At 58.8% G+C, this 56,766-nt stretch carries 55 protein-coding genes and 2 pseudogenes (2 of these 57 only partly in view); 34 read left to right on the top strand and 23 right to left on the bottom strand.

Annotated elements, in window-relative coordinates; genetic code table 11:
- The 3 genes in view from FBZ99_RS23660 to FBZ99_RS23650 are tightly spaced (at most 4 nt apart) and all read left to right on the top strand, a layout consistent with a single transcriptional unit that may run on beyond the window.
- Positions 1-188, top strand: the 3' portion of a protein-coding gene (locus tag FBZ99_RS23660; RefSeq protein WP_145635190.1) for a GNAT family N-acetyltransferase. It extends 439 nt beyond the left edge of the window; the window shows 188 of its 627 coding nt (coding positions 440-627); the start codon falls outside the window, past its left edge; its stop codon occupies positions 186-188.
- Positions 189-190: 2 nt separating this feature from the next.
- The gene (locus tag FBZ99_RS23655; RefSeq protein ID WP_145635188.1) at positions 191-682 is read left to right on the top strand and encodes a helix-turn-helix domain-containing protein; all 492 of its coding nucleotides are present in this window, start codon (positions 191-193) and stop codon (positions 680-682) included.
- 4 nt (positions 683-686) lie between these two features.
- The gene (locus FBZ99_RS23650; protein ID WP_145635185.1) at positions 687-1,598 is read left to right on the top strand and encodes an ImmA/IrrE family metallo-endopeptidase; all 912 of its coding nucleotides are present in this window, start codon (positions 687-689) and stop codon (positions 1,596-1,598) included.
- Between the two features lie 286 nt (positions 1,599-1,884).
- Here FBZ99_RS23650 and FBZ99_RS23645 read toward each other — a convergent pair whose 3' ends face one another.
- The 3 genes from FBZ99_RS23645 to FBZ99_RS23635 form a co-directional block, all read right to left on the bottom strand.
- Positions 1,885-2,778: a DUF4238 domain-containing protein gene (locus FBZ99_RS23645; RefSeq protein ID WP_145635183.1), complete on the bottom strand. Its 894-nt coding sequence runs from the start codon at positions 2,776-2,778 to the stop codon at positions 1,885-1,887.
- Positions 2,779-2,969: 191 nt separating this feature from the next.
- Complete coding sequence (locus FBZ99_RS23640; protein WP_145635181.1) at positions 2,970-4,397, bottom strand: hypothetical protein; 1,428 nt, start codon at positions 4,395-4,397, stop codon at positions 2,970-2,972.
- Positions 4,394-9,247, bottom strand: a complete 4,854-nt coding sequence (locus FBZ99_RS23635; RefSeq protein ID WP_145635179.1) for an ATP-binding protein — start codon at positions 9,245-9,247, stop codon at positions 4,394-4,396. The genes FBZ99_RS23640 and FBZ99_RS23635 overlap by 4 nt, the downstream gene beginning before the upstream one ends.
- 221 nt (positions 9,248-9,468) lie before the next feature.
- Here FBZ99_RS23635 and FBZ99_RS33235 point away from each other — a divergent pair, with 221 nt between their 5' ends.
- From FBZ99_RS33235 to FBZ99_RS23620, 4 genes and pseudogenes are all read left to right on the top strand, one after another.
- Complete coding sequence (locus FBZ99_RS33235; RefSeq protein WP_186450335.1) at positions 9,469-9,786, top strand: PadR family transcriptional regulator; 318 nt, start codon at positions 9,469-9,471, stop codon at positions 9,784-9,786.
- Positions 9,777-10,196 (top strand): hypothetical protein, encoded by a 420-nt coding sequence (locus FBZ99_RS23625; protein ID WP_145635175.1) that lies wholly within the window; start codon positions 9,777-9,779, stop codon positions 10,194-10,196. The genes FBZ99_RS33235 and FBZ99_RS23625 overlap by 10 nt, the downstream gene beginning before the upstream one ends.
- A gap of 10 nt (positions 10,197-10,206) precedes the next feature.
- A pseudogene (locus tag FBZ99_RS33615) lies at positions 10,207-10,410 on the top strand (hypothetical protein); the annotation flags it as partial.
- Positions 10,411-10,666: 256 nt separating this feature from the next.
- Positions 10,667-11,410 carry a hypothetical protein gene (locus tag FBZ99_RS23620; RefSeq protein ID WP_145635173.1) on the top strand — a complete coding sequence of 248 codons (744 nt, stop codon included), beginning with the start codon at positions 10,667-10,669 and terminating at the stop codon, positions 11,408-11,410.
- An 85-nt stretch (positions 11,411-11,495) separates the two neighbouring features.
- Here FBZ99_RS23620 and FBZ99_RS23615 read toward each other — a convergent pair whose 3' ends face one another.
- Positions 11,496-12,869: an McrC family protein gene (locus FBZ99_RS23615; RefSeq protein ID WP_145635170.1), complete on the bottom strand. Its 1,374-nt coding sequence runs from the start codon at positions 12,867-12,869 to the stop codon at positions 11,496-11,498.
- Positions 12,869-15,232 (bottom strand): AAA family ATPase, encoded by a 2,364-nt coding sequence (locus FBZ99_RS23610; protein WP_186450334.1) that lies wholly within the window; start codon positions 15,230-15,232, stop codon positions 12,869-12,871. Before FBZ99_RS23610 ends, FBZ99_RS23615 begins: the two co-directional genes overlap by 1 nt.
- 816 nt (positions 15,233-16,048) lie before the next feature.
- Here FBZ99_RS23610 and FBZ99_RS23605 point away from each other — a divergent pair.
- The 7 genes from FBZ99_RS23605 to FBZ99_RS23570 all read left to right on the top strand — a co-directional run bounded on the left by FBZ99_RS23605 (position 16,049) and on the right by FBZ99_RS23570 (position 21,381).
- On the top strand, positions 16,049-17,716 hold the full coding sequence (locus tag FBZ99_RS23605; RefSeq protein ID WP_145635168.1) for an IS66 family transposase: 1,668 nt from the start codon (positions 16,049-16,051) through the stop codon (positions 17,714-17,716).
- 417 nt (positions 17,717-18,133) lie between these two features.
- A complete protein-coding gene (locus tag FBZ99_RS23600) occupies positions 18,134-18,424 on the top strand; it encodes a type II toxin-antitoxin system Phd/YefM family antitoxin (protein ID WP_113354770.1) in 291 nt (96 codons plus the stop codon).
- Positions 18,421-18,798, top strand: a complete 378-nt coding sequence (locus FBZ99_RS23595) for a type II toxin-antitoxin system VapC family toxin (RefSeq protein ID WP_069610762.1) — start codon at positions 18,421-18,423, stop codon at positions 18,796-18,798. The genes FBZ99_RS23600 and FBZ99_RS23595 overlap by 4 nt, the downstream gene beginning before the upstream one ends.
- A gap of 279 nt (positions 18,799-19,077) precedes the next feature.
- Positions 19,078-19,311, top strand: a complete 234-nt coding sequence (locus FBZ99_RS23585; RefSeq protein ID WP_246661182.1) for an addiction module antidote protein — start codon at positions 19,078-19,080, stop codon at positions 19,309-19,311.
- A gap of 270 nt (positions 19,312-19,581) precedes the next feature.
- Complete coding sequence (locus tag FBZ99_RS23580; protein WP_442966506.1) at positions 19,582-20,010, top strand: toxin-antitoxin system TumE family protein; 429 nt, start codon at positions 19,582-19,584, stop codon at positions 20,008-20,010.
- Complete coding sequence (locus FBZ99_RS23575) at positions 20,007-20,375, top strand: HVO_A0114 family putative DNA-binding protein (protein WP_113354768.1); 369 nt, start codon at positions 20,007-20,009, stop codon at positions 20,373-20,375. The genes FBZ99_RS23580 and FBZ99_RS23575 overlap by 4 nt, the downstream gene beginning before the upstream one ends.
- A 685-nt stretch (positions 20,376-21,060) precedes the next feature.
- Complete coding sequence (locus tag FBZ99_RS23570) at positions 21,061-21,381, top strand: DUF736 domain-containing protein (RefSeq protein ID WP_186450333.1); 321 nt, start codon at positions 21,061-21,063, stop codon at positions 21,379-21,381.
- An 80-nt stretch (positions 21,382-21,461) separates the two neighbouring features.
- On the opposite strand, the pseudogene FBZ99_RS33930 reads toward FBZ99_RS23570, so the two are convergent.
- A pseudogene (locus FBZ99_RS33930) lies at positions 21,462-21,587 on the bottom strand (WGR domain-containing protein); the annotation flags it as partial.
- 119 nt (positions 21,588-21,706) lie between these two features.
- Between FBZ99_RS33930 and FBZ99_RS23560 the strand changes: the two are divergent.
- The 3 genes from FBZ99_RS23560 to FBZ99_RS23550 are packed head-to-tail and all read left to right on the top strand — an operon-like array spanning position 21,707 to position 23,537.
- Positions 21,707-21,964 (top strand): type II toxin-antitoxin system VapB family antitoxin, encoded by a 258-nt coding sequence (locus FBZ99_RS23560; RefSeq protein WP_145635164.1) that lies wholly within the window; start codon positions 21,707-21,709, stop codon positions 21,962-21,964.
- A complete protein-coding gene (locus FBZ99_RS23555; RefSeq protein ID WP_113354766.1) occupies positions 21,961-22,365 on the top strand; it encodes a type II toxin-antitoxin system VapC family toxin in 405 nt (134 codons plus the stop codon). The genes FBZ99_RS23560 and FBZ99_RS23555 overlap by 4 nt, the downstream gene beginning before the upstream one ends.
- Positions 22,362-23,537: a site-specific integrase gene (locus FBZ99_RS23550; protein WP_145635163.1), complete on the top strand. Its 1,176-nt coding sequence runs from the start codon at positions 22,362-22,364 to the stop codon at positions 23,535-23,537. The genes FBZ99_RS23555 and FBZ99_RS23550 overlap by 4 nt, the downstream gene beginning before the upstream one ends.
- Before the next feature lie 206 nt (positions 23,538-23,743).
- On the opposite strand, the gene FBZ99_RS23540 is transcribed toward FBZ99_RS23550, so the two are convergent.
- Positions 23,744-23,980 (bottom strand): hypothetical protein, encoded by a 237-nt coding sequence (locus FBZ99_RS23540; protein WP_113354827.1) that lies wholly within the window; start codon positions 23,978-23,980, stop codon positions 23,744-23,746.
- 443 nt (positions 23,981-24,423) lie between these two features.
- Between FBZ99_RS23540 and FBZ99_RS23535 the strand changes: the two genes are divergently transcribed.
- The 12 genes from FBZ99_RS23535 to trbI are packed head-to-tail and all read left to right on the top strand — an operon-like array spanning position 24,424 to position 34,565.
- Positions 24,424-25,047 carry an acyl-homoserine-lactone synthase gene (locus tag FBZ99_RS23535; RefSeq protein ID WP_145635160.1) on the top strand — a complete coding sequence of 208 codons (624 nt, stop codon included), beginning with the start codon at positions 24,424-24,426 and terminating at the stop codon, positions 25,045-25,047.
- A 10-nt stretch (positions 25,048-25,057) separates the two neighbouring features.
- Entirely contained in the window at positions 25,058-26,038 is a 981-nt protein-coding gene (trbB, locus tag FBZ99_RS23530) for a P-type conjugative transfer ATPase TrbB (protein ID WP_145635157.1), read from the top strand.
- Entirely contained in the window at positions 26,028-26,411 is a 384-nt protein-coding gene (locus FBZ99_RS23525) for a TrbC/VirB2 family protein (protein WP_145635154.1), read from the top strand. Before trbB ends, FBZ99_RS23525 begins: the two co-directional genes overlap by 11 nt.
- Positions 26,404-26,703, top strand: coding sequence for a conjugal transfer protein TrbD (locus tag FBZ99_RS23520; protein WP_069610839.1), 300 nt, complete (start codon positions 26,404-26,406; stop codon positions 26,701-26,703). Before FBZ99_RS23525 ends, FBZ99_RS23520 begins: the two co-directional genes overlap by 8 nt.
- A gap of 10 nt (positions 26,704-26,713) precedes the next feature.
- Complete coding sequence (locus tag FBZ99_RS23515; protein ID WP_145635152.1) at positions 26,714-29,170, top strand: conjugal transfer protein TrbE; 2,457 nt, start codon at positions 26,714-26,716, stop codon at positions 29,168-29,170.
- Positions 29,142-29,945, top strand: coding sequence for a P-type conjugative transfer protein TrbJ (gene trbJ / locus FBZ99_RS23510; RefSeq protein ID WP_145635273.1), 804 nt, complete (start codon positions 29,142-29,144; stop codon positions 29,943-29,945). Before FBZ99_RS23515 ends, trbJ begins: the two co-directional genes overlap by 29 nt.
- Positions 29,939-30,115: an entry exclusion protein TrbK gene (gene trbK / locus FBZ99_RS23505; RefSeq protein WP_145635150.1), complete on the top strand. Its 177-nt coding sequence runs from the start codon at positions 29,939-29,941 to the stop codon at positions 30,113-30,115. Before trbJ ends, trbK begins: the two co-directional genes overlap by 7 nt.
- Positions 30,116-30,119: 4 nt before the next feature.
- Positions 30,120-31,307 (top strand): P-type conjugative transfer protein TrbL, encoded by a 1,188-nt coding sequence (gene trbL / locus FBZ99_RS23500; protein ID WP_145635148.1) that lies wholly within the window; start codon positions 30,120-30,122, stop codon positions 31,305-31,307.
- 18 nt (positions 31,308-31,325) lie between these two features.
- On the top strand, positions 31,326-31,988 hold the full coding sequence (locus FBZ99_RS23495; protein WP_145635146.1) for a conjugal transfer protein TrbF: 663 nt from the start codon (positions 31,326-31,328) through the stop codon (positions 31,986-31,988).
- A 16-nt stretch (positions 31,989-32,004) separates the two neighbouring features.
- Complete coding sequence (trbG, locus tag FBZ99_RS23490; protein ID WP_145635143.1) at positions 32,005-32,817, top strand: P-type conjugative transfer protein TrbG; 813 nt, start codon at positions 32,005-32,007, stop codon at positions 32,815-32,817.
- A 3-nt stretch (positions 32,818-32,820) separates the two neighbouring features.
- A complete protein-coding gene (gene trbH / locus FBZ99_RS23485) occupies positions 32,821-33,258 on the top strand; it encodes a conjugal transfer protein TrbH (protein ID WP_145635141.1) in 438 nt (145 codons plus the stop codon).
- A gap of 11 nt (positions 33,259-33,269) precedes the next feature.
- On the top strand, positions 33,270-34,565 hold the full coding sequence (gene trbI / locus FBZ99_RS23480) for an IncP-type conjugal transfer protein TrbI (protein WP_145635139.1): 1,296 nt from the start codon (positions 33,270-33,272) through the stop codon (positions 34,563-34,565).
- A gap of 127 nt (positions 34,566-34,692) precedes the next feature.
- On the opposite strand, the gene pepT is transcribed toward trbI, so the two are convergent.
- The 7 genes from pepT to FBZ99_RS23445 form a co-directional block, all read right to left on the bottom strand.
- A complete protein-coding gene (gene pepT / locus FBZ99_RS23475) occupies positions 34,693-35,937 on the bottom strand; it encodes a peptidase T (protein ID WP_145635137.1) in 1,245 nt (414 codons plus the stop codon).
- 96 nt (positions 35,938-36,033) lie between these two features.
- Positions 36,034-37,317: a CapA family protein gene (locus FBZ99_RS23470; RefSeq protein ID WP_145635135.1), complete on the bottom strand. Its 1,284-nt coding sequence runs from the start codon at positions 37,315-37,317 to the stop codon at positions 36,034-36,036.
- A gap of 90 nt (positions 37,318-37,407) precedes the next feature.
- Positions 37,408-39,081 carry a dipeptide ABC transporter ATP-binding protein gene (locus tag FBZ99_RS23465; RefSeq protein WP_145635133.1) on the bottom strand — a complete coding sequence of 558 codons (1,674 nt, stop codon included), beginning with the start codon at positions 39,079-39,081 and terminating at the stop codon, positions 37,408-37,410.
- Entirely contained in the window at positions 39,078-39,953 is an 876-nt protein-coding gene (locus tag FBZ99_RS23460; protein WP_145635131.1) for an ABC transporter permease, read from the bottom strand. Before FBZ99_RS23460 ends, FBZ99_RS23465 begins: the two co-directional genes overlap by 4 nt.
- A gap of 11 nt (positions 39,954-39,964) precedes the next feature.
- Entirely contained in the window at positions 39,965-40,942 is a 978-nt protein-coding gene (locus FBZ99_RS23455; RefSeq protein ID WP_145635128.1) for an ABC transporter permease, read from the bottom strand.
- Positions 40,943-40,947: 5 nt separating this feature from the next.
- Positions 40,948-42,537, bottom strand: a complete 1,590-nt coding sequence (locus FBZ99_RS23450; RefSeq protein WP_145635270.1) for an ABC transporter substrate-binding protein — start codon at positions 42,535-42,537, stop codon at positions 40,948-40,950.
- A gap of 266 nt (positions 42,538-42,803) precedes the next feature.
- On the bottom strand, positions 42,804-43,271 hold the full coding sequence (locus tag FBZ99_RS23445) for a hypothetical protein (RefSeq protein WP_233788754.1): 468 nt from the start codon (positions 43,269-43,271) through the stop codon (positions 42,804-42,806).
- Between the two features lie 273 nt (positions 43,272-43,544).
- On the opposite strand from FBZ99_RS23445, the gene FBZ99_RS23440 reads away from it, so the two are divergent.
- The 3 genes from FBZ99_RS23440 to FBZ99_RS23430 all read left to right on the top strand — a co-directional run bounded on the left by FBZ99_RS23440 (position 43,545) and on the right by FBZ99_RS23430 (position 46,526).
- Complete coding sequence (locus FBZ99_RS23440; protein ID WP_145635268.1) at positions 43,545-43,745, top strand: helix-turn-helix transcriptional regulator; 201 nt, start codon at positions 43,545-43,547, stop codon at positions 43,743-43,745.
- 449 nt (positions 43,746-44,194) lie between these two features.
- A complete protein-coding gene (locus FBZ99_RS23435) occupies positions 44,195-45,589 on the top strand; it encodes an Eco57I restriction-modification methylase domain-containing protein (protein ID WP_233788743.1) in 1,395 nt (464 codons plus the stop codon).
- A complete protein-coding gene (locus FBZ99_RS23430) occupies positions 45,579-46,526 on the top strand; it encodes a hypothetical protein (RefSeq protein ID WP_145635122.1) in 948 nt (315 codons plus the stop codon). The genes FBZ99_RS23435 and FBZ99_RS23430 overlap by 11 nt, the downstream gene beginning before the upstream one ends.
- Before the next feature lie 341 nt (positions 46,527-46,867).
- Here the strand turns inward: FBZ99_RS23430 and FBZ99_RS23425 are convergent, their stop codons facing one another.
- From FBZ99_RS23425 to FBZ99_RS23410, 4 genes are all read right to left on the bottom strand, one after another.
- On the bottom strand, positions 46,868-47,356 hold the full coding sequence (locus tag FBZ99_RS23425; RefSeq protein WP_145635120.1) for a GNAT family N-acetyltransferase: 489 nt from the start codon (positions 47,354-47,356) through the stop codon (positions 46,868-46,870).
- A gap of 99 nt (positions 47,357-47,455) precedes the next feature.
- A complete protein-coding gene (locus tag FBZ99_RS23420; RefSeq protein ID WP_145635118.1) occupies positions 47,456-48,859 on the bottom strand; it encodes a hypothetical protein in 1,404 nt (467 codons plus the stop codon).
- Between the two features lie 27 nt (positions 48,860-48,886).
- A complete protein-coding gene (locus FBZ99_RS23415; protein ID WP_246661181.1) occupies positions 48,887-49,945 on the bottom strand; it encodes a class I SAM-dependent methyltransferase in 1,059 nt (352 codons plus the stop codon).
- A 204-nt stretch (positions 49,946-50,149) separates the two neighbouring features.
- On the bottom strand, positions 50,150-50,809 hold the full coding sequence (locus FBZ99_RS23410; RefSeq protein WP_233790120.1) for a helix-turn-helix transcriptional regulator: 660 nt from the start codon (positions 50,807-50,809) through the stop codon (positions 50,150-50,152).
- Between the two features lie 658 nt (positions 50,810-51,467).
- On the opposite strand from FBZ99_RS23410, the gene FBZ99_RS23405 reads away from it, so the two are divergent.
- Positions 51,468-52,172 carry an autoinducer binding domain-containing protein gene (locus FBZ99_RS23405; protein WP_145635114.1) on the top strand — a complete coding sequence of 235 codons (705 nt, stop codon included), beginning with the start codon at positions 51,468-51,470 and terminating at the stop codon, positions 52,170-52,172.
- A 3-nt stretch (positions 52,173-52,175) separates the two neighbouring features.
- Here FBZ99_RS23405 and FBZ99_RS23400 read toward each other — a convergent pair whose 3' ends face one another.
- A complete protein-coding gene (locus FBZ99_RS23400) occupies positions 52,176-52,496 on the bottom strand; it encodes a transcriptional repressor TraM (RefSeq protein ID WP_145635112.1) in 321 nt (106 codons plus the stop codon).
- Positions 52,497-52,732: 236 nt separating this feature from the next.
- On the opposite strand from FBZ99_RS23400, the gene FBZ99_RS23395 reads away from it, so the two are divergent.
- On the top strand, positions 52,733-52,954 hold the full coding sequence (locus FBZ99_RS23395) for a helix-turn-helix domain-containing protein (protein WP_069610815.1): 222 nt from the start codon (positions 52,733-52,735) through the stop codon (positions 52,952-52,954).
- A gap of 111 nt (positions 52,955-53,065) precedes the next feature.
- On the opposite strand, the gene FBZ99_RS23390 is transcribed toward FBZ99_RS23395, so the two are convergent.
- The 4 genes from FBZ99_RS23390 to traF all read right to left on the bottom strand — a co-directional run.
- A complete protein-coding gene (locus tag FBZ99_RS23390) occupies positions 53,066-54,259 on the bottom strand; it encodes an ATP-binding protein (protein ID WP_145635110.1) in 1,194 nt (397 codons plus the stop codon).
- Between the two features lie 223 nt (positions 54,260-54,482).
- Entirely contained in the window at positions 54,483-55,085 is a 603-nt protein-coding gene (locus FBZ99_RS23385) for a TraH family protein (protein ID WP_145635108.1), read from the bottom strand.
- Positions 55,086-55,101: 16 nt separating this feature from the next.
- A complete protein-coding gene (locus FBZ99_RS23380) occupies positions 55,102-56,265 on the bottom strand; it encodes a conjugal transfer protein TraB (RefSeq protein WP_145635106.1) in 1,164 nt (387 codons plus the stop codon).
- On the bottom strand, positions 56,255-56,766 hold the 3' portion of the coding sequence (gene traF / locus FBZ99_RS23375) for a conjugative transfer signal peptidase TraF (protein WP_145635103.1). Its footprint extends 55 nt past the window's final position; the window shows 512 of its 567 coding nt (coding positions 56-567); the start codon falls outside the window, past its right edge; the stop codon is at positions 56,255-56,257. Before traF ends, FBZ99_RS23380 begins: the two co-directional genes overlap by 11 nt.

Here is a 56,766-nt window from a genome sequence, read left to right as displayed (position 1 = left end):
TCCAGGTGAGCAGGGAGCAAGATCTGCAGGGCCGCATCGGCTTGCATTCGCTTCCTGCTGCCGAGCGCTTTTACAAGGACGTTTGCCGCATGACCGATCTCGGCCATGACGGAACCTATCAGGGACTAAAATATTTCGAGATGACGGCGGCTCAGGCTGACGCATTCTCGATATCGACAGGAACATAGCCATGAAACTCGAAATCACGAGGGAATGGTTCGAACGTAGAGCCAAGCTTGAAGGAGACCTGGAAGTCTCCGCCGGTGGGCTCACCAGGGACCCGACCCTAGACCACAACGAAGACACAGATCCGGCGGCCGAGGCATCTGGATCAATCCGTATGGCGTTTGGTTCATTTGTTGAAACCATGCGTCGACAGAAAGGAATGTCGATCGAAAAACTCGCCGAGCGCGTCGATCTCGATGCGACGGATATCATGCGGATCGAGCGTGACGCGCATTTCACGCCCGAGCCGCGCGTTGTTTTTCGTTTGGCGGAGACCTTTGATCTGCCTGGCAAGGCGCTGCAGCAACTGTCTGGAAATACGGTCCCTCGCCCAGGTTTGCAGGAGCAAGCGCTCCGGTTCGCCGCGCGATCGGGAGATTCTCCACAAAAGCTGTCCCGCGATGAGCAGCGGGCACTCGAAGAGTTCATCGCGTATCTGGAAAAGCAACAAGGCTGACGAAGTGCGTAACATCATTCTCAGCCGTGGAACGGCATCCGACATTGAGCGTCAGGTCAATAAGGTTCTTAAAGGCCTGGGGAATCCGGAGCCACCACTGCGACTAGAAGATGTACGTGAGCTTTTGAGGCTTGATCGCCGATACTATTCCACGACAGACGACAGCGCTCTTCGGGAGACGATAAGCAAGCTTACAGTGGCCGGGGCGCAAATCATGAAGCGCCCCGGCCTCATCCTGGACGCGGTGCGGAAGCTCGATCTTCGCGCTTTATACCTGCCCGATCGAAAAAGGATCCTGCTCGATAGAGCCCAGCCTGACGCAAAACAGCGTTGGAATGAGGCGCATGAGATCGGGCACAGCATTTTGCCTTGGCACGAAGATTTAATGCTCGGCGATCACGAGTGGACCCTGACGCCGGGTTGTCACCAACAGATTGAAGCTGAGGCGAACTATGCAGCTGGCCAACTGCTATTTTTGCAATCGCGGTTCGGCGCAGCTGCAAACGACTCTACGCCCGGTCTCGATGCCGTCCGCGCTCTTAAGTCAGCATTCGGAAACACTTACACGACCACGTTTTGGAGGTTTATCGAGGACTCCCACCGGGATGTTCCGATGATCGGGTTGATCGGACAGCACCCGCTTTTTCCAATTGCGAACCAACCGGAGTTTCGCCACATAATCGAGTCGCCTGCCTATAAAGCAATGTTTGAAAGTCTGCCCGCGGATCGCCTAGCGCAGGTAATCCGGACTTACTGCGAATACCGCAAACGTGGGCCGCTCGGCGCAGGCGAGGTTAACTTGATCGACAGCCGGGGCGAGACCCATGTCTTCTTGTTCGAAACATTCAGCAATACCTACGATTGCCTGACGTTGGGAACGTACCAGCGGCCTTACGCACGCGTGGTTGGTTTCTGATCAGAAGCGATCTTTGGTATTCAAGCGCCCGTAGATTTCAGCGGTTGATCAATGTCATCGCCGGTCCACGTCCCATGGAAGGGTCAGAACAAGATTAGTGCGAAATCGTACGTTTAGCCGAGAAAGGGATGCCCGAGATCGATATCCGTTCCAAAAACAGGGGCATAAAGGCATTTCGCCCTGAAACTTCATATTTAGCATGAGCAGCAAACTGCGGAAAACATGCACGAAATCGGTCAGCGTATGATTTCGCATTAATCTTGTTCTGACCCCATAGAGGATCGTCTTAAGCTGGTTGTAGAAAGCCGGCCGCCTCTGCGTCGTCGACCATTTCCTGACAAACCTCATCGGGGTGTCTCGATGAAAACATGTGCTCGATCGAATTACGCCACGTCAACGTGTTCGTACTCGCTCCACTATGGCTGAGCGAGTAGTATCGGCCGCTTGGCTGATCGTGCCGGTGATCCATCATCAGAATGCGCGTCGGCGATAGAGGGAAGGAAACGAAAGTTTGTGGATCCCGGATTCCTTTGAACTGAAGTGACGGGTGGTGAAAAGCGACCGGGTTATCCGAGGTCACGAATACCGGCCGCTCTGAAACGACGATGGCCCATCGGAGACCCATAAGCTGTTCCGCAAACCAACTGCATTTGTCAACCACGCTGATCCATGCACGTTTTAGCTCCTCATCGTCCGCGCCGATGCACTCCGCCCAGGTTTCTTCCGAAATCGCAGCGGTCGTCCTGCCGATTGTGACGTGTGTTGGCGATAGCCCGTCGGTGGGAACACCTGCGATCAGCGATCTATGAAAGCCCTTGGTCCAATCGAGCACGGCCGGGTTTCTCAAATGCATCGTCGCGACGAGCAACGAAATCATCTTTCGATACCAGCTCTTCGAGTAGTCGGGAAAATCCGAGCAAAGCGCTTTCCAGGGAGGGCTTGAAAACCACTGTTCGAGGTCAGCTAGCTTCTTTTCAAAACGATCGTCTCGCCGGCCGGTCTCACTCAAGGGCGAGTAAAGATGGAACTTAACCGCCACCTTTTTTATGGGCTTCTGTTCCGCAAGGAGCGTCGTTTTGCTCAGGCGCCAAATCTTCTCGGCGTTTTCCGGTGGAGTTGCAAAGTAACGGAGATAGGATTGAGGAACCCAATGGCAGTTCTTTGTGACGTTTTTGCTCATCCCATTTGTAACCTTTGCCTGACAGAAGGCACATTCTAAAACCAGTAGGAAAAAGAAAGAAAAATCAGAGAAAACCAAAGTTCTCGCTGCCGCTGGCGTTCAAACTGGCGCCATTGCTCGATTACTATGAAAGCGACCTATTAAACATCCCAGTGTAGCTTACCGTGGCTCAACTCTCAGCGTCAACTTTCTCAAAGACCACATGGAAGCGTGGCTAGCTCTCCTGGCGTCCAGCAGCTGTCCATATAGATGCAGGCTTGGCAACAGGTCATCTCATCGATTGCCATGATCCGGCATCTTTCGTCTTTCCGATCCCTCATCGCCAAATGGGCGCAATGATGGTCCTGCGTATCGACGAAGAAAACCCGTGGATTGCTCACTCTCCGGATGCTGATTGCGCCGTAGCTGCTCTGCTGCCCAACAGACAAACAACCAGCGAAACTATGATAGGCACAGGGGGATTTCACAGGGATCGGACGAAGATAGTGCTTGAATTGCCCCGTCAGAAGCATCCATTCATTGGGTGTCTCTGCCTGATCATCCAGGAGAAGCGGAACCGTCGGCGCCAGCCGTGCCCGCCTTCCTTTTGGCGGAAATCCGGGGAACTGCTCGAGAGCCGACACGGACAGCGTCATGTCTAACTGCCGACGGCAAAGGAGAAGAAGCTCGTCGGCATGTCGTTCAATGTCCGAAAGATGGGGCACGATGCCATCATCGCTGGTTGGCAAGGGGATGCCATCCCCTTCTCGAAGAACCTGAAGCAAAATGCCGTCGCTGCGCTCGATGATGATCGCTGGATAGACGAGGATTCGCGGTCGCGGCTCAAAGCGTGAACTTCCGGAAGCCTCATATCTGACGTGAAGGCCGTGAAAGAGACGGGCCACATCATCAGCCTTTACGAATGTTCCCAATTGCGCCGGTCTCAGCGTCGAGGGGATGGTGGCAGCGATCTTATGCCGCCCCAGAAGATCCAGAATATCCGTCGAGTGCGCGACATAGTCAGCCTCCCGAAGCAGTATAATGTCGGAAGGATCCGCATTATTCGTCCCAAGAAAGGTCCGGCTCGGATGTTCAAAAATCACCATCCACTGACCGCTGGTCAGAAGGACGCGCGCTAGATCATGGCCATGCTGATCTTTCAAGCTTTTTACATATTTGAGCACTTGGCTAAGATAATCGTGCCATGCACCGATGACCGGCGAACTTTCCTTCTCTCCACCATTTTTGACATGTTCAATCGCCCGGATGATGAGATCGCCTGGTTGCTCCCTCGTCCTGATTGAATCCGAGGGGGAGATGAACGGCTTATCCCAGCCCTTCGCTTCGATTACGAATAGAGGTAGACGGGAGTGATCCGAAACTCCGACATAGTCCATGAAAATGGTGGTCTCGGCCTTGATCCGGGCTTCTTCCGACATGTCGCCGGCAGGGCCGAGCTCCCAACCAAGGGCCTGGAGCAATCTGTCGATGAAGAACTTGCGCGTCGTATGCTCCAGCACTTCGCCGTCGAGTTCGCCGGCATAGGCGACAGGACTACCGGGGCCAACCGATCGCTTCATCTCCGCAAGAAGCAATTGGATGGCGCGCTTGAAATCGTTTTGTGCCTTCGGATCGTTCATTGGAAAAGATCGGGAAGCCTGAAGAGAAGTCGGCGGGCCGCAGGCCATCCCGCATCCATAAAGAGTTCCAAGCACTTGATGAGCGCCACACGGCGATCGTCGTCCTCAAAAATCTCCTTATGGTCCGCAAGGAACTGCCCGACCATTCGCACCATGAGGTCTGCGCCCATCGATTCATTCTGATAGCCCGTTCGCCGGCCGCCCTGGAGAATGGCGATTGCTGCCACGTCAAAAACCCGAGCGGTATCGGTGGAGATCAATGCCTCCAACAGCTGAAGAAGGTAATAAATCGTGTGCGGGGTGCCGACACTGCCGATAACTACAAGAATTGGCTCGATCTCCCGGAAGAACGCAGTCCGCTGGCCCTCGCCAAGGACGATCGCATCGTCGCGTCTTGACCTGACCGAGAAGAAGATCTCCCGGGAAGCAACGTCGAGGAGTTCGGCATAGGCTTTAAGACGGTCAGAATCCGCGGATTTCGCATCGATCGCATCGAAGTACGGATCCAGAACCGCCTTCGCCGCGTGTACGCTCTCTACGAAGATGCCGTGGGCGCGCTGTCTTATGTCCGCACTGCCCGCAGCCTCGCCTTGGAGACCATGAACGAGCGCCCCTCGCAGCGTGGCGAGGACTTTTCCGCTAGCTTTGAGACAGCGCGGTTGCAGCAACCAGCCGTCGATGATCGCCTTCGACTCTGATCGTTGGTAGGTCACCCAGAGTATCGCAAGCAAGGGCGCGATATGCTCACGAACACGGTCAGCCCGCGCGGAGGGCTCGTCGAAACGAGCGAGGATCGCGGTCGCCAGAACCTCGACCTTGACCGGGTCATGAGAGACAAGATGTCCGAGAAGATTGGACGCAACGAAGTCCAGGACACCAAGATTTTCTTCCGCGCGCGCAACGTGGCCGATCCGTTCCCAGAACGCGCCCGGGTTTAGGGGCAGCAGTCGCGGCAAGCGAAGAACCGTTTGAAGGCGTACTGCGGGATGCGGGTCGCCGATGAAGCCGTCCGCCAGGCGCAGAAGCACGCCATAAAGATCCGGACGCTGCTGAAGCCAGTCGAGGGATGCTTCTGCCGCCTCGAGACGACCCGCAGGGGAGCCCCAACCATTCGAGTCCTCGAACCGTGCCTCGGTCTCCGCGTCGACCTTGGGACTCTTGTAGGCTGACGCCTTTTGCAACAGCCGGAGCATCTCGCGCGTTCCGTCTTCGTCGCCTGCCTGCGGTGAAAATCCATGGTCGACGAGCTTGGAGAGACATTCGGCGAGAACGGCTTCGGCATGCTCGCGCAAACCGGTATGCGCCGACGGAAGGCCGACGATAATTGTGTCGAACCTCGTCAAGGCTTTTAGGAAATCGGCGGCTGGCGGCTCGCCGTTCTCTTTATCCTTCTTGTCGAAGTCGAAAAGCTTCTTCACAACATCGGTTGCTTCGGCCAAACGGGCGTTATCGGGCTTGGTTTCGTCAAAGCCGTCCAGCCAATGATATCGCCGCGGGGCTTCCCAGGAGGTAGAAACGCGGAAAATCCTCGGGTTGCCGTCGGACGTGGTGTCCGTGCCATCGGAAAGCCGATTCGCAATTTCCTTGGCCTCTGTCGTCAGTAAGCGCTCGGCGCCAATGCTCTGAAACAGCCGCTCTAGGAAGTCCGCCCTGGCACGCGCTGGGTCGGCAAATTCAGCGAAGCTGAAATGAAGGGCCGCCTCTTCAAATGCGACGCGCTCGAGATCGGTCCGGCCGTCAAGACCGCTTCGGACGAGGTCGATCGCATCTTTCCGCGTGTCGGGACTGACGAGAAAAGGCTCGAGGATCGCGAAGGGCCACAATAGCTGTGTCAAAGCGTCATGCCGGCTGGCCGCCGCCATGAACAGCCTCGACCAAAAGATGCCAAGCGTACCGGTTTTCGTGACCTCTTCGGCCAAGACCAGCGCTTCGGCCTCCGGCGCCTCACGTAAATGCCTCAGGAAACTCGCTACCAGCGTCTCACCGTCGCTGCCGTAGCTTGCCTCCGGATCGTGCGCCCAAATATAGCTATGATCCTCCTGAAGCACATAGGATTTGCCGGCAACCTCGACCGGATGAGCAGGATAGTTCTTGTAACCGGGATGCTCGCGGTCGACATAGCCGCTGACAGCACTGACGAACGCTTTGACAGCCCATAACGGCGACTGCACCAGAAATTCTGGAAAATGCTCACCTAACGAATAGCGCGCCATTTCGAAATCCTGTCTCGAACTGGAGCGAAGCGCGAGGATTTGACTGCGAGACAGGTCCGTTTCCTGATCTTCGGCGATCTCGCAGCTATAGACAATGCGATATATCTGCGCCGCGAACTCGGGATCTGAGAGCGCGATGGCATTGATTTTCCGCGCCACGGCCGGCGCCTCGCTGGAAGCGAAGCGGGCGAGGCGTTCAGGCGTCAGGACTTTCGAAAACAGGGCGTGGCTCTTATGCGGATCGGTCGCGTAGGTGTCTGCAACCGCACCGATTGCCAAGACTATAACGTCGTTGTTCTCCGCCACACCAAGACCATAGCGAAGGAGCGCTCTGGAGCCGCTTCCTATCTTCGCCCGGTCATCCTGGCCTGCAGGCCTGCTGATGAGGAGATAGATCAATACCCGAAGCGGCCATTCTGCTACCTCAGCCGATTTTGCGAGTATAGCGACAGCCGTCGCCCATGCGGGAACCGCAATCGAGAGGCCATCTTCCGCGCGCACGGCGAGTGCCCCGACCACATGCGAGAGCGCCTTCAACGCCTTCTTGTCGCCGTCAGCACAAACGGCGGCGATCCTCTTGACATCATCGCCGAGTTCCGGCAGCTCGGACGCTACCCGGCTGGCGATACTGCGGATTATCGTGTCCTGCGTGTCGTCGCCGAGAAGAGTGATAACTGCCTGCCAGAACCTGCCGCGGTCGAGCTCCTGCGACCAGAGCTCGTGCAAGGCAAAGGCCATTGCCGGCGACAGCATCAGGCCAAGGCCACGCTCGCCGCCGAACGGCGAGCGGCCAGCGGCGATCTCATAGGGATCAATAAAGAGTCGGCTGGCGGTATAGTCGAACAAAAGATGGTGCCTGAATTGGATCCAGCGGTCGCCCTCGACGGAAATGAGTACGCCGTCACGCATCAAGCGTTGGAGCGTGTCCGGATCGGGAGACGCGGCCTCGAGCCGGCCCGCCCGCAAGCTTCTTGAAGCGACCATCGCGTCGAGGATGCGTCGGAGACAGGACTCAGCGCTGACGCCGTGGGTCTGGACGCGATGATTCCAATATAAGTTCAGCAGCCCCGTCTGCGATATGACGCTAGCGACATCACTCGATACGACGCCGTCAACAATCAGCTCGGCCAATAGTCTTGTGTTGAAGGGAACGGTTGCAAGATCCCGCACGTGATCGGAAGTCTGCTTGAGGAAGTCATCAAGTGCCGGGACCAGCCGTCTTAAACGTTCGAATTCAGATGAAGACCATAGCGGAATTTTGATATGGCGAACCGCCGCGAAAGCGCGTTCCGACAAGCTCGCGTTCGGCGGCGTGCCCTTGAACAGCGCACGCAGCTGCTGACCCATCTGCAGGTCGAAAGTTCGAATCGAGGCGATAACCCGCCACCGCCCGTTCTTTTGCACCATGGTCTCGATGAGCGAGCGGAAGACGCCCTCTCCCTTTCCACCGCGCGTAGCGTCGAGCGCATCGATGATTAGAAAAGCGGGCTCCTGGCCATCCCAGGCCTCGAGCGTCTCTATTAGCCCGTGCGCCAACCTGAGCTCTCTCGAGAGACCTTCAAGACTCTCGACCGAGTAGCGGTCCACGGCCAAAACGACAACGTCATACTTCTCGTCTTTCAGCTTGGTCGCGAGAGCATTGAGGACGCCGCTTTTCCCGGCCCCAGGTTCCCCAACGATCAGGAGTGAACCATCCATCGCCGCCCGCTCGACCTCGATCTGACACTCGCGCGCAATGCCGACCATCTCGCCGCCGCTTTGGATTGTTTCGTAGCGGGATAGCGACAGGCTGACATCGCTGGAATGGCGCCGGAGCGCCGCAATGTCGGCGCTGAACCGCGGCGCGGCTTTGAGCGGCACGTTGCGCGTCATCAAGGCCTGCCGGAGCGCCGGGAGATCGGCGCCACCACGGCGAACCATCAACTCTTCGCAGAAGTCCGAAAGGGCCGTTTGTAGCGTGTCGACCGCATCCCCCTCAACAATCTGAGATCCGGAGGTAAGCATCGCGGCGACAGCGGCAGGGTCAAAAGTGAAGATGCTGACGAGCTGCGCCAGCTCTCGAAGGATCCGGTCATCGAAAGGCTCACTCGTCAGCCGTGGCCAGGTGGTTTGGACGCACTGTCGAAAATCGTCGAATGCATCTCGCTGGTTCTTGGAAAACATGGGCTGGCCGGGTCCCCGCGCAAGAGCGAGGGCCGCCGGCAAATGGGTCCGGATGGCGGCAGGACTCTCCGGTCCGGTCGCCAGGACCAACCGATCTTTCGTCCAATCCAGCGGCCGGTTCCATTCTAGGCTGCCATCCCCATCTCGGCAAACAAGCCACTGGCGAACGAACTGTTCGACGGTCTTTCCAAATGGCGAAGCGATATCCTTCGAAGACGATACCGTGGTCTTCGCCTGGATTGCCAAGAAACCATCGTTCGTGGTCGCTACCAAAATATCATCGACCGGCGCTTCTGTTTCAAAGCGCAGCCATTTTGGCTTTGCCTCGCCAAGGTTGAAGCTGCGATCAATTTGCATGTCCGCCAGCAACCAGCCTGCGAACAACGCGCCGAGCCGCTGCTGGAAATAGACACCCCCGCTGGTGGCGGCCCCGCCGCCTCTGGCAAGTGATGGAATGATAGGTCGCGACGGCAAAGGCAGGTTTCCAGTTCTTGATTCAATCTGAAGTTAATAAGTCTGAGGTTCCGTGGCAAACGAAGAAGTATTTATATGGGCTCGCGTCTACCCGGATCGCCCCCCAAACCGGAAGATCGACGCTCAAGTGGCTTGGGGCGCCTGTGAAGTCGTTGACATATGCAGCGCAAACCTGCTCTTATATGCAATGCATACGTCACGATTCGCGAGGAAAGACCAACGTGATCGGAAAATTCGAAGAACTGACGCTCTTAGCACTCATCAAGGCCGGATCGGAGGCTCCTGCCGCAAAGGTCTATGGAGTAATGGAGGCGACGCAGGAAAAGGTCGCGCCGTTCGCTGCGCTTTATACTGCCCTCGATCGCATGGTGAAGAAGGGCATGATTTCCGAAACGAAGGATGAAAGCGACAAGCGTGCGCGGCGCCTGTTCACCATCACTGGCGAGGGGCGGCAGGCGTTGGACGAAGCCGTGAACGCGACGCAAGCCTTGAATGCCTACGGCGGCAAGATCGTCTTCGGAGGCCGCAATTGGGCATAGCGTTTCTGACAAGACTCTCTCGTCGCTTGCTCTGGCGCGATCAGCGAAGCGAAGAAGTATTGCTAGCCGATGCACGCCAGGAACACCGAAAGTTCAAGGCAACGTCGGCCCGTCTGGATAAGCTTGCCGAGAAATTTGAGCGGGAGGCGGCCGAGATGAAGGAGGCGAGACTCAAGCTGAAGCAGATGCGACGGCCGCATACCTATGTCTTTTTTGTGCTGCTGCCAGCTCGCCTCGCCGGCGACTTCCTAACGAACCTTGAAACCATATTTACGGAGACCTGGGTTCCCCGTTATGGCTACGAAAGATCCCGCTGGTTATGGCACCGCAATTGCTGGGGCATGGTGGCCTACTATTGGTTTGACACTGTGATGTTAGCGGCCGAGCGTATCCGCAAAGTTATTTGGTAGGGGAACGAGCGTGGCGGATTTCGGGAGTGTAATTCGAAGGGCGGTTGATGGGCTTGCGGAATCATCCCCCGCAACACGCCGGGTTGTCTATGATAGGGCGCGACGCGCTGTGGGACGTCAGCTGCGGAACATGAAGCCGAGCCCGCCCCGGGCCCTTCTCCTCCGGCAGATGCAGAAGCTGGAAAGTGCGATCATCGCAGTTGAGGGTAACTATCGGCCGCTCCCCCATATAAATCGAAGAGGTGGCCATCTCATAACGAGGCTTCTGCCGGCTTCGATAGCGGCCGACTTCCTTGAGAACCTGGATGAGGTGGCCGCCGAGATCTGGATTCCCCGCTATGGCGTCAATCGCACGAAATGGCTCTGGTGGCGGCAGGTCATCGGGATGGTGCTCCGTTATTGGTCGGAAGGAGCAGTGGCCTACCTCGGACGCCTGTCGGCAATAATATTGAAGTGATCAGTTCGCGCACATGGTGAACGGTACAAGATTGCTTGAATATCGCCTTGACGAGGCGACCAACGTTAAAGAGTCCAGTTCGCTCCTGACGGACGAACTCGGCTTCTTCGATCGCATCGACCAACTGATCCTCGACTTTTTGAATAGAAGCGACAAGCTTCTGCCGGGAGAGTCGAAGCACTATGCATTGTGCTCCTTGGTCAGGACACAGCTGATCAAATCTTGCAATAGCATGTTGCGCCACCACATTGGCGATGCCTTTGCGGCCACGAGACTTGCGACCGATGCTGCCTTATTTTCGCTGCTGATGTCTCGCGGGATGCTTTCGGAAAATGACTATCTAACGAGCCGCCGCGCCCGCGACGATGCCGTGAAACTCCTCGGCAAACGCATCAAAGCCGGCGATACATTTCCGCCAATCTTTCTGGCGATCAGGCAAGTTCGATCGGATCACAGTAGCCACGCACATGCGGATCCGGTTGCCCTGGCTAACCGGATAAATAAGCTGCCGGACGGGTCGATCAAATATAGCAGCTTCCAAACGATGGATGATCCAAACGATTTCCGCTATTTCTTCATGGGAATGCTCTGGGTCGCAGGGATGTGTTTTCGGGGATTTCTGCATGTACAGGAGACCGAGTTCGCCGAAGACATCTCACAATTTCTCGTGCGCTTGAACGACTGGAAGGCAGCACTGCACAACCACCGATGCACAATCGGCATCTTTCCAGAGCGAGGCGACGATGAGGGATTTTAACCTAATCATCGTTCGGCGGACGTGCCCATAGCAATATACGGGTTAATTTCTCGCTTTTGATTGCTAAACAACGGCGGGCACAGCTCTATCTTGCTCCTGAAATAGAGGCAGCGTCGCGGTGTACTCGCAGGATCATCGGAAAGGAAGATCTATCAGGCTGGTTAGCAGGACATACCAGTGTCCCGGTGTCGAGGCAGAACGGCAATACCCAAAGCCGAAGGTTTTGTGCGCTCGGGAAGATGAACGGCTCGAGCGGGCGAGGGAACGCCTCTGTCTTTGGATAGACGAGCACCACGTCGCCCTCCCCTTCCAGGTAGGTGTGACCATAAGCGTGGAGCTGGTAGAAATCGCCTTGCGAAAGATTGTACCTATCTTTCCGCATTGTTTCGATAACGTCGAGCAGCTTCCATTTGGTGTCAAGCACCACGATGTTTCGGCCGTCCTTCCGGACGACAAGATCGGGCTCCAGCCGGAACCATTGCTCCGCCTCGTACTCGACGAGATAATGGGTCGCCGGTTGAACCTTCAGCCGCAAGGCGGGATCGATCGCATGTTCGAGGTGTTTGGCGACGTAGGCCTCAAAAAGCGTTTCCATGGGAAAGAGCAGTGACGACGCTGACCTGTTGCCGACGCCCGTCAAAGGAGAGAAGCCGGTCAGGATCAGCTCGGCCCAGGCAAGTGCCTCGCCATAGTGGATCATGCTCCGGTCCGGCTGCAGCTTCCTGAGATCCCCGGTGACGTCGTCGGTTGGAGGGACATCGGAAAAGACGAAGCGCAGTTCCCGCGCCCGTCGCTGATTTTCAAGCGAAACCGACTGAACGATCACTTCATTTAACGCTGCGTGGATGAGCCGGTTTTCCGGGCGATCGGTTGAGAAGTCGTCGTGTTCTGTGAAAAAAGCGTCAGCACGAACAAGGTTGTGTCGGAGGTGATCAGACATCATGAGCTTGCCCCGCAGAAACGGCAGATTGCCCTGCCGTGTTACATAAGCCCCCCTGAGTCCGCGTTTGATAACGGCGGAGACCGCATCGAGGAATTCAGCCACGAAAACCTCGAGCAGCGACATCCTGGCCGCAGCAAGCTCGGCGCGGGCGGTCCTGATATGCCGAAACGGACCGAGGCAGGAGAGCATGCGGATAAGCAGGCGCCGTGCCCAATTTTCGTGGGTACCACCAGCGCGGCCGACTTTCGGCAAGACCTCGATCTGCACGCCACCCGGCGCGCGGATCACGCCAACATAGTTTGTGACCTGCACGACTAGCCGGCCGCCGCGCTGCGCCAGCCGCGCCCACCTTGCTCCCTTACCCTCCGTCTGGGCCAGGCATTGTTCTTGCAGCCATTCGAAAACATGGTTTGGAACAACCGCCGCTGCGTTCTCGCCTGTCCCCGCCGAGCCCTCTGCGACCAGGATGTCGAATTCGTGGATCGTGAGCGTGCGACCGGGGATCGGATAGGCCATTAGCGGAAGATCTTGTATATGCCGACATAAGCCGATGGCATCGAGAACGCACCGGGCTGAAGAGCGAACCTGGGCTTGGCGGCAAAGGAATCTATCGATGAATTCGCGCCGAATAGCCTCTGGTATTCCCCTTGCGCATCACCGACCTCAGCGACGAACTGTGCCAGCGGCTCTTTCTGGTTGTCGCCGAGCACGAGCCTGATCTTCTGCCAGTCCTCGAAGAAATATTCCTCTAGCAGCGGTACGATATTCGCCCGGAAAATCGCCGAGAGTGTCTCAAACCGCTCAAGCCCATCTGGGCTTTCCTTCAAACGCGCGAAGTAGGCGTGGCCGATCGTATGGTCACGATCATAGAGGGCTTCGATCCGCTCGTTGATGGCTGAAAGCATCTTCGGAATATCGATCGTTGTTTCCTCCGTTTGCACTCGCAGACCCTGTAGCGGGGCGCCCGCTTCGTCGCGGCTGTCTGGATAGACCGGCTTGAAATCGAACCGGCGGCGCAGCGCTGTATCGAGGAGGGCGAGCGACCTGTCAGCTGTATTCATCGTGCCAATGATGTCAACGTTTGCCGGGACAGAAAATTTGTCGCCGGAATACGGAAGAGTCACGGTGATCTCCTGCTTCATGCCCCGGCGCTTGTCTACCTCGATCAGAGTGATCAGTTCTCCGAAGATCTTGCTGATATTGCCACGATTGATCTCATCGATGACGATCGCGAAACGGTGATCCGGTGCGGCTTTGGCTGCCTCGCAAAGCACGCGGAAGACGCCCGGGCGGATCCTGTAGGCGATGCCACTCCCCTCGCCTTCCCCGTCGAGGAGCGGTCGCAGCCCCTCGACGAATTCCTCGTAACCATACGACTGATGAAAGGTGACGAACTCATATCGCTTGATAACACTGCCTGCAGGAGGACCGCGGCGGAGCTCGTCGACGAGCTTGATGATCTCGCCGCAGGCGTCGTTCCATTCGCCCGCAAGACTCCAAAGCGCGTTTTCGCTTTTCTCGAAAATGATCGGCGCGTGCGCCCCGCCCTGCGCCGCAGCAATCGCATGCGATGCAAGCACACGGTAGATCGTCGACGGCACATGGTTGTTGTTGTTCGCGGCCTCCACCGTTCGAATGATTTGGTGGTCCCGGATTTCGGTCACCTTCGAAGGTTTACCCAGGTCGTAGAGCGCCGCAGCAATCGCTTCCCACCACCGGAGCTCGCTGAATTTCTCCGCAATAAAGTTTCTGCGCCATTCGTCGGCGTCGTGTGTCGCCGTCGTGTCCTGATAGTCGGCCTCGATCAGACGGCGAACTGCGAAGGTCTTTCCGGTCCCTGGCGGGCCGTAGTAGATGATGTTCCGTGGAGATGGCGAGCTTACCTTAGCGGAGGGCCGTATGTCATCGCCCGCACTCTCGACGTCGCCCTCGGCCTTCTCAAACGACGCTTCATCGGGCCAATAGCCGGGGCGGTCCTGGCTGGGGGCTGCCCAATCGAGGAGCACGGCGCTGCTCGACGAAAGGGCAGCCTCAAGCTGCGTTACGAGATCTGCCGTCACCGGTTGCCGCGTGAACTTCGACAGGTCTCCTAGGTCGTGCCTGAGGCTTAATGTCCGAGACGCGCGTCCGTGAACAGTTCCGAGAACGCCAATGGCGCGCTCGCTGCCTGGCTCTTTGCGGCCGAACCGGACCTCGATGTCCGTGTCGATATGCCACCAATCAAGGTCGCGCTCATGCACCAGCCGCGCCAGGCGGCAAAAGAGTTCGGTCTCCTGTGTCGTCCAGGATGCGCGGGCACTTTTGAAGGCGGCCTTTCCGTCGAACCGGCGAAGGATTTCCTTATCGTCGAGGGATCCAAGGCCCAGCGCTTTAGCCAATTCATCGTAACCCGGAGAAAACGTGTTGATCTCTCCGACGCTCCAGGCGACAAGATCGTCGATAGGCCTGTCCACTCCATCTGCCGCCGACAACATCGCCACTATGTGGGAAGAGTTGCCATACGGGCCGCGCATCTCCGCATATTTTCTACGAATTGGGTCATTATCGCTGAGATGGACAGTGTCGATCTTGACCACGAAGCAACCTTCGGCCTCGATTCCGACCGTGTAGGCCAGCCGTTCAGGCGCATTTTTCGTCGGATATATCCGGGCCCAATTGTACCGTTCGAAATTGTTTCCCTGATTGGTCGGCCGCCGCCGGCAGGTGACGGTTCCCGATGGAAAAAGGGCGGCAAGAAGACCATCAGCCCACTGCTTGGTAAGGTCGTATGCGGTTTTCAGCTCTTGATAAACCCGCTGATGATCAGGGTTGTCCCGGTCATATTTCCGACCCTGCCATTCCCTGAGCAAGGCAAAGTGATGTGAAGAAAATGTTTGCAATTTGTGGGATCCTGAAAGGGCACGAATCGACTATCGATCATCTTATAGCAATAGTTGCAGGCTTGGGACGCCGCTCCTCGCTTCCCTCGCCATTTCCTCGAGGAAAGACGTCACCGCGGAAGCGCTATTTGCGACTGCCCGCAATAAGGCCTGCTTTGACTCAATTTTTGATTATCAACATCATGGCTTGACGTCTGGCATTCGGCAACGCTCTTGTCGGGCTAGCCTGCATTCTGCTGCTTTTCACCAGCGGTTGATTGGTGAGCGTTACGAGGCCCTGTCGCTTACCCGTGACAACACGGCGTTCGCCAGCCAGCCGTATACGCCTTCCATCAACCAGGTCTCAGCTCGTCCGGCGTCGACAACCTCGCTGAGGACGAGTTGGTTGTCTCTTGCGACACCATACTAACCGGGAACCCAACGCAAGTCGTCGAGATGAACAATAGGACGTTTGATGATGGCGCCGACTTCACAAGCAAGCCATGTTTTACCTGTTCCACCGTTCCTAAAGATCAATATCCGCCGTAGGTCTTCAAGATGTGCCGAGTACAATGGTCTCTCCTACGTTCGGGCACCGCAGATTAGATCCGACGGTGAAATTCAATTCAATATCGAAAGCCGCAGCGGCGGCAGTTGCCCTGCGATTTGGCGCTTTCCTCCAATCTGCCCCACTTACCGGATACAGTAATTGGGCAGATTCGATGGCGAGGGCTGCTGTGGCGGTCTTCTTGAAAATCTGTGCACAAGTGCCCGTTTGGTGAGTTGATCATTTGCCTGGGGATTCCGCAGGCGAAGCAAATCAGATTCCGTCTCGATATGGCAAAGAGACGGCTCCCCGCACCTGAGCATGCCGATACGTTGTCGCTAAAGGCGTTGCGCAGTTTGGTGACAGGGCTGCTGGAAAGGGCAGGGCAAGCTGAAGTTCGCCTCGGAAAGCTGGAAGCTGAGAATGCGGCGCTCCGCGAGGAAAATGCAGAGCTTCGGCTGGAAAACACCCGCCTCAAGGTCGAGAACCAATTGCTGCGCGATGAGATTGCCCGGCTGACAAGCCTGCCGCCGCGGCCGCCGTTTCGCCCGTCCGGCATGGACAAGGCGACCGATATCAAATCTGGCGACAAACAGGCGGCCAAGAAAAAGCCGCGCGGCCCGAAGCTGGATATGGAGCGAGTGAGCCGGGAAGAGATCCTACGCGCCAATGTTCCCGTCGGCTCACGCTTCAAGGGGTACAGGAGCTTTGTCGTACGCGATTTGGTCGTCAGGGCCGAGCTCGTGCGCTACCAACGTGAGTGCTGGGTCACGCCCGATGGCAAGACCGTGCTGGCACCTCTTCCCGCCGGGATTATGGGTGGCTTCGGCGTGCACTTAAGGCGCCTTTGCCTGATGCTGCACGCTCAAGGCCAAGTGACGACCGGACGACTGACGACATTGCTGAACGATATCGGCATCGACATTTCCAAGCGCCAGCTGGTGCGTCTCTTGACCAAGGGACTGGACGGATTTGTCGCGGAGGATGCGGCAGTACTTCATGCCGGCCTGGTGTCGTCCTCCTACATCACAGTCGACGACACCGGCGCCCGCCATGCTCATTCCAATTTTTATACCACCCAGATCGGCGGTGAGCACTTTACGGTCTTCCGCACCACCAAGTCGAAATCGCGGCTGAACTTCCTGTCCTTGCTGCGCGGCAATTATCGGGATTACGTTCTCAGCGATGCCGCGTTTGATTATCTGGAAGGCCGTCGTGCCGATCCAGATCTTGCTGCCAGACTGCACTCATTCGAGCCGCAACGCTTCTGTAACGAAGTACCGTTTTTGGAGCATCTGGCCAGCAAGGGTGTCGAGATATTCGACAGGCAGGGGATTGGCTTGCTGACCGAAGCCGGGCTTTGGGGCTGTATCCGTTATCATGGCCTTGTCGGCGACATGGTGATCATCTCCGACGATGCCGGCCAGTTCCGGATTGGCAATCATGCCCTGTGTTGGGTCCATTGCGAGCGTCTTCTGCAAAAGTTGATGCCGGCGAAAGCGAAGGAGGTGCGATCGGTTGCACTGGTTCGCGATCTCGTCTGGCGCTTCTACAAGGCGCTGAAGGCCTGGAAACAGCATCCCTCACCACAGGCAGTCCCGGCCTTCCGACGACGGTTCGACCGGATCTTTACGCTGCACACCGGCTTTGAAGCACTCGACGCCTTGCTGGTCCGACTGCACCGCCGCAAGGCCGAACTGCTGCGCGTGCTCGAGCGACCGGAAATCCCGCTCAACACCAATGCGTCGGAAAACGACCTGCGCAGCTTCGTCATCAAGCGAAAGGTCTCCGGCGGCACGATGAGCCGCGACGGCCGTGTTGCCCGTGACACCATGCTCGGCCTGATGAAGACGTGCCAAAAGCTTGGTCTGTCTTTCTATCACTATCTCGGCGATCGGCTTGGCGTCCGCGGAAAAATCGTCCCATCGCTGGCGGGGCTCATCACTGCCAAGCCCTGATGGGTTCTTCATCCACAATCAGCTTCCAGACCGCATCGCCAGGTGCGCGGCGACCTCCCCCGCCCGGACCATTCCACACCCTTGACCTTGCCCAAGTCTTATCCGCTGCTACAGACTGTGATAGAACAGCGCCGAAGCATCGCTGCCTGCCAAGAGGGCGCGGCCATCGAATCTGCCCCACTTACCCAATCCACTCCGATCATTGAGCAGATTTTTCCTTTGTTAACCATATGAATTAACGCTGTTCTTTTGTCTTGTTGAATTGAGGCTGACGTTTGCTTCCGTTGCTCGGACGGTGTTTTTCAGTGCCTATCACTATTGATAGGATGCAAGTATCGATAGTGATAAGTACAAACGCCTTGTACGCGAGCATTCACGCTGCTACAGTAGCGCCAAAAGCCACTATCGGAGCGCACAATGCCCCAGACCAGCTACAAGATCAGCGATGCACGCAAGAATTTCGCCGAGGTGCTCGAACGAGCCAACCAGGGTGAGGAAATTGTTATCATGCGCGGCAACGAAGTCTACGCGCGTATCGGCCCGGCCGACGGTGGCAAACGCCCGTTCGGCCTGTTGCGCCAGCGTGGCCTGCCGGACAACCTGTTCGACGATGTCGACACTGAGCAGGCGGTGATCGATGCCGGCGACTTCAACGACGATGTCGGCGTCTGGCAGGGCGGAGCGGCCGAGCGCGAGCCCAAGCCGTGAAGGTGCTGCTCGACAGCCACGCCGTCTACTGGTGGACGATCGGCAGCGACCGGCTGTCCGGCACGGCCCGGGCACTAATCGAGGACAAGGCCAATACCATCCTCGTCAGCGCCGTCTCCTTCTACGAGCTCGACAACAAGATGCGCCTGAGGAAACTCGACCTGAAGCCGCAGGAATTGCGCGCCGCAGTCATCGCCAGCGGTTTGCAGACGCTGGCCATCAGCGATCTGCATGCCGAGCTGGCGGCAAGCTTCGACTGGGATCACCGCGATCCCTGGGATCGCATTCTCGCCGCCCAGACACGGCTGGAACACTGCACCTTCTTGTCGCTAGACGTGGCTTTCGACACGGTGCTGCACGAACGGGTCTGGTAAGGGGCAATAGCGATCAAGATTTATGCGCTGCCGCCATTGCTGTGCCGACGAGCGCCGCGGAAGCTGTAGAAGAGAGGCGTGGCTACAAGGATGTTGATTTTTCCCATGTCTGGGAGGAATGGCAGGTCCTTCGCAGGCAGTTCGATCAATCTAAGCCGTGATATCGTTTGTATTTGACCTATACGGGCCGCACCTTGGTCATTCGTTTATGTGGCGGCGACAAGTCCTCGCAGACGCGCGATATCGCCCAAGCGAAGAAAATGGCGAAGGAGATCTGACATGGTGCTAGAAACGACCCGCTTTGATGTTCTGGATTACCTGAAAACGCCGGAGGAGCGCTTCGCTTATATCGAAGCGGCTTTTGAGGATGGCGACCCCTCCCTGATCGCTCATGCGCTTGGCGATGTTGCTCGTTCTATCGGCATGAGTGCTGTTGCCAAGGAAGCAGGTGTAACGCAGGAAGCGCTCTATAAAGCCCCGAGCGAGCAGGCGATCCGAAGCTTTCGACGCTGATCGGTGCCGCCAGAGCGCTCGGCGTGAAACTCTCCGTGTCGCTCGCGTCGTCGGACGAGCCATCGAAGGCGGCTTGATTACGAGGTGGCGTGAAGGTTTCCTTCGCCGCCGTCTCATAACGCTGAAGCCGCAGCCTATGCCGAGGCCCGGGCCATCGGCGCGGCTTTGCTCCCCTCCCTCATCCGCCCCGCCGTTTCCAAGGCGGACGAAGGCAAGGGTGGTTTGCTGGCTGCCGAGGCAGATGAGTACAGCGACTAGCATGCAACGGACATGATCAACGTCCCGAGGCGGCTGAGTAATCAGCCGTCGCCGGTCGCAGCGTCTCTCCGCTGCGACCGGCTTGCCTTCTCCATATCTTGCCCGTTGTCATTCTTGACAACGGTTTTAACCGATGGCATAAATGACAACACGATTGCAGCGACCTTGATCGAACGTTCCAAAACGGTTTTGCCAGACGGCGCGATTGTCGAGATCGTTATCTGGAAAGTGCCTGAACCTGTTGCCGGAAGCTGGCATCTGTTCAAGTATCGACTGTTCTACGGCAAGGATGGTCGCCGCATCGTCGGTTTCGACAATGAGCGGGGTAAGGGTGATCATTGCCATCTGGACGGTGACGAGCAGCCTTACCACTTCACGACGACCGATGCCCTCCTGTCCGATTTTCGGAAGGAGATCATCAAGAGGAGGCAGAAGCCATGAAAGAAGCCTTGATCCAAATCCGAGCTGATAGCGAAGCAGCTCTTGATGAAGCCTTTGACCGGGCGGCTAGCGCGATGCGGTCGGGAAAGCCCTCTGATCCCGTCGCCGTCTTCACTTTTTCCTCACCCGCCCAGCTCTTTTCGGTCATCACACCCAAACGATGGGAATTGATCGAACATCTTCAAAAGATCGGCCCGTCGAGCATTCGCGGCCTTGCCCGCTCTCTCGAACGGGACATCAAGCGGGTGCATGACGATGTGTCAGCCTTGTCTGATTGGGGTATAATCGAACAGACCGACGATGGGAAAATTCATATTCCCTACGAGGTGATCCACGCGAATTTCGATCTGCGAGCAGCTGCTTGATCATCATTGGGGCGAGGGGAACCCCCTTCGGCCCTTCCCCTCGTGCACCCCTGCCCGCCCGCAATGAAACGCAAGGTCGAAGGCAGGCGATGCCCCCGGCTTTTCGGCCAGATCGGTCCGATCGCACCCGGAGCACGACAGACAGGACTAAGACATCCCCGTCGGAAGCATACCGTTCGGTGCAATGCCGGGCGGCTTGGTTATCAAGTGACGGCTTCTCAAACAGCGCCGTTGCCGCTTCTGCTTCCTCCATATGCCGCCGATACCAGCATGTAGGCACGCCCAGGTGATCACCTTCGGGCTGTGGACCGAAACCTTAGCGCTGCTGTTTCGTAATTTCCCTACCCATCCGTGGCATGGCTGTTGTTCGATCGCGCCGGCGGCGCGTTGTCTTCATGGAAGGCAGATGAGACGAAACCTGAGCGCCGGACGTATCTTCCTGGATTGCGTTGCCTCAAGTTGATGGCTCATTGCGACCGGCCAGTCGGACAGCAACCGCCGCATTGACGAATTTCCCCTGACTGACGTCATTCCTCGCGAAACAAATTCCTCCCAGCCGGCGCCGCTCCGCATGCGCTTTGCCCCTCGGGTGCAGTCCCCGCGGCAAATGCCCTGGCATTTGCGCTGACTGTCTTCCGGCCGCTTGATCGTGACCATCGGCAACGCAAACCAAGGAGACACTGCCATGACCGATCTCGTCAACTTCATCCGCGTCAACGAGGACAACACGCTCACCGGCAATGTCGCATCCCTCGCCTACGACTTCGACATTTTCGGGGAGGAATTCGATAGCCCCAACGCCAAGGCTCCGGTCTATCGCCTCTTCGTCAAGACACCTTGCGGACGCCGCGTCGAAATCGGCGGCATCTGGAAGAAGCAGAACCAGAATGGCGGAGACTATTTGACCCTCTCCGTCAACACCGGCTACGGCAGGCTCAACGCCAACCTCGGCCGCTATCCCGGACAGGATGGCGACGAGCTGATGGCCGTCATCCCTTGGGACTGACACCGCAAATCTCCCCCGGTCTTGCCACCGGGGGCATCGTTCTGCCGTCGAACGTCAAAGAGGCCTGTCCCGCCGGGGGGTTATTTCGGCTGATAGCCGCGTCTGGTTTTCTGAGGTGCCAGCGCATCGATGCGCTTCGAGGGATCGACATCCTTCTCGATCAGTTCCAGCTTTATCTGACCGTGCGTGGCGATCCGGCCCCAACGCCGCTCAAGCCAGACTTACCAAGTATCGATAGTGAGCCATCTGAAGGCGTTCGCTTGCTATCTTCCCAGCAAAGCACTATCTTTGCGGGGCCATGATATCCGCGCCAGGAGTGCTCAAAATGCCCGCACCGCGGCTTTCCATCCGCAGCAGCAAGGCACGCGATCTGGCGCACGCCCTGGCCAGACGCACCGGCCAACCAATCAACAAGCTCGTCGAAATTGCGCTCGAGCATTACGACCAAGAACTGCGGCAAAAACCGACACAGACGCCAGCCGACACGCTTTGGGAGTTGATGGCGGAGGGCCGACGGTCCGTGCCGGCCGGCACCACCTACGCCCACGGTGATCTCTACGACGAAAACGGTTTGCCGAAGTGATCGCTGTCGATACGTCGGTAATTGTGGCTACATCACTGGGAGAGCCCGAAGCTGAACGGTTTCATGCGCTCGTCTCCCGCGAGGATGTCGTCATTGGCTGGCCGACCTTGCTTGAGGCACGAATGGTGCTCACCGGCAAGAACTTTCCTAACGCTGCAATCATCATTTCACAGCTCGTCGCTTTGCCAAATGTGATTGCGGTGGCCTTTGGCGAGCGGCATCATTATGTTGCCGAGAAGGCCTTCGACCTGTTTGGCAAAGGTCGCCATCCGGCCAGCCTTAACATAGGCGACTGCTATTCGTACGCCGTTGCCGCGATCGCAAAGGCCCCTCTCCTCTTCAAGGGGAATGATTTCGGGCGGACGGACGTAAAGTGCCATCCCGCATCGGCTACTCAATGACAAGCAAAGCTGTCGTCCGGCCCTCCCCCGCTGATCCAGTGCTGCTCTGCGCCGAGGAGCTGGACGCCCTTGATGCTATCCTGCCCTTCGCCCGCCGCGATCAGCTGGCGGCGCTGCTGACCGATGACGACGTCGCCACCCTTAAGCATCTCGCCAAGGAAGGCATGGGCGCCAATACGCTTCGCGCACTCGCCTCCGATCTCGGCTATCTCGAAGCCTGGTGCGAGCTTGCCACCGGCGCTTCCCTCCCCTGGCCGGCGCCGGAAAGCCTGCTTCTCAAATTCGTCGCCCATCATCTCTGGGATCCCGCCGAGCGTGCCGAGGATTCTTCGCACGGCATGCCGGCCGACGTCGAAATGGGATTGCGCGCCAAGGGTCTGCTGCGTGTCGATGGCCCGCATGCGCCAGACACAGTGCGCCGGCGCCTGACCTCCTGGTCGATCCTGACGCGCTGGCGCGGCCTGACGGGATCATTTGCCGCGCCTTCCCTGAAATCCGCATTGCGCCTTGCTGTGCGCGCCACGCCGCGACAACGCCGCCGCAAGAGCAGACGAGCCGTCACCGGCGATGTGTTGGCAAAGCTGCTGGCCGCTTGTGCTGGCGACCGCCTCGTCGATCTTCGCGACCGCGCCCTGTTGCTGACCGCCTTTGCCTCCGGCGGCCGCCGGCGCTCCGAAGTCGCTGACCTGCGAGTAGAGGATCTGGTCGACGAGGAGCCGGTGCATGCCGATCCCCGAAATCCCGCCTCCCCTCTCCTGCCGTGTCTCACCATCACTCTCGGCCGCACCAAGACGACAGCGGCCGACGACCGCGCGCACGTCGTTTTGATCGGCCGGCCGGTCGAAGCGCTCAAGCAATGGCTGATGGAGGCCAAGGTCGACGCGGGACCGGTGTTCCGGCGCATCGACCAATGGGGCAATATCGATCGGCGGGCGCTGACGCCACAGTCGGTCAATCTGATCCTGAAGACACGCTGCAGCCAGGCCGGTTTGGATCCGGAGCTGTTTTCGGCGCATGGACTGCGCTCCGGATATCTGACGGAAGCCGCCAATCGCGGCGTTCCTTTGCAGGAAGCCATGCAGCAATCCCTACACAAGTCCGTGGCGCAGGCGGCGAGTTACTATAACAATGCGGAGCAAAAGAACGGACGGGCGGCTAGGTTGGTAATCTAGTGGCCGCCCGAACTCAGAATTATGCCCTTTTTGAGCGGTGTGGTGACTTTTCAGCGATGCTGGAAAGGTCGACCTTCTTGCCGGCGACATCGGCGATGATTTTCAAGCTACCACCTAGAGATTCAATGTAATCTCGGAGTGTCCACAGCTGCGCATGGTCGAATAGCGTAACAATTACAGAGATGGAAATCCCGGCCACCCGCTTGTCAACGATCAAGCAGGAGCCGGTCGAGTTTGCTGCTCGGATTCCCGAACACCAGATCCTTGAACAATGCGGAAACGATCCGCGGGCGCGAACCTGTTCTCTCATCGATCAACACCACCGAGAGCCTCTTGATCTCGATGGTGATTGTGCGTGCATCGTCACTGCGACGATACCTCCATGCATCGAGCAAATCGAAACCGTTCCGTGCGGCCCATGCCGCGACAATCTGCGCCGTCATGACGTGTCCTTCGGATGAGACGGCCACCATGTCCGCTCAAATCATCCTGCCCTATCGAAATAACTCGAACGGAGGAAAGGGATCCAGCGCCGGCTGGGCCAAGCGGTCAATTGTCGAAAACTGTTGCAGCTTGGACTCACACTTGAGGTGCGAGGTCGATCAACAGCAACCTTTGCATTGCTCACCCCCAGCATGGCCCGAACGACCACCGTGGCCGCCATCAGTTCGCGCCCATGCGAAATCCGCCACAAATCGCATGGCTCGAAATTTGCGGGCAGGCTCTGGTACCACATTCAACGGAAACGCTGTTGAAATATTGATCTTTCAGCATCTTTCCCAAGTCACCCGACCCAGGCCGCTACCAATTTGTAGGATTCTACAACTGCCACACGATTCCAATCTGTGCTGATTTCTCCGCGGAAGAAACAACGACGGAGAAGTTCATGCGAGTTGTCGCGTTCTCGACGCCCCGGACGATCCAGGAGACGCATCTCCTCCACATGCATCACAAACTCCGTGCCCGCGTGTTCTCCGGTCGCCTGGGTTGGGACGTCAAGGTAACCGCGGAATGCGAGTCCGATGACTTTGACGCTCATGGGCCAACCTACGTCCTCGCAATCTCCGCCTGTGGCCAAGTGGCCGGATGTGCAAGGCTGCTCCCGGCCCTCGGTCCGACCATGGTGACCGAGGTCTTTTCCTCGCTTCTCCCGAATGGCCGGCTAAATGCCCACCGCGCAATGATCGAAAGCTCGCGCTTTTGCGTCGACACCGCACTTAAGGAGGGAAGGGAAACGGGTTCAGTGCATGAAGCAACGCTGACCATGTTCGCGGGAATCATCGAATGGTGCATGGCGAACAACTTCTCGGAAATCGTCACGGTGACCGACGTCCGCTTCGAGCGGATCCTCGCTCGTGTCGATTGGCCGCTCCAGCGCCTCGGCCGACCCAGGAAGATCGGTGGTACCATGGCGGTAGCCGGCATCTTACCTGCCAATGAGGAGATGTTTCAGAAGCTCCGCCCTTCCAACTACCAGTCGGAATTCACCCCTAGCAACCATGCAGTGTAAGGAGAAATCGGTGAACCAGCTTCGCTCTCACCCCCGGCTTGTCCGCAAACTTCAAGAAGCCCTCGGCGATCAGCTCTGCGTCGCGCTAGATGATCCGACCGTCGTCGAGATAATGCTCAATCCGGACGGAAAGCTCTACATCGAACGGCTTGGGCACGGTATCGCTCCGGCCGGCGAGATGTCGTCGGCCGCCGCCGAAATGGTGATCGGCACGGTTGCCCATGCTCTCCAGTCCGAAGTCGACGCCGAGCAACCCATCATCTCCGGAGAGCTACCGATAGGCGGTCACCGGTTCGAAGGTCTGCTGCCGCCGGTGGTCGCCAAGCCTGCCTTCACGATTCGCCGACGCGCTTCGCGTCTAATCCCGCTCAACGATTATGTGTGCTCCGGCGTTATGACACAGGACCAGGCCTTCACGATTCGAAGCGCGATCTCCTCCAGGCTGAACATCATCATTTCGGGTGGTACCGGGTCTGGCAAGACAACGCTCGCGAATGCGGTGATCGACGAGATCGTGAAATGCGCACCAGAGGATCGGCTCGTCATTCTGGAGGATACGGCCGAGATCCAATGTACGGCGGAGAACGCCGTTCTTCTTCATACCAGTGACACTGTCGACATGGCACGGCTCTTGAAGAGCACCATGCGCCTGCGTCCCGATCGGATTGTTGTCGGCGAAGTCCGCGACGGTGCCGCTCTCACCTTGCTCAAGGCATGGAACACCGGTCACCCGGGTGGAGTGGCAACCATTCACTCGAACACCGCCCTGTCGGCGCTGCGTCGTCTTGAGCAGCTCACGGCGGAAGCAAGCCAGCAGCCCATGAACGAGGTGATCGGCGAAGCCGTCGATCTCGTTATCTCCATCGAACGGACAGCGCGCGGGCGGCGCGTTCGCGACGTCATCCAGGTCGAGCGCTTCGTCAACGGCCGATATGAAATTGAATCCGACCAACTTAGCGAAGAACAGGAAGAAGCACATCATGTCGTGTAAGAACTTGAGTTTCATCGTTGCGCTGCTTGCCGCATCCTTCGCTCTTGCTAGCGTCACCCCAGCGTTCGCCAGTTCTGGCGGCAGCCTGCCCTGGGAAGGTCCGTTGCAGCAAATCCAGGAATCGATCACCGGTCCGGTCGCCGGCGCCATTGCACTGGCCGCCGTGGCCATCGCTGGCGGAATGCTGATCTTCGGCGGCGAGCTCAACGATTTCGCGCGGCGCTTGGTCTATGTCGTCCTCGTCGCCGGCATCCTGCTCGGCGCCACCAACATCGTCGGCCTGTTCGGCGCGACCGGTGCCTCGATCGGATTGCCGGACGCGCAGCTAACATCGAACGGACAACGCTTGGACGGGGAGAGGACTCATGACTGAGCCCGTATCTGGCCTGCAGCGCAACCGCATTCACCGTGCACTCTCGCGTCCGAACCTCCTGATGGGCGCCGACCGCGAACTAGTGCTGCTCACCGGTCTGGCCGCGGTCATCCTGATCTTCGTTGTGCTGACCGTCTATTCCGCGCTCTTTGGAGTCGCCGTTTGGATCGTCATCGTCGGACTTCTCAGGATGATGGCGAAGTCCGACCCATTCATGCGGCAGGTCTATATCCGGCATATCTCGTATAGACCCTATTATAAGGCGACCACGTCGCCTTGGCGCCGGTATTGAGGAGACGGCTATGGCGGCACTCAAACGCTTCCGCGCGACCGGTCCATCCTTCGCCGATCTGGTTCCCTATGCGGGCCTCGTCGACAATGGCGTTCTACTGCTGAAGGACGGGAGCCTAATGGCCGGCTGGTACTTCGCCGGTCCGGACTCGGAAAGCGCGACCGATCTTGAACGCAACGGCCTTTCGCGGCAGATCAATGCGGTCCTCTCGCGGCTTGGAAGCGGCTGGATGATCCAGGTCGAGGCCATCCGCATTCCGACGGTCGATTATCCGTCGGAAGAGCGCTGCCATTTCCCCGATCCGGTCACGCGCGCGATCGACGCGGAGCGCCGGGCGCATTTCAAGCGGGATCAGGGGCATTTCGAGAGCAAGCACGCCCTCATTCTCACCTACCGGCCGCTTGAGTCCCGGAAGACCGCTCTCAGCAAATATATCTATTCGGATGAAGAGAGTCGGAAGAAGTCTTACGCGGACACGGTGCTCCTTGTTTTCAAGAATGCCATCCGTGAAATCGAGCAGTATCTCGCGAACATATTGTCGATCAGGCGAATGGAAACCCGTGAGACGATCGAGAGGGGAAGGGAAAGGATCGCCCGCTATGACGACCTGCTGCAGTTCGTGCGATTCTGCATCACGGGCGAGAACCATCCGATCAGGCTTCCGGATATTCCCATGTACGTCGACTGGATCGCGACGGCCGAGCTTGAGCATGGCCTGACGCCAAAGGTCGAAAGCCGCTTCCTAGGCGTTGTCGCGATCGATGGTCTGCCGGCGGAGAGCTGGCCAGGCATTCTCAATAGCCTCGACTTGATGCCGCTGACCTATCGATGGTCATCCCGCTTCATTTTTCTCGATGTGGAGGAGTCGCGGCAAAAGCTGGAGCGCACGCGCAAGAAATGGCAGCAGAAAGTCCGGCCATTCTTCGACCAGATATTCCAAACACAAAGCCGGTCGATGGACCAGGATGCGATGGCCATGGTGGCCGAGACCGAGGATGCCATCGCACAGGCCTCATCGCAGCTGGTTGCCTATGGCTATTACACGCCGGTCATCGTGCTGTTCGACAGCGACCGCGAGGCACTGCAGGAAAAGGCTGAGGCGATCCGCCGGCTGATCCAGGCCGAAGGTTTTGGCGCTCGGATAGAGACGCTCAATGCGACGGACGCGTTTCTTGGCAGTCTGCCAGGCAATTGGTATTGCAACATCCGCGAACCACTGATCAACACCAGCAATCTCGCGGACCTCATCCCGCTCAACTCGGTGTGGTCGGGAACTCCGATCGCCCCCTGCCCCTTCTACCCACCGAATTCGCCGCCCTTGATGCAGGTCGCGAGCGGATCCACCCCGTTCCGGCTCAACCTGCACGTCGATGATGTTGGCCACACGCTGATCTTCGGGCCGACGGGATCGGGTAAATCGACACTTCTGGCGCTGATCGCCGCGCAGTTCCGCCGATACGGCCAAGCTCAGATTTTCGCGTTTGACAAAGGAAGCGCGCTTTTGCCGCTGACGCTCGCGGCCGGCGGCGATCACTATGAGATCGGCGATGACGCCGAAGGGAAGGACCGGGCGCTGGCCTTCTGCCCCTTATCCGAACTCGGAAGCGACGCCGACCGTGCGTGGGCGACGGAATGGGTCGAGATGCTGGTCGGCCTCCAGGGTGTCACCATCACGCCCGATCATCGTAATGCTATTTCCCGTCAGATCGGACTGATGGCGAGTGCTTCTGGGCGATCGCTTTCGGATTTCGCCAGCGGCGTGCAGCTGCGCGAGATAAAGGACGCACTGCATCACTACACCGTCGATGGGCCCATGGGGCAGCTCCTGGATGCCGAGGAAGACGGGCTGACCCTTGGCGCCTTCCAGACCTTTGAGATCGAGCAGCTCATGAGCATGGGCGAGCGCAACCTCGTCCCGGTTCTGACCTACCTGTTCCACCGGATCGAGAAGCGCCTGGACGGGTCTCCCAGTCTGATCGTGCTCGACGAGGCCTGGCTGATGCTCGGTCATCCCGTGTTCCGCGACAAGATCCGCGAATGGCTGAAGGTACTGCGCAAGGCCAATTGCGCGGTGGTGCTCGCGACCCAATCCATCTCGGACGCCGAGCGGTCCGGGATTATCGACGTCCTGAAGGAGTCGTGCCCGACCAAGATTTGCCTTCCCAATGGTTCCGCTCGACAGCCGGGCACGCGGGAGTTCTATGAGCGAATGGGCTTTAACGAGCGGCAGATCGACATTGTCTCCACCGCGATCCCCAAGCGCGAATATTACGTGGCGACGCCTGAAGGCCGACGCCTCTTCGACATGTCGCTCGGACCGGTCGCCCTTAGCTTCGTCGGCGCTTCCGGCAAGGAAGACTTGAAGCGCATCCGCGCGCTGAAATCCGAACATGGCCATGACTGGCCGATCCACTGGCTTGAATCGAGAGGAGTTCACGATGCCACATCGCTACTCAAGTTCGAATAGATGGTTCGCCTGCCTGGCGGCCGCGGCCCTGTCGATCGCAACCGCGCCTTTAGCTCGGGCGGGGACCGCCACCGGTGCCGCGACGGAGTGGACGCAGCTCGCCAACAACGCGCAATTGGTGGACCTGCTCAAGAGCTCGGGCATCCAGGTCGACAACCAGCTGACGCAGATCAGCCAGCTTGCGGATCAGATCGAAAACCAGCTCAAGATCTACCAGAACATGCTGCAAAACACGGCTCGGCTTCCCGATCATATCTGGGGACAAGTTGAAAGCGATCTCAATCAGCTGCGCGGTACCGTCAACCAAGGTCAGGGCATCGCCTTTTCGATGGGCAATGCCGACGATGTTCTTCAGCAGCGTTTTCAGAGTTATGCCGATCTCAAAACCGGCCTGCCGGACAACGCGACGTTCTCCTCGACCTACCAGTCCTGGTCAAACACCAACCGCGACACCATCGCCAGCTCCCTGAAGGCGGCGAGCCTGACGGCCAGCCAATTCGACAGCGAGGAGGAGACGATGTCGTCCTTGAGATCGTTGTCGGAGACGGCCGATGGGCAGATGAAGGCCTTACAGGTGGGCCACGAAATCGCCGCCCAGCAAGTCGCGCAGATGCAGAAGCTTCGCGGTCTCGTCTCACAGCAAATGACGATGATGGGAACTTGGCTCCAGACCGAGCAGACCGACAAGGATTTGGCTCAGGCGCGTCGGGAAAAGTTCTTCAGTGCGAAGGCGCCATCAACGTCCGGCGGCGAGAAAATGAAGGTGGAGTGGTGAGAACGAAAGCAATCCTCATTGCGGCCGCATCAATTCTGGCCTTCGGCAGCGCCTGCATTTGGATGCTGATCTCCGAAAAGCAGGCGGCTCAGGAGCGCAGGGCGATGTTCTTTGGCTCATCGAAGGAGTACCCGACATCCGGCGGCGAGAAGATGAAGGTCGAATGGTGATCCAATGACACACACAACGACACTTCATCAGCTCCGGTTCGCCATGCTGATTGCCGCGTTCGCGGTGGTGACGACCCAGCCTACGTTTGCTCAAGAAGGATCCGTTTTGACGTCCCTTCAGAGCCAGATCACGACCGCTGCGAAGGGGTGGGAAACCACCGTAATGGACGCCGCGAAATCTCTGTTCTGGATCCTCGCGACGATCGAGATCGGCATTGCCGCCGTCTGGCTCGCGATCCAGTCAGCCACCCTGGATAGCTGGTTCGCCGAACTGGTGCGACGGATCATGTTCGTCGGCTTCTTCGCGTTCGTCCTGGCACAGGGGCCAACCTTTGCGAAAGCAGTCGTAGACAGTCTGTTTGAGATCGGCGCCGGCGGCGGGACGGCCTCCCCGGCTGACGTGTTCAATGCCGGATTGGCAGTTGCAACGAAGATGTCGGAAAAAGTCCAATTCGGCCTCTTCGAGGACAATGCGCTCGCTATCTCGGCGGCATTCGCCATGGTCGTCGCGGTTATCGCATTTTCTCTGGTCGCTGCCATTTTCGTTTCCGTGATGGTGGAGATGTATATCGGGCTCCTCGCCGGCATGATCATGCTCGGTCTTGGCGGTTCGTCCTTTACCAAGGATTTTGCAGTCCGATATCTAGTCTACGCCTTCTCGGTCGGGATGAAGCTAATGGCCCTGGTGATGATCTCCAGGATCGGATCGGAAGTCCTGATCGGCCTGGCGAACGAACCTGATGTTGGCGACCAGTTCCAAACCGCGTTGGCGATCGCCGGCATTTCCGTCGTGGTCTTCATTATCGCCATGTATGTACCGAGCATCCTTCAGGGTGTTGTCCAGGGAGCCTCCGTCAGCGGCGGTATGGAGACGATCCGCCATGGTGGACAGGCGGCATCCTTCGCCACCGGCGCCGGGTTCCTCGCCGCTGGCGCGGCTGGCGCGGGCTTCGCGGCGGCCCAGGCTGCACGAGCCGCGGGCTCTTCCGTCGCTGGCGCCGCTCTTCGCGGTATCGGTGTGAGCTTCGGTTCGGGCGCGCAAGCAGCCGGCTCAGCCGCCAAGGAAAAGGCGATCGGCTCCCCCGGCGCCTATGCCGGCTCCATTCTCGGACTTGCGAATGCGAAGCTCGATGAACAGCGTGGCGGTCACGGCGCGCCAAAGCCGCCCCCGGAACGCAACGACAGATCATAAATCACAAGGGAAGAACAAATGGCAGCGAACCGCGCACCTGATAATCCGTATCTCGCCGCACGTCTTGAATGGAACGAACGCTATGGCTCCTATGTGAAAGCCGCCGCCGCTTGGCGGATCGTCGGCATCCTTGGCCTGGCAATGGCCGTGATCGGGTTCGGCTACGCGATGTATCTGAGTACCCAAGTGAAGCTTGTCCCCTATATCGTCGAGGTCGACAAGCTTGGAACCGCGATAACAGCCGGCTTCCCCGAACAAATCGAGTATGCCGATGCGCGGGTGGTACGCTCGACGCTCGGCAACTTCGTCACGAGCTTCCGTTCTATCACGCCCGACGCCGTGGTACAGAAGCAATATATCGACCGCACCTACGCCCTGCTGCGCACCTCCGATCCGTCGACCGAGAAGATCAACACTTGGTTCCGCGGCAATTCACCCTTCGAGAGGGCGAGATCCTCGACGGTCGCGATCGAGGTTAACAACATCGTGGCGCTTTCGAAGCAGACCTATCAGATCGACTGGACGGAATACGAGCGGGACCGGAAGGGCAAGGAAACCGGGACCCGTCGCTTTCGTGGCATCGCCACGGTCGCGCTTACCGCGCCGCAGGATGAGGCGACGATCCGCCTCAATCCCATCGGCCTCTATGTCCGGGATTTCGACTGGACGGCTCAGCTTTAAGGATAGGGATATCTCAATGCGAAAAAGAGGATTGATCGCGGCCGCCGGCTGCATGGCCGGACTCGCCTTTGTGGCGTGCGCGCAGGCGCAAAGCATGACCACGAATGAAGTGAGGGGAACGAATATTTCCCGGAAGTGGCGTGGGGCACCTGGCCTGGTCACGACAGGACCGGATGGCAAGGTCATCTTCCTGTTCGGCGAGACCCAGCCCTCGGTCGTCTGTTCGCCGCTGCAGGTCTGCGATATCGAGCTGCAGGGTGGTGAGATCGTCCGTGACGTGCTGGTGGGCGACACGGTGCGCTGGAAGGTGGAACCCGCGACATCGGGGGCCACCGGAGGCCAGGCGATCCACCTGATCGTCAAGCCTTCCGAATCTGGTCTTGTGACCTCGATGGTGGTCACGACATCGCGACGCACCTACCATATTCAGCTCAAGTCTCACCCCAGCCAATACATGGCGCGTGTCGGCTTCGAATATCCGGAAGATGTTTCGACCAAGCTCGCGGATATCAATGCCCGTCTCGAAACAGGCGGCATTCCGGGCACGACGCCGGATAAGCTGAACTTCTCCTATTCCGTGAGCGGCAGCGCGCCCTGGAGGCCAAAGCGGGTCTATTCGGACGGTGTGAAGACCTACATCCAGTTCCCGAAGTCGATCTCGGGTCAGGACGCACCGGTACTGTTCGTCGTTTCCGGCGGCCAAAATCGCATCGTGAACTATCGGATGAAGAATAACATGATGACCGTCGACTATGCCATCGACAAGGCGATCCTCGTTTCCGGCGTCGGTTGGCGACAGCAGAAGATCACTATCCGGCGGGGAGGATGATCGATGGGCAAGCTTTTCGGATTCCTGCTCGTGGTCGTGCTACTTTCCGGTTGCCAAACGGCGGATGACGCGCTGACCACGAGCTCAACTCCCGTCGCCGTCACCGGACCCGCCGCAAGCGCCATTGCCGGTGACATGGCGAGCCGGCTTGCCGAGCAGATCGGTCCGGCCGGTGTGGCGACGATCAAAATGGAGAACGACACCTCGGAGTTCGCGACCGCCCTCGAGGCGGCCCTGAAGGGGTGGGGCTACACGGTCGTCACGGACGGCAAGGTTGCGAAGGACGTCAAGCCGGTTGAGCTTGCCTATGCAATCGAGCGGTTCGACGGACAGGTTTTGGCACGCCTGTCGACGCCTTCGATCGCTCTTGGCCGTGCTTATACGCCCACGGGATCCGGCGCCGCGCCGGCCAGTCCACTTTCGATCATGCGGCGCAACTGAGGGAGATCGAAATGGGCCAATCGCTCCAGCTTGGCACGTCAGGCCAAGCCGACGATCAGACCGGCATGCGCCGGCTCAACCGCCTGCCGATCATCGTCGCCATCATCGTCATCACGCTGTTCGTGGGAATCGTCGTCATCGGTCTGTCGCTGCGCGGTCTTTCCTTCCAACGTGGCGACATCGTGGAGGCGTCTAACAGCCCCGCGACCAATTTCGGCGACCAGCTCAAGAGAGGTGTAACCGATGGCATTATCGGTGAGCCGGAAAAGCAGGAGTCGTTTCAACCAACTCCCGTTATCGTGGAAAAAACGGAGAAGCACGAACCACTCGTCGAACGTCAGCCACCGGAGCGGCAAGATCGTCGACAAAGGCTGGAGTCGGAAGAGGAGTGGAAGGCGCGGTTGAAGCGGGAGCAGGACGAGCAATATATCCGTGAAGCACAGCGCCAACGGATGGCGCGCCTTCAGGCCCGCGCCACCGCGCTCGATTCACCGATTAAAGTCGACATCTCGGATGTCGAGAAGGCGGCGAGTTCCACCAATGAGCCTGGTCGCCAGGCGCCGAATGCCGCCGCGAACAATGCTTCGGACCTCTACGCCACCGCCATGAAATCCGGGCTTATCGGCCAAAACGTCGACCAGAACGGCCAGGCGTCGAAGGAGGATTTCTTCAACCAGGACATCAAGGATCTCGGCTACCTGCCGAACCAGGTCGTGCCGCGGATGTCGCCTTATGAACTGAAGCGCGGCTCGGTCATTCCCGCGACCTTGATCACCGGCCTCAACTCCGACTTGCCTGGGCGCGTGACCGCGCAGGTCAGCCAGAACGTCTATGACAGCGCGACGGGCTATCGCCTCCTCATCCCGCAGGGCGCCAAGCTGTTTGGTCGATATGACTCGAAAGTTTCCTTTGGTCAGGAACGGGTACTAGTCGTCTGGACGGATCTTATATTCCCAAACGGGTCTACCTTGCGGATCGGCGGCATGGCAGGCACCGACGCTGAGGGATATGGGGGCTTCCGGGACAAGGTAGACCGCCATCTCTGGAGGACATTCGGTTCAGCGGCGCTGGTGGCGATCATCGGGACGGGGATCGACATGTCGATGCCGGAAAGCTCAACGCTTGCGACGCAGGACACGGCCTCGGATGCCGCGCGACGAAATTTCGCCGAGAGCTTCGGCCGGGTCGCGGAACAGACGATCTCGAAGAGCCTCAATGTTCAGCCGACGATCCAAATCAGGCCGGGCTACAAATTCAACGTCCTGGTGGACCAGGACATAATCTTCCCGGCCCCCTATCAGGGATAAGAGAAGCTTCGACGGAGCGTCAAGCGGAACGCATCGATGATTTCGGTGCATCCGTCTCGTCCCTAAGTCGCTGAATTTTCCGTAGAAGGTGCCGATGCCAAACGAGGTCCCGCGAGTCCCGATTCCTTCAGCTGCCGTCCGATCCATTTTCCCTGGCGGCCAGCAGGCATATCCCGCGGGCAACATCCAATGATCGTTCGAAGGCCGGCAGAGGTAGAAACTCGAAGCGAGAATGAAAGTTGTGCGCGCCGGTGAAGAAGTTCGGAGTCGGTGTTCCTCGAGCGGAAAGCACGGCGCCATCGGTGCCGCCGCGCATTGGCAGTAGCTTCGCTTCGATCCCGAGCTCGGCGAGAACCTCGAAAAGCAGCTCAGCGGCGCGGTTATCATCGCAAAGGCTGCTGGCGATATTTTGGTAGGTATCGGCCAGCTGGCAGCGAACATCGCCAGTCGGATATCGCGAGTTGACCAAATCCGCTATCTCCAAGATCCGACGTTTGCGTTCATTGAATCCGATCTCATCGAAGTCCCGGATCAGGGCGATCAACGTCGCCTGGCTGTCATTTGCGATCAGATCCTTGAACCAGAAAAAACCCTCCCGATCCTGAGTGCATTCCGGTGCATCGCCACGGTCGAAGTGGCCGATAAAGTCCATGGCCATTAGCAGGGGATTGACGAGGGTGCCCTTCGCCGACATGGGATGAGCGCTGACACCCGTGAAGACGATTTCACAAGATGCGGCGTTGAAGGTCTCAAGGACTACTTCGCCTAGCTCGCAGCAATCGATCGTATAGGCGAAATCGCAAGGGAAGCGGGAGAGATCGAGCGCCTTGGATCCCCGCAGCCCGATTTCCTCGTCCGGTACGAAGGCAACGAAGATGTCTCCGTGCTCGCCTTTTGCATCGAGCCGGGCAAGGAGTGTCATGATGACCGCGATCGCCGCCTTGTTATCCGCGCCCAGGACGCTGGTGCCGTCGCCGAAGATGATCTCCTCGCCTGCCCAACGGAGAATTTCCGGATGTTCGTCGACGCGCAGCCAAATGTCCTCGCGAGGATTGAGGCAAAGATCCGCTCCCTCGAAGCGAAGAACCCGCGGTCGGACGATCGGCGAGAGACCGACGTCTACTGTATCAAGATGGGCTATGAAGCCAACTTTTGGAGCCTTCGGTCTGCTCCCGCGCTTCACCGCCGTCACGATCGCATGCTCGTCGACCTGGACATCATCGAGCCCGAGCGTACGCAACTCCTCTGCCAGCAAGACGGCGAGCTCGAGTTGTCCGGGTGATGATGGCAGCGATTGGGAACGGCCGTCGCTCTGGCTTTCGATCGCGGCATAACGAAAAAATCGACTGACGAGCTCGTCTCGAACTTGCATGTTTTTCATCCCATCCAGGCTGGCCCAAGGAGGTGCCGTCGAAATCCTCGGCATTCTCATTCGTGGCACGGCCGATCGCTGCATTTGGGCATGGCGTCAGATAGCGAAGCGATCGCGCATGACCTCCGACCCTGATGTCCTCGGCTCGAGCCGCACGACGCCAATATCGCCCTCGATCACGATATCGACGCCAAGGCTGGCCGATTGTTGGGAAAACCGCCGCAAGATTCTCTCGGCGCTTTTCGCCGTTGCCAGATGTGGCACCAGCCGGCGCTCCAGCAGTCGGTCCTTCAGTCCCTCGTCGCCGCCGATGATGACGGGATGAAGCGTTATGGCGGTAAGATTGTTGTCACCGTCGAAAGAGCACAAGCCGATCACGCTCTCCCAGACCTCGGGTGCCGTCCAAGTCGATTTTTCCGAACGAACATGGAAGATGAAATTGCCAAGACTGTAGAAGATCGGCTTGGCCCGATAGATCTCCAGGGGCTGGAGAACCGGCGCGCCGTGGCTGACGAACATGGCGGCTCCCGCGTCGATGCATTGCCGGGCGACGCCGCCGACCCATTCGGGAACCTGGTACCAGTCCGAGGCCCAGTGATGATGGTGCAGATAGGCGACCACCAAGGAGCCGTCGGCCGCGGCGGAGCCGATCGCCGCGAGATTTCTTGCCATGTCGCGCTCATCGATCGTCACGCCGCGGCCGAACCCGTTGGATCGCGTGAACACGGCGCGACCGATACCGATCTCGCGATTTGGAGAGAGACGCCGTGGATCGTCCGGCTGGCTGTCATTGGCAAGGTCGATCGGCGTGTAGCCGACCCTATCCCGGATGACGCCGATCCGTCGGAACGACTCTTCGTCCACCTCGATCACCTGTGACAGTCCGAGCCGGTTCACGCCGGGGCGCTCGGGACGGCCGTTGTCCGCATCCGCCGCATACATGAAATCCGGACCCGGACCGCCATCCATTGCGATGATCGCGACACGCCGGCCCTTGATTGTCCCGACACCCGCACGCGAGGCCTCCTGACCGTTGCGACCAAGACCGGCATGGAGGAAGCCTCGCTTCTCCACCTCTTCCAGCGTCGACAACACGCCCGGCGGGCCAAGATCGAAGGCATGATTGTTCGAGAGCGAAAGCGCGCCGAACCCCATGGATCGGAGAGCGTCCAGGACGGCTGGTTTGCTGCATCCGAAGAACGAACCCTTTAGCGGCCAACCGCCGTGATTACCAAGGATCGTCCCCTCGAAATTGGTGAACGAGAGATCGGCCTGATGAAGTAGCGAGCGAACCTGCCCGAAGGCTGCAGCGCTTATATCGTGGATGTCGTGCTTTATGAGCGATTGGCCTGTGACGGCCAACGTGAAGCTGTTGTTCATGTGTCACCTTTTATCGCGGCGAATGCCGCCAATTTCCAAAAACCAATATTGAAGCGCGCACCGGCGCTCAGCCGTTGCAACAATCGAGGCTCAGGCCATGAAGCGGTGAGGCCGCGCGCTGATGAGCGTTTGCGTGTAGGGATTGCGGGAACGCGAGAAGACGGCATCGCAAGGGCCGGCATCCTCCACTTGGCCATTCCTGAAGATGTAAAGGGAATCGCAGAGCTGCTGCACGACGGCCAGATCATGGGAGATAAAGATCATGGTGATGTCCCGCTCGGTGATGGTGTCCTTCAGCAGCGTCACGATCTCCGCCTGCACGGAGACGTCGAGAGCCGATGTCGGTTCGTCCGCCACGATGATTTGCGGCTTAGCCAGCAGGGCTCGCGCTATGCAGGCGCGTTGCTTCTGGCCGCCCGAAAGCTGGTGCGGATATCGGCCGAGCAGGCTTCGGGCGAGGCCGAGGCGATCCATCATCCTCACGAGATCGTCGGGCTCGCCATCGTGACGCGAAACTCCGCCAAATCGGATGCTTTCGCGCAGCGTCTCCTCGATCGTCATCCTGGGATTGAGCGACATGGCCGGGTCCTGAAAGATCATCTGCACGCGGCCGAGAAGACCGCCGTGCCGGCCATTCCTCGAAGGGTCATAATCCCTTCCGTCGATGATGATCCTGTCTGTTTGTGCCGTGTCGAGGCCAGCGACGATACGGCCAAGAGTCGTCTTGCCGCTCCCGCTCTCGCCGACGATGCCGGTGATCGTGCCGCGCCGCAGTTGGACATTGACGTCACGCAGCGCGAACTTCGGGCCGTTCCCGCCAAGGCGCCACGCCAGCCCCGGCGGCGGAAAGGTTTTGGAAAGACCTTCAACCACGAGAAACATGTCTCGCTCGTTATCGTTCTTGACGGAAACAATCCCACCCGTGTCATTATCAGTCTTCACAGCCGTCACGGCGATCCGCAGCCGCGGGACGGCCGCGAGCAGGTTCCGCGTATAGTCATTTCGCGGCACGTCCAGGATAGCCGTGGTACGATCCTGCTCGACCACTTGGCCCTTTCTCATGACAAGGACTCGGTCGGTGATCTCGGAAACCACGCCCATGTCATGCGTGACGAGGACGACCGAGACGCCGGTTTCATCGACGAGGGTTCGAAGCAATCCGAGAATCTGCTTCTGGACGGTGGCATCCAGCGCCGATGTCGGCTCGTCGGCGATGATGATGTCCGGAGAGCCGGCAATCGCGATGGCGATGACAATCCGCTGTCTTTGGCCACCCGAAAACTGATGCGGGTAATCGCCATATCGCCGCTCCGGGTCGGGAATTCCAACTCGGCCCAGCAGATCGATCGCACGCGCGCGGGCCTGGCGCCGAAAAAGGGAGGGGTCGATCGCCAGGATCGTCTCCTGGATCTGCGTCCCGACGCTCATTAGCGGATCGAGCGAGGATGTATGATCCTGAAAAATAGCCGATATCCGCCGCCCGCGAATGGCATCTCGCTCACTCATTGTCATGGCGTCGATGGACTTGCCATCGAATTCGATCGTTCCGGTCGATTGCTGGAATTCCGGTGCGAGCAGGCCGAGCACGGCATTACCCAGCGTGGATTTTCCCGCTCCCGACTCGCCGATAATGCCGAGGATCTCGCCACGATCGAGTTCGAAGCTCACATCGGTCAGGATTGTGACCGGCCCGGACGCCGAGCGGTAACGAAGGCCAAAATTGCGCACCCGAAGCAGGGGAGTCTTCATGTTTTCTTCGCTCATGCCGCGCGGCTCCTCGGGTCAAGACGGCGGCGAATATCCTCGCCGACCAGATTAATGCTGGCGATCAGCCCGAATAGGGCGAGGCCGGGGAAAAGGCTGATCCAGTACTGGCCGGTCAGGAGATACTGAAAGCCGTTCGCGACGGTGGAACCCAGGGATGGCTTGTCGAGCGGAACTCCAAGGCCCAGAAAGGACAAGGTCGCCTCGAGCGCCACGGCGTGACCGATCTCGATCGGTATCAGGGTCACGGCAGGCGCGATGCTGTTCGGTAGCAGGTGGCGAAAGATGATCCGCGAGGTCGGCATCCGCAGCAAGCGCGCGGCATCCATGTAAGGCTTGCCCGCCTCGCTCAAGGCGATGCCGCGCGCCAGCCGCGCATAGGTCGCCCACTGGGCGATGATTAGGGCCAGGATGATCCGGTCCATTCCAGGCCCAAGTGTGACGATGGCGATCAGGGCGATGAGGATCGTCGGAAGGCTGAGTTGCAGGTCGACCAGCCGCATGATCGCGATATCCACCCACTTGCCGAAAAAGGCAGCACAGACGCCAGCGGTAAGCCCGATCAATGCGGCGATGGCGGCGCTGGTGACCGATACGACGAGGCTGATGCGCAACCCGTAGAGGATGCAGCTGACGATATCCCTGCCGAGCCCATCAGTCCCGAGCAGGTAAAGATAGCCGCCACTGCCGCCTGTGCCCGGGGGAGAGGACGCCTCCCAGCCGTAGATCTGCAGCGGATCATAAGGGTTTTGTGGTGCGATCGCCGGTGCGGCGACCGCGACGAGGATATAGACAGCGAGCACGATGTTGGCGGCGGTCAGGACTTGAAGACGCGGACGCCTCTTCAGCGTGTTTAGGATTTCAGTTCTCACGATGGATCACCTTATGAAGACAAGCGCACGCGCGGGTCGAGCACGGCCTGGAACAGGTCGACAAGGGCGTTCAGAACGACGAAGGCGACGGCGATGAAGGTCAGGGTGGCCATCACGACCGGCCGGTCGAGGAGCTGGATGGAATCAATCAGCAGCTTGCCGACGCCCGGCCACGCGAAGATGGATTCCACCACCACCGCGAAGGCGAGCATGCCGCCGAACTGCAGGCCGATGATGGTCACGATCGGCACGCTGATGTTGGGAAGCGTGTGGCGAAACAGTATCCGTCGCGGGGAAAGGCCCTTGGCGCGACAGAACCGGGTGAAGTCCAGGTTTTCGACTTCGATCGTGCCTGCTCGCGACAGCCTGGCGATCAGCGCGATATTCGGGATGGCGAGCGCCAGGGCGGGGAGGGCGAGATGCCACAGGCCGTTCGCGGTGAACACGCTCCAGTCCTCGCCGAGGACGACCACGGTCGAACCCCGGCCGCCGGAGGGGAACCAGCCCGTCAGGATGGCGCCGACTAGGATCAGCATCATGCTCAGCCAGAATGATGGAACGCTGAGCGCGAACACGCTTGATCTCAAGATGGCCTTATCGAGTGACGTACCCTTCCTCCGGCCGGCGAGGAGCCCCACTCCTACGCCGACCGGAGCCGCGATGAGCATCGCCACGCCGGCGAGTTCGAGCGTCGCGGGAAGCTTGGCTATGACCAGCGCGAACGCCGGCAGGTGATAGATGTAGGACGTGCCGAAGTTTCCATGCACGACATTGTCCAGGAACAGGAGATACTGACGCCAGATCGGTTGATCCAGCCCGAGCGCGATGGTCGCGCGCCGGATATCCTCGGGCGTGGCGGTTTCCATATTGACGATGCTGAACACCGGGTTGCCGACGCTGTGAAGCCCGATGAATCCGATCAGCGACATGGCGAGGAGGAGAAGGAGGGCTTGAGAAAGCCTGCCGAATGCGACTGAAACCAAGGCCATGATGCTTACTCCGTCGCCGCGAGCGCCTGCATCGCGGTCGTCCAGCCACGGGGATGCATCACATAGGAGGCGATACGCGGCCCGTAACCGACGATGTGATGGAAGTGGTAGAGCGGAATGATCGGCTGGTCGGCCATGACGAACTCCGTCGCGGCGGCAAGTGCCTTGTTCCGCTCCGGCCCATCCTGCATGCTTTCCGCCTTGGCGAGCATCGCGTCGAAGGTCTCGTTACGATAATGTCCAAAGTTCAGGGCTCCGGTTCCACGGCCGGGATTTGGGGAGGCAAGCAGCGCATCGAGGATGACATTCACGGTCTCGCCCGAGCTGCCGCCATACCACAGGGCATAATCGCCCGCCGCCCTCTGGGTATTGAACACCGAGAACGGCGAGGCGACCGGCCGGACGCTGACGCCGATGCGAGCCCAGCTCTGGGCGATGGCCTGAAGGCTCTCGGCGTCGCCGGGATAGCGGCCGGCGGGTCCGGCCAGAACGACGTTGAAGCCGTTCGGAAAGCCTGCCTTCGCTAGAAGCGCTTTCGCGTCGTCATAATTCGGCGCCTCGGGCTTCAGGGTCGCGGATGTGCCCGGCAGGCCCGCCGGAAAGACTTGCGCGGCGGCCGTGCCGTAGCCCGAGAGGATCTTCTCGACCAGGATACCGCGATCGATCGCCATGGCGAGCGCCCGGCGGACGGATGGGTCCTTAAAGGGGTTGGGAATGGGTTCGCCGGACTTTCCGGTGACGCCTGGGAGCGTATCTCTGCCAACGTCGAACTGCAGGAAATTAACGCGCGCGGCGCCAATGCTGGCGATCCGGACGCCGCGATTTTTTAGGGAGGCGACATCGCGCGCGGGAATGGCGTCCGCCACGTCGACATCGCCGGTGGCCAGCGCCGCCACGCGTGCGGCGGGGCTTTCAATGACCCGAAACGTCACCGCGGACCAGGCGGGCCTTCCACCCCAGTAGCCATCATTCCTGGAAAGCCTCAGCGTCTCGCCGGAACTCCAACTCTCGAACATGTAGGGTCCCGTGCCGACCGGACGGCCGGTATTGAGCTCCTCGGTGGTCTGGAACCCCTGCGCCGGCCTGTGCATCACGAAGATTGAGGAGAGGGACAAAGGCAGGTTCGGGAGATTGCCGTCCGTGTCGATGACAACGGTAAGGGGATCTCTTGCCGAAACTGACTTGATTCCGGTCAGATAGGACCGAAAGCCGCCGCTCGGTGGCTTCAGGACATCGCGGATTCGCTCGATCGTATAGACGACATCGTCCGCCGTGAAGGGCGAGCCATCATGAAAGCGGACATTGTCGCGAAGCTTGAATTCCCACTGCGTGTCGGAAACGGCGCGCCAGGAAACCGCGAGCTCAGGCCTGAGGTCAAGATGCTCATCCTGATAGACCAGCCGCTCATAGATATGGGACAGCAGTGATGTGTTCTCGTTGAGGTTCGCGTAATGCGGATCGAGCGTCATCAGCTTGTACGAGGTGGCGATCCGCAGCTCCTGCGCCTGTGCCGGGCCAGCCAGCACGCTCCAGACCGTAAACAGGATCAGCGGCGCGGACAGGATGAGCCGACGCAATGGATTTCCGAGTTTCATCATGAAGTTCCCTTTTCTTAATTTTGGCGCGGCCGAGGCCGTCGCGGTGGAAGCGATCCCACCACGCATGTCTATTGAGATGATTTCCTCAGGGATCCGGCTCGCACCGTCTGGCCCGGCCGGCCGTCCCGATGAGCAACCCCGAAGCGGCATCCTCCGATTACACGAGGCAGAGGCGTCTCCGCGTCAGCGGAGGGGAACGAAAACCGATAAATTCCTAGAGAGGAACCGAAGCGGCGAACCCGACCTGCGGCAGACGCGCGGTGCTAGACACCGAGCGTCGCTCCCTGCATCGCGGCCGTGACCTGACGACGAACGCTACCGCGGGACGACATTTCGGCGTCAATCTTCAGCAAGTCGGCGATGACAGAACGGAGCTGTGGCCAGGGATCCTCATCGCTTGAAGCGGATGGTTCCCATCTGGCGAGCATGGCATCGAGCTTGAGGCTCGCGCCGACGATTGATTCCGCGGGCGTATCCCACAGCCTTTCTGCCAGCTCGTCTTCAATGGCAGCCGCGCGTTCCTCTTCCCGAACCGCCGCGCTATATCCGAACTCTCGGTCGGCCGCCTTCCACGCCTCAGGCGCGTCGGACGGCGTGCCAACCATCTCGAACAGCCTCTTTTCGAGACCCTGCTGCCGCACGCATGATTCGATCAACCGGTGCCGTGCCGCGCACCATTGCTCCCAAATGGCAAAGGCGAGATCGTCATTTTGGATATCCAATGGCCCCATAAGTCGGGCTGCAAGCCCAGGATGTGTGGGAAAAGACGCCGACACGAAGGAATGGAGGTCTCCTTGCGTGACCATAGACAAAGTTCTGCTATTGTCGGAATCAGCCATGATCCGAGCTCCTGACAGCTTAGGTTGTGGTCAGATCGAACAGGTGTTGCCGCACTTGTTCGATCGCTGACCGTAGCCTCTCCTACAAAATGATAGAAGTCAATCAGAAAGTGTGCCTTGAATAATTTTCTTCTTACAACTGAGCAATGCCGCGGGGCACGAGCTATGTTGGGCTGGAGCCAAGCGGAGCTTGCAAAAGCAGCAAACGTGTCTCGGCAAACGATCGCTGATTTTGAACGCGGCGCTCATATGCCTATCAACAATAATATCGGCAGCATCATCGCCGCATTTCAGGCGGCCGGAATAGAATTTATCCCAGAGAACGGTGGTGGAGTTGGTGTTCGCTTCAGGAAGCCGGGGGCGTAGACCGTTAAAACACAATCGGCCGAACACATCGCTGCAGCCCGTCGCCCTTACGATTGTCGCGGCTCACTTTTTGCGCTCGGCACACGAGCAAGCGGCGCGGCTGCCTCCGAGCCATACAACACCGGGTACCACACACCGGCAGATGTGTTTGCCGACCTGCAGAAGGATTACACCGGTTTCCCCAACCCTGGACCTTCCTCTCAACATATCTCTGCCTGAAGCAATGATCTGTCTGGAAGAAAGATCGGGTGAGCTTGCGGACTCGCCATCAGCAGCCTTTGCATCTCTTCGATGTTCTTTGTACGTTCTGCCCATCGCGGGCGACATGCTCAGTTGAAACAGCGGATGGGGTGGGACAAGGTAGGGCGATGATAAAGGGTGAGTCGACTATTTTTAGCCAGAAACAATCTGGCGCGTATTTCACGCCAAGCGATGTCGCGCAGGCTCTCGTGAGTTGGGTGCTTCGTCGGCCGTCCGACCGGCTGATAGATCCGTCATGCGGCGACGGCCAATTCATTTCCGTCCACCATAAATCCGTCGGCATCGAGCAAAACCCGCTTTCCGCTCAAGCTGCCATTGCGGCCGCACCCTGGGCGCTGGTTCATAAAGGCGATTTCTTCGCTTGGGCTGCCGAAACGCGCGAGCGCTTCGAATGCGCAGCGGGCAATCCTCCATTTATTCGCTATCAAAGTTTCAAGGGCGACGTCCGACGCCGCGCGTTGGATCTGTGTTCGCAATATGGCGCGCACTTCTCCGGCCTGACATCGTCCTGGGCGCCGTTCCTGGTGGCAAGCGCCTCGCTGCTGAAGCCGGACGGACGGATGGCTTTCGTCGTGCCGGCAGAAATCGGGCATGCGCCATATGCCGCCCCTCTCCTGGAATACCTTGTCGGCTCCTTTGCTGAGGTTCACATCATCGCTATCCGGCGAAAGCTATTTCCATCGCTTTCGGAAGATTGCTGGCTGCTTTATGCCGAAGGCCACGGCGGTTCAACGTCCCGCATTGGCCTGACAGTGTGCGAGACATTCAAGCCCGACAAACACAGGCCGAAGCCTGATATCTTCGTCGACGTCGATGAATGGCGCACGACCTGGTCGCGTCGCCTGAGACCGTACCTCTTGTCGAAGAATGTTCGCGACATCTATGCGACGGCCATCCAGGATCCGACAAGCAAACGGTTCGGCGATATAGCCTCCATTGGTATCGGGTATGTGAGCGGAGACAATGACTTTTTCCATCTGCGGCCATCGGAGGCCAAGCGGCTGGGAATTCCGGCTGCATTTCTTCATCCCAGCCTGCGCAACGGCCGGGCGATGCCGAGCAGCCAGATTACCGAGGCAACTGTCGAAGCTTGGACCAAAAGTGATGATAAGGTTCTTCTCCTTCGACTGACGCGCGGACAGGAACTGCCGTCGAGCGTGCAGCGCTATCTGAACAGCAGTGCCGGCCGTGAAGCCCGCCTCGGCTACAAGTGCCGCAATCGCACGCCGTGGTATGCCGTGCCGGATGTGCAGATACCGGACTTCGTCCTGAGCTACATGTCGGGTCGATCCGCGAACCTCGTGCAAAACCTCGCCGGTGTGACCTGCACCAACAGCGTTCACTCGGTGCGTGTCCGTGATCGTGCGCTTGCAGCCAAGTTGCTGCCGCAATGGACAACCCCATTCGTGCGGCTGAGTTGCGAGCTTGAAGGGCACGCGCTCGGCGGCGGAATGTTGAAGCTGGAGCCCCGGGAAGCTTCGCGCATTCTCTTTCCAGTGGAGGCCAGAGCCGCTGAAGCCCACAACGACGCATTGGAAGATGCGATCAACACGCTTCATCGTTGGAGGCATTATGCCGAGTAATCTGGAGGCGAAGACCTGCCAATGGACCAATCAGTCTGATGCCTTGGCGGCTTTTGCGGAATTCACTGGCAAGACCCAGAGCGCCAGCCACATCAAGCCGCTGCATTGGTATGTAGCCTGTCGATTGGTCATCGAAGGCGGCTTTGATCCAGACGATATCGTACCCCGCCCACCATTTCGTATAAAGCGCCGTTCCGGAAAGCCCCCTCTTCTCGAATACGAACCGGCTTCGGCAGGAGGTGGCGAGCGGACCGTCCTTGGCGCCTTGAAGACCAAGAACGTCGACGTCGTGGTGACGCGCGAGGGTATTGGCCCGGTTCTGGCCGTTTCATGCAAGGGAGTGACCGGTGCATTCCGAAACCTGACGAACCGCATGGAAGAGACGATCGGTGAGTGTACCAATCTGCACATCACGTATCCGGCACTGGTTCTAGGCTACCTCGTCCTGCTACGTGCAAACCGAATGATTGAAACTGCACTTGACGATGCCGCCGAAGTCGCCGCAGATGCGGAGCAGGCAAGCGAAGGTGCCAAGACGCTTGCCGCCAACGACGTCGCTATGACGGAAGGTGGCGAACCGGTTGCCGGTATCGTCCGCTTTCATAATGCGCTGCGCGAACTCGTCGGCCGGCGCGGCATTCGCGACGATGTAAGCCGTTACGAGGCGATAGGCTTCGGTCTGGTCGAAATGCACGGGACTAGACGAAACAGCCTGCTCGATAGTTTTCCTGGTCCCGATAGCCCGCTTCGATTGAGCGGCTTCTTCGACACTCTGTATGCTCGCTATGATGAGCGCTTTGTGGTCAGCGCTCCCGATCTCTCGCGCACTACGAGACGACTGGAATGGGATCCTGCATCACCGGCCTTTAAGGTGCCGGATCGGGACTATATGCCGCGAGTGGGTGGAGAGATCGCGCCAGTCGAAAGTTTTGATTAAAATTCGCACTACTGGCAAGTATATAAAAGGCTGCTTCTCTCAACGGCGAAGCTCGACGCGCGTAATTGCCGCGATGAGACCTGATGGTGGCAGGAGATCTCTGATCTTCAATAGCGGCATTCAACTGGTTGGTTGCCTAGCATCCCACGACGTTCCGATTTCGCGCGAGGTATTTGATGAAAAATGGCTCGGCGCGAAAAATATTGGCCCCTGACCTTTGCCCCGTTTCTTTAAGGCTGGACCAGCATTTGCTCCATCACGTGAGCTTCGAAGTCCATCTTACGTGAGAAGATTTGCCGCGGGTCTGCCAGCCAGCTGGTCGAGGGTGGCCTGAGGGGTGCTCATCCGCCCAGTCGCCACACCATGATGATGTCGTCGATTGCCCTGCCGTCGTCGAGCACTCCGCCGGGAATTCGACCAACCTCGACAAAGCCATGGCGCCGATAGAATCGCGCCGCGACCGTATTCTCGGCGTTGACCGCGAGTTCCAACTGCAGAATTCCAAGACTTCTTGCATAATCTGAAACCGTGGTCAGAAGATCGGCCGCGGCGCCGGATCCGCGCGCACTCTCTCGCACATAAACACTCACGAGGGTTGCGCGATGCGCCAATTTCCTCGGGCGATGACGTGAGAGGCCCATCATCCCAACCGGCTCCTCATTGATGAAAGCGACGAAAGCCGGCTCGTTCAACCGGTTGCGCCACTCCTCGTCCGAAAGATCTACCCAATCTTCGTGGACGCTCGCAAATGCGGACGGTTCGCAGGAAAGTGCCTCCAGGCGAATGCGGCGGAAGACTTCGACGTCGTCGATTGTTAGGCGCCTGATCATTAGCCTCCGTGCGTTCGACGACATATCCATCTCCAGTAGAGTAGGGCCAGTTATAACGGGTGAGGGGGCCGTATGTTTCAGTTTCTCCGAGGCGGTTTGTTACGACCACCGTGCCCACTGCCACTCCGGCGGCGGAGCATGAAGCCCCCTGTTTCTCGCGCGCTCTGTCAGTTCCGCCCAAATCGGATCGCCGGTAAAACTCGCGAGATCACCGCATGCGTCCGTAAGCGACTGTTTACCATAGATCTCCAGCAGACCCATCACGGTCTCGTTCTCCAAGGCCGCAAAGGGAGAACCGTTATGTGGTTTCAGCACGCGATGTCCCCATACTCCTGGACAGGCGTCGGCGCGGAGGGAGTTCAACAGATCAGTTTCACCTGTCTTCCCGAGCGCTGTCGCAAGAACATGGCGCATGAGGGGATAGTAGACGACCTGACGACATCCACCGAGAACGCGTGTTCCTGGCAGGATTGAGATCACCAGAAACGCGACAAACAGGCTGGGCACGATTCTGCGTTCCCGAAGCGCTTCCGCGATACAGCTGGGCTGAAATGGCACGTCGGAGCGGGATCCCTTAATGTCCGACAGATCGCCATTTTTCAACTGCAAGGGATAGATCTTGCCGTCTGCCAATCCCCAGAACAGGTCTGTCGTTCTGCGAATCCATCCTGTCCATGGCCCGGTGTCAAGTTCATCGATCGCCTCCAGGATGGCGGAAGCCCATCCGCCATCTCCACCGATGCACTTCGAAAGCCATGAGCCCGTATCTTCAAGGTGATCTGCCACGAGATCCGCGACATCGATGTCGTCAATCTGAAGCAACTGAACCGGCTCCGGAAAAAACCGCGTCCATAGTGCCTGATTCCCGGCTTTGATCGCCTCGGCGGCCGATGCGAAGCCTTCGCTCGGCAGGATCGCTTTCAACCTCGCCGCAGACGGATTGGCCGCTTCGCTCCTTTCGATTCCCGACAACAGGAAATTGTAGGCGCCATTCGATCCACATAGGCTGTAGGCGTCCATTCGGCTTCGCGGCAGGCCGAACACATTGATCGCTTCGTTCTCAAGATTGAGCCACCCGGGCCCCTTCTTCGCCTTCTCGATGAATTTGACGGTGGAGGCGCCATACCAGATATGCCATCGAAGCCGATAGGCGCTAAGACCAAGCAGGCTGAACAGATGTGTGTAAAAGCTATCGGGCTCTATCAGCAGATGGCAATGTGGTCCGGTTTGCATGACAGGAGCCGCGGCCAATTGATCCGCAGCCTCTCGCGCCCGCGCGCGATCGGCACCTGACCTCAGTGCCGCCCGTTCGACACACGCTTTCAGCCGGATCATGGCATCGTCGCGAATAGCGCAACCGGCGCGGTGGCGCTCGACCTCGTAAACAGCTCTTGCGTAATCGTTAAGCTCGCGGCTCCAGAACTGGTCAAGGCCTGGCATCACATGTGACAAGGTCCTCTTCAGGTCCGCCGGGGTCAAATGGCCGTCGCCGCTCGCATCCATGCGTATCCGTTTCCTTGTCTTGACCCCTCATATGGCACTGTCAGAATCCACCGCAGGGCGAGCAGTCCGCCACGCCCACCGCTCATCGAGCGGCGGCGCTGTCTCGTGCGCAAAAATAAGAGGCAGTTGCTCGTAGCAAAATTCCTCTGGAATCGCCGGCTTCACCATCGAGGTGACGAACTCTCGCAGTGACGCGGCCGAATTGGACGAAACGATCGTGTAGAAATTGCCGCTATTCCAAGTGACGACGGAATAGCTGAAATAGGATCCCAGCGCGGTGATCGACGTCTCCAGGTCCACCTGGAACTTCGTCATGGTGTCGAGAACCTCGTGCTTCTTGGCCACGATCTCGGTTTTCGAGAAATAGCGCGACTTGAATTGTTCGTCCTTCTGGCGCTCGCGTTCCAGATAGGCATCGACGTCCGGATGCGCGATCTTTTGCACCTGTATAAGCAGGCCGCCGGGTCTGATCCGAGGCGCGATGACGGCGAGTTGCTCCTTCCGGTCACGACCGTACATTTGAAAGGTCGTATCTTCGAAAAGTAGATCATAGCCGTCCCGGAATGGCTGGAGATTTTCATCGGTCGCATATCGTTCGTCGTCGAGCTCGAAGAACGGACCGTGATGGAAATGGGCATGCTCGCTTCCGCGCCGCGCGAAGAAACTGATGCGATTTCCGTCCGTGGGACTGCAGCAGAGCGTTTTCAGCCTCCCGTCGCCGAGCCTTGCCAGCGATCTCGAAAGCGTGCCGGCTCCGGCCCCGAGCGTATAAACGGCAGCGGCTTGCCGCCTGCGTCCCCATGCGTGCAGGGCAAGGACGAGCATCGCGGCGCCCAATCGGCACTCCTCTTCCAGGCGATAGGGAATGCTCGCGAAATAATGGTGGTCGAAATTCCCCCAAAGGCGGCGGTGCGTGTCCCAGAACGCCATGCAGTCAAGATCGAATTCCAGGAGCGATAAGTCGGGTTCGGGAGTGGCGAGGTCAGGCATTCCGCCAAGACCTCGAGCGGTTCGCTCAAAAAACGGCGCGAACGCGTTCAGGCGGGGCGCCTTTCGCCAAGCCTCGATCGTTTGCCTATTAACCATGTTTCAAATCCTTCCCGTCGGGTCGAAAGGAGCAGCCGCGTCACGATGCGATCACGGCTTTGGACTGGGTCGTCGTCAGCAGGCTGAAACGGCGGCTCCGTGATGCACAGATGTCATCGAGGTGGGATGGCGGAGCAATCGGCCGATTTTGTTAGATTGACGAGCAAGCGAAGGCTGTCGGATTGGCGCCGAGTGGCATTTGGCTCATACATCGATCATCTCCAGGAAACTGGCCCTGGCGACCGCCTGATGGAGCGTCCTGGCGCCGAGCTTGCGCCTGGCCAGGCGCAGATAAAGTCGTACCGTGCCTTCGGAAATCCCCAGCGTGGCGGCAATGCGCTTGGGAAGCTCACCGAGCGCGACAAGCCGCAGGCACTCGCGCTCGCGGCGGGATAGTACGGCGTGCTCGCGAAAGGCGCGAAGGCCGGAGACAGGTAAAGCCTTGTCATGCAGATAATGGGACAGGATTTGCAATTCGTGGATGCTCGAATCGCGAAGTCTCCGCCAGTCCGACCGGCTCGCATTTGACGTTACCGAAAAGAGGGAACGCTCTCCGCGTGACCCTCTCACGGGCACGGAGAGGCCATGTCTGCCGACGCCAAACGCTCTCGCGTCCCTCAAGAACGCCTTACTTTTTTCTGACGGCACGCGCAGGGCATGCCAGTCGACCGGAAGAAGGCCGGTACGGCTGATCGCGATGACAGGATCGATCTCGAAATGGTTTTCTCGCAAATAGGTGTCCGTCCATTCGGGCGGATAGGTCGTGCGAAAGTACGGATAGCAAAGGGGAGAAATTCCGGCACGGACGACAAGGAATGTCGCATGCGCGAAGCCATAGGCCTGGCGAATTTCCGCGAGGACCAAGTCCAACTCGTCACCGTGCCGCACACGCTTCAGTGTTTTCAGTGTCGACGACAACCGGCCTCGACCGAAAGATGTTTCCTCCGCGCCCGACCCCGTCATCGGTCCATGGCTCGGGCGGCGCGGCGTTTGACGAAGCCCCTTCTCAGCTCGTCGTTTTCCAATGGCTTGTCGCTTACCAATGATCTTCCTTGTCACGATCGAAATGTTCTCGAATCCGGCGATCGAACGTGCCGAGGGCCCTGAATGAGCCTCATCCAAGTCCGACGGAATGCCTGATCGCCAAGATCGCCGCCCAAGGGAGCGTGGGCAATATGAGGATTCACCAAGTCCCCTCCGAGGACGACGGACAGCTGCCGCAGGTGGCGCAAGCGTCGGGCTTCGTGTTGCTTGGGACCATGCAAGGAGCCGAGCCACGAGCGAACCGCTTGCCGTGTTCTACCGTCGGGGCCGAAGTTTGGTTCAGGACACCCCCGAACTTGAAACAAAAAAAACAGTACCCGTTAAGCGCGAATGACGTTATCATAAAACGTTCACAAACACCGGGTGATGCGAGCACGGCGGGAGGCCGTGGTCGCCGCGATGATCTGGCGTTGCGGTACCCGGCGCCGTGCGAACAGACAAAAGGGAGGACTGACGCAATCGGACTGGAGACAACTTCATGGATAGTGATCTTCGCTCTCTCATCGACATGACTGAGATCGCCCACGACGAACGCATGATCAAGAGCGCCCTGAAGACATTTGCCCATTCATGTGGCTTCGAGCGCTTCGCATTTCTGCGGAAAGAGGGCCTGCAAATCCGAACATGCAATTCGTATTCGGAGGAATGGCAGGGCGTTTATTTCAAAAGCCGGTATGCGTTAATCGATCCCGTCATCATCGAAGCCAAACGTCGCATGGACATGTTTAGCTGGAGGGCAGATGATTGGCCGGCGCGTGGATCCTCTGAACTCAGGCGCTTTCGAGACCAGGCAATCAAACACGGCATTCGCAGCGGCGTGACGATACCCGTTGAAGGAAGCTTCGGCTCCACGATGATGCTGACCTTCGCGTCCTCGGCACAATCGGCCGACATTTCGAAACTCCGGGATCCGCGAAAGGCGGTTCATGCGTTGCTCGCGGTCCACTACGGCCTGAAAATCATCGCCGCCTCTACCATTCTTGCACCAAAACGATTGCTTTCTCCCCGGGAAGCCATGTGCATGATGTGGGCCGCGAAAGGCAAAACCGCTCCAGAAACCGCCAGGCTGACGGGGATCAAGGCGAGAACGGTCCAGCATTATCTTGATAAAGCCCGTCGCAAGCTCGGGGCCGCGACTGTTCCACAACTCGTCGCGATCGCGAAGGATCACGGATTGGTGTAACCGTCACGTCTCCTCGTCGAGCGGAACCTCGGGAACATAACCCAGAACGTCGATGATTTCCGAAAGCTCTCGCTGCTGTGCCTCGGCTTTCTTCTGGCGCGCGAGATATTCGTCTTGCAGACTGGCAAGAACATCGGCGGAGACCGACGGGTCCGCCGACGCACGGGTCCATTCTTCGTAAACAGCCTCGTCCGCGACAAGAAGGCGACGGTGTTCAAGGATCGCGGAAACGGCCAATGCTTCCAGTTCCGATTCTTGCATCGACCGGTAGCGAGAGTCACGGGCGGCCTGTTCGCCTGCCTCGGATGAGCCAGCCTCAATCATCCTTGTTTCCTCCTGCTTCATTTTCGCGGTCGCCAGGAACCGAGGCTTAGTGGCATCATGCATGCTTGCGATCGATTACCAATTTTCTGACAGTCGAGGGAAATTGATTTTTCTGTCGTTCACCGCCGAACATAAGCACCATTTGGCGCCGCGCAGGGCCTTGATTCCACATGTGGAACCGCGTTGTAGAGTATACTCCGTGGTGAAATACTCCACAAGCGGTTGCTCTCTCGATCATGGAGATTCGAGAGGTGTTCGCACGAAATCTGAAAGCTGCGCGTCTGGCCAAGGGCCTGTCGCAAGAAGAACTCGCGCATCGAGCAGGAATCGACCGAACCTATATCAGCTCCCTGGAACGCGGCGTATACAAGGCCAGTATCGTCGTGGTGGATCGCTTGGCGAGGGTCTTGGAAACAGAGGCGTCCGATCTGCTGAAACGGTTGCCGGAGGAGAAGTGAAGCCGCGATCTTGACTGACGAAAATCTCGCGGGACTTTACGATAGACATCTGCTGAGAAGGAAGGAATGCCCGCGGCAGCGTCTCGGCGAGAGACGCCGCTTGCTCGCGGCTCACATTGTCCATAGGAGAGATAGCGGTGCTGCCTGGAGCTTTTCTCCAAATGGCGTCACTCGGTCGTGGTCGTGTAGGACGAGCCCTCTCACGAAACGATCACCAACCGCCTCTTGTAACTGGCGCAACCCGCGAAAATCGTCAGATTTCACCGTTGCTGACGCCTTAACTTCTATCCCAACAACCCGGCCGCGCCGATCCTCAATGATGATATCGACTTCATCTTGGTCTCTCGTCCGGTAGTGGGAGAAGGAAAAACGCCGGCCTGACCATGACGCCAGCTTCAGCAGTTCTGAAACCACGAAGCTTTCAAGCAGAGCGCCAAATCGACCTTTGTTGTCACGTAACGCAACCGCGTCGTCTTCTCGCAAAGTCGCAAGCAAGCCTGTGTCCAGAAAGTGAAGCTTTGGTGTCTTGACGAGCCGGCTCAAGCGGTTGTTGGACCATGGGACAAGTGTCGTGATTAGAAAGAGACACTCGAGGATCGCGACGTATTTCTGTGCGGTGATGCTCGACAATCCAAGCGCCGCACCGAAACTGCTGTGATTGACCAATTGTCCAGCATGCTCCGCTAGAACTTCGAGCAACCGCGGCAACCGGTCCAACTGATCGATGTTGGCGATCTCACGTACGTCGCGGTCGAGGATCAGTTTCACATAATCTTCCAGCCAAGCCGTTCGCCGGTCGGCCGTCGGCCGACGCAAAACTTCTGGGTAACCGCCCTGCAGCACTGTCGCCATCAGGTCGTCACCAACCACCGTGTCCTCGCCGGCGGAAGGCTCCTCGCCGGCGAACAGCCGATCCAGCAGACGACCCGGGGTGGACCGGATCTCAGATTGGGCAAATGGAAACAGTGGGACAACGGCCATACGGCCGGCGAACGAGTCTGCAATCGCCGGAACGGTGGCAAGGTTGGCCGAGCCTGTAAGCAAGAACCGTCCGGGTTCGTCATCGCGGTCAACACTTTCTTTGATAGCCAGTATCAGTTCGGGCGCGCGTTGCACCTCGTCGACGACAGCCCGTTTGATGCCTCGGATAAAGCCGATCGGATCGGTCTTTGCTGCATTCAGCGTACCAACGTCGTCGAGGGTGATAAATGGACGATCTGAGCCAGAGACTTGTCGTGCGAGAGTCGTCTTTCCGGCTTGCTGCGGGCCGGCAATTAGCACAACACGCGTGTCAGTCAGCGCCATTTCGACGATCGGTCGGCTAATTTAAAGCGTATGTCTGACTGATTTTAATTTAATTTAAAGTACGGCTGATTCATAGCCTCGGCCAATCTCCGTAGATGGCGCCTCTCAAATTATAGCGGTTCGTCGCGCAGGGACATCAAGGGACGACACCAAGTTAATGCGTTTGGATCACACAAATTTTCTGCATCTGGCCCGACTTGAATAATCGTCCCCCCGCCGAGCGCTAACGCTGCCCATCGATCCGCGAAAGGTCGATCCGAATACCAGCGTCCTGCAGGTTCGATTGAGAAGCTACCGGCTCGACAGGTTGATCGGCCGTCGTCGCTTCTCGCTGGCTGGCACGAGTGGGCTGCTCTGCTGCCACGCCGCCCGGATCCTCGGCCTGAAAGACGCTCTCTCCCTCAAATTCGCCCGTCTTCCAGGCATAGACCGCGTCCTCGAATATCTGCGGGAAAACCTCGTCGCACTTAGGATTGCCGTACCACTTGGCAACGATCCTCAGAACCTTGGCAAACATCGCAGTTCCCTTGCGAAGGTTTTCGCAAGGCTCCACGAGGTCCGGTTGCAAGTCGGCTGCATCCTTGATGCCGACGCCGGCGGGAAATTGCGTCAAGCCGACGCGAACCACCGCCTGGCCGACATATTGCCTCACGATCGCCATCGCCTCGTCGGCCGACTTCGCCTTCGGAACGAGGATCAACCGGCGCCCGGATTTGATCGTCACGGCGAGGGGATCCGTCGAGCCGGCGGCCGCCACGAACTGCTCGACGACAGCGGGCCCGAGTGAGGGATCGGCGCATTCCTTGATAAACGCAGCATCCAACATGACGTCTCCTCGGGCCTCAGGTGTTGAAGGAAAAAACAAGCGGCTTGGCGAAGAGCCTTGCCCAGGCGATCGTGCTTGCCCGTTGGATTGCGACGATCGACGTGCCTTTGGTCCACCATCCGTTTCCGACGGCGATGATCAGGTCGGGGTCATCCAGCATCGATTGCAGCACCGGCCAGACGACCAGTTGCTCGTAGCAGATCAGGGGAGCGCCTCGCGCATTCCCAAGATCGACAATGGGATTTGCGAAGAAGTGGGCTCTAGCTCCGCCGCTCTTACCGAACCATGACTGCCAAGGCTGCCACATCGAGCCCGGCACCGGCATCCGTTCGCGATAGAGGAGCCTGCCGCCAGTTGCGGAGACGGCAATGAGGACGTTGTCGTAGCCAGCCGCGTCCACGGTGGCCGCGCCAGCGACGACGGTAATGTCCGTATCCTGAAGAGCATTGACCCAGAGCCGTTCGACCGTCGGCGTCCAGAAACCCAAGGCGCTCTCTGGGAGCACGATCGTTGGGCGGTCATCAGCTCCACGACCCTTCACCGTCGCAATCAGATCACGGTGGCGTTGAATGCTAATGTCACGGCCGAGCGAAGGTCCCATTTCGAGATCGACGCCTTGCCAACCATCGGGTAGATGCGGCTCGGTCCAGGTAGCGGCGGACCACAACCAGAAGCCTGCGAAGGCGATTATGACAGCCGGCCACATGCGGGTTACGAGGCCCATGAGACCGGCTGTGATTGCAAGCAAACCCGCCCATCCCCAACCGGGAAACAGAACCCCGGCGGATGTCATAGGATTTGCCCAGCCGGCAATGCCGCAAGGTGGGATCGCCAATAGGGCAGTCGCCACCAGATAGCGCAACGGGCGAGGACCAGAGCGCTTCGTCCAGAGCACCGCATGCACGCCAACAAAACTCCCCGACGCACACAGCCATAGCAACAGGCCGGGCCAGATGTCCGATGAATAGAAGGCGGCGACACCCTGTGGCAGACCACGTGATGCTGCCAGGAAATACCCGGCTGAAACAAGCGCCGCCACCGATCGTGTTTGCGCCCGCGCCCAAAGAATCGGGAACGCCAGTGCGGTCGGGAGCAGCAAGACATGACCACTCCATCCGATTGTCCCCGCGACGATCGCTCCAATGATCAGCAGCGTTGGTTCGAAATGATCACGGCGCATAGGTCAGAACCTGTTGCGCGAGACCCAGGATGCCGGCAGCGGGAACGGGACCGAAATAGCGCGAATCAAATGATCCAGCGAAAGCCGAATGAAGGAAGACGCAGCTCGCTGGCACGATGCCTCCGACGAAAGGCATCAGCGGCCGTCCCTCGCCATCTCGCGGGACAATGGTGGAGAAGGGAACCGGACGGCCATCCACAGTCACACTGGCGCCGATATCGACCCGTTGTCCCGCAACGGCCATAACCATCTTGATGAGCGGTGCCACGCCGCCTGGGCACAAGCCGGAGCGCAGATAGCCGCGACTGCGCGCCTCCTGCATGGCTGGCGTTCGAGGCGGGCAGATGAACACGAGATCGCCGACGGCGGCCGCACGATCGAGCTTGACGATACGCCAGAGACCGAGTGGTTCGCTCGGCGTGAGATTGATCCGATAGTTGCCAGACCAGGCGACCAAGGTCGTTCCCAGCAAGGCCATTGGGATCATGGCCAAGCCAAGTT

It is taken from the genome of Rhizobium sp. ERR 1071, from assembly GCF_007828675.1.
Lineage (GTDB): Bacteria > Pseudomonadota > Alphaproteobacteria > Rhizobiales > Rhizobiaceae > Rhizobium > Rhizobium dioscoreae.
This window is presented reverse-complemented; position numbering and strand designations above follow the sequence as displayed.

Excerpts from the sequence above, each read along its gene's own strand:
- FBZ99_RS23655 (WP_145635188.1), top strand. The coding sequence starts at position 191 with ATGAAACTCGAAATCACGAGGGAATGGTTCGAACGTAGAGCCAAGCTT.
- FBZ99_RS23645 (WP_145635183.1), bottom strand. The coding sequence starts at position 2,778 with ATGAGCAAAAACGTCACAAAGAACTGCCATTGGGTTCCTCAATCCTAT.
- FBZ99_RS23640 (WP_145635181.1), bottom strand. The coding sequence starts at position 4,397 with ATGAACGATCCGAAGGCACAAAACGATTTCAAGCGCGCCATCCAATTG.
- FBZ99_RS23620 (WP_145635173.1), top strand. The coding sequence starts at position 10,667 with ATGGTGAACGGTACAAGATTGCTTGAATATCGCCTTGACGAGGCGACC.
- FBZ99_RS23615 (WP_145635170.1), bottom strand. The coding sequence starts at position 12,869 with ATGGCCTATCCGATCCCCGGTCGCACGCTCACGATCCACGAATTCGAC.
- FBZ99_RS23605 (WP_145635168.1), top strand. The coding sequence starts at position 16,049 with ATGGCAAAGAGACGGCTCCCCGCACCTGAGCATGCCGATACGTTGTCG.
- FBZ99_RS23600 (WP_113354770.1), top strand. The coding sequence starts at position 18,134 with ATGCCCCAGACCAGCTACAAGATCAGCGATGCACGCAAGAATTTCGCC.
- FBZ99_RS23585 (WP_246661182.1), top strand. The coding sequence starts at position 19,078 with ATGGTGCTAGAAACGACCCGCTTTGATGTTCTGGATTACCTGAAAACG.
- FBZ99_RS23580 (WP_442966506.1), top strand. The coding sequence starts at position 19,582 with ATGATCAACGTCCCGAGGCGGCTGAGTAATCAGCCGTCGCCGGTCGCA.
- FBZ99_RS23575 (WP_113354768.1), top strand. The coding sequence starts at position 20,007 with ATGAAAGAAGCCTTGATCCAAATCCGAGCTGATAGCGAAGCAGCTCTT.
- FBZ99_RS23570 (WP_186450333.1), top strand. The coding sequence starts at position 21,061 with ATGACCGATCTCGTCAACTTCATCCGCGTCAACGAGGACAACACGCTC.
- FBZ99_RS23560 (WP_145635164.1), top strand. The coding sequence starts at position 21,707 with ATGCCCGCACCGCGGCTTTCCATCCGCAGCAGCAAGGCACGCGATCTG.
- FBZ99_RS23550 (WP_145635163.1), top strand. The coding sequence starts at position 22,362 with ATGACAAGCAAAGCTGTCGTCCGGCCCTCCCCCGCTGATCCAGTGCTG.
- FBZ99_RS23540 (WP_113354827.1), bottom strand. The coding sequence starts at position 23,980 with ATGACGGCGCAGATTGTCGCGGCATGGGCCGCACGGAACGGTTTCGAT.
- FBZ99_RS23535 (WP_145635160.1), top strand. The coding sequence starts at position 24,424 with ATGCGAGTTGTCGCGTTCTCGACGCCCCGGACGATCCAGGAGACGCAT.
- FBZ99_RS23525 (WP_145635154.1), top strand. The coding sequence starts at position 26,028 with ATGTCGTGTAAGAACTTGAGTTTCATCGTTGCGCTGCTTGCCGCATCC.
- FBZ99_RS23520 (WP_069610839.1), top strand. The coding sequence starts at position 26,404 with ATGACTGAGCCCGTATCTGGCCTGCAGCGCAACCGCATTCACCGTGCA.
- FBZ99_RS23515 (WP_145635152.1), top strand. The coding sequence starts at position 26,714 with ATGGCGGCACTCAAACGCTTCCGCGCGACCGGTCCATCCTTCGCCGAT.
- trbJ (WP_145635273.1), top strand. The coding sequence starts at position 29,142 with ATGCCACATCGCTACTCAAGTTCGAATAGATGGTTCGCCTGCCTGGCG.
- trbL (WP_145635148.1), top strand. The coding sequence starts at position 30,120 with ATGACACACACAACGACACTTCATCAGCTCCGGTTCGCCATGCTGATT.
- FBZ99_RS23495 (WP_145635146.1), top strand. The coding sequence starts at position 31,326 with ATGGCAGCGAACCGCGCACCTGATAATCCGTATCTCGCCGCACGTCTT.
- trbG (WP_145635143.1), top strand. The coding sequence starts at position 32,005 with ATGCGAAAAAGAGGATTGATCGCGGCCGCCGGCTGCATGGCCGGACTC.
- trbH (WP_145635141.1), top strand. The coding sequence starts at position 32,821 with ATGGGCAAGCTTTTCGGATTCCTGCTCGTGGTCGTGCTACTTTCCGGT.
- trbI (WP_145635139.1), top strand. The coding sequence starts at position 33,270 with ATGGGCCAATCGCTCCAGCTTGGCACGTCAGGCCAAGCCGACGATCAG.
- pepT (WP_145635137.1), bottom strand. The coding sequence starts at position 35,937 with ATGCAAGTTCGAGACGAGCTCGTCAGTCGATTTTTTCGTTATGCCGCG.
- FBZ99_RS23470 (WP_145635135.1), bottom strand. The coding sequence starts at position 37,317 with ATGAACAACAGCTTCACGTTGGCCGTCACAGGCCAATCGCTCATAAAG.
- FBZ99_RS23465 (WP_145635133.1), bottom strand. The coding sequence starts at position 39,081 with ATGAGCGAAGAAAACATGAAGACTCCCCTGCTTCGGGTGCGCAATTTT.
- FBZ99_RS23455 (WP_145635128.1), bottom strand. The coding sequence starts at position 40,942 with ATGGCCTTGGTTTCAGTCGCATTCGGCAGGCTTTCTCAAGCCCTCCTT.
- FBZ99_RS23450 (WP_145635270.1), bottom strand. The coding sequence starts at position 42,537 with ATGAAACTCGGAAATCCATTGCGTCGGCTCATCCTGTCCGCGCCGCTG.
- FBZ99_RS23445 (WP_233788754.1), bottom strand. The coding sequence starts at position 43,271 with ATGGGGCCATTGGATATCCAAAATGACGATCTCGCCTTTGCCATTTGG.
- FBZ99_RS23440 (WP_145635268.1), top strand. The coding sequence starts at position 43,545 with ATGTTGGGCTGGAGCCAAGCGGAGCTTGCAAAAGCAGCAAACGTGTCT.
- FBZ99_RS23430 (WP_145635122.1), top strand. The coding sequence starts at position 45,579 with ATGCCGAGTAATCTGGAGGCGAAGACCTGCCAATGGACCAATCAGTCT.
- FBZ99_RS23425 (WP_145635120.1), bottom strand. The coding sequence starts at position 47,356 with ATGATCAGGCGCCTAACAATCGACGACGTCGAAGTCTTCCGCCGCATT.
- FBZ99_RS23420 (WP_145635118.1), bottom strand. The coding sequence starts at position 48,859 with ATGGATGCGAGCGGCGACGGCCATTTGACCCCGGCGGACCTGAAGAGG.
- FBZ99_RS23415 (WP_246661181.1), bottom strand. The coding sequence starts at position 49,945 with ATGGTTAATAGGCAAACGATCGAGGCTTGGCGAAAGGCGCCCCGCCTG.
- FBZ99_RS23405 (WP_145635114.1), top strand. The coding sequence starts at position 51,468 with ATGGATAGTGATCTTCGCTCTCTCATCGACATGACTGAGATCGCCCAC.
- FBZ99_RS23400 (WP_145635112.1), bottom strand. The coding sequence starts at position 52,496 with ATGATTGAGGCTGGCTCATCCGAGGCAGGCGAACAGGCCGCCCGTGAC.
- FBZ99_RS23395 (WP_069610815.1), top strand. The coding sequence starts at position 52,733 with ATGGAGATTCGAGAGGTGTTCGCACGAAATCTGAAAGCTGCGCGTCTG.
- FBZ99_RS23390 (WP_145635110.1), bottom strand. The coding sequence starts at position 54,259 with ATGGCGCTGACTGACACGCGTGTTGTGCTAATTGCCGGCCCGCAGCAA.
- FBZ99_RS23385 (WP_145635108.1), bottom strand. The coding sequence starts at position 55,085 with ATGTTGGATGCTGCGTTTATCAAGGAATGCGCCGATCCCTCACTCGGG.
- FBZ99_RS23380 (WP_145635106.1), bottom strand. The coding sequence starts at position 56,265 with ATGCGCCGTGATCATTTCGAACCAACGCTGCTGATCATTGGAGCGATC.